Origin of the sequence: Acutalibacter caecimuris, assembly GCF_034335085.1 — a bacterium.
GTDB classification, from domain to species: Bacteria; Bacillota; Clostridia; order Oscillospirales; family Acutalibacteraceae; genus Acutalibacter; species Acutalibacter caecimuris.
On record NZ_JAWXXJ010000024.1, the window covers coordinates 1 to 49,257 of the forward strand.

The window sequence follows — 49,257 nt, forward strand, 5'->3', positions numbered from 1 at the left end:
GACCACACTTGATCGCTTATGTCGTGTCTGTGATAGGAAGCATCCATCTTTTCCTCTCCTGTCTTTTTTGATGCTTCCATTCTATCACAATTCCTCTACCTTGTGTAGACACTATCTAACAAATTAAAATTTTATATAATGAAGTGGCCGTCCAAAAACGGATGGCCACGTTATCCTATCAATCGTTTTGCTCGTCCATATTTGTTCTTAACTTCCCTGGACAGGGAACGCACCTCCCGATTATGCCTTTAATCTCATTGGAATTTCACCACCTGCGGGATCTCCGCAAGGCGCCCTCCTTTGCTGCGACGGGTCACGCTCGGCTTTAGGACTGGACGCAAGTATCATTGTCCCTTCTGCTCGTCATCGCCGTTGATGGATGTGCGTTCCATCGTCTGAGCCTGGAGGCCAAACTAGTGGCGTCCGCTCATGTAGCTTGCCGCTCCTCACGGCGGCAGAAGGAAAGTAAAAGATGCGCTGAATATTCAATTTTCAAAGAGCAACGGAGGGCAGAAAAAAGCCCTCTCGCTTTCTATGCCGAAAAACGAAAGGGCTGACAACCAATTATTTCAAATTTTTGGCTTTCCGTAGCTTTGCCAGAATCTGAACCTTGCACCTGTGAATGGCGTTCTGAGACACATGAAAGCGCTCCGCGACAGCCCGTTCACTAAGCCGTTGACTGTAGATGAGATACAAAATTTTCTGCTCATCTTCAGACAACCTCTTGAACTCAAGCCGGAGATTGTCCAACATGATTTTCTTTTCTACGTCACCAGCCGTATCGGATGCCATGTCAACCAGAATATCCTCACCATTGAACTCATCCGTGGTGAGCATATCGTAGGAAAAATCGCCGTTCTTTGCAGAGCGCTCGTCCAGATATTTCTGTCGGCGTTTGTCCTTGTAGAACGCCTTATAGTCGTTCTCAGATACTTCCATCAACATACCGTGCAGGGGTATGAACCGTCTGCCTGCATAGCACTCTTTTTTCTGATTGAACTGCGCATAAGTGAGTTCCACATACACTCCATTTTCAAAAATGAACACTTTTCTTGGTGGGTATTTCACCGTTGATTCCTCCAATCAATCTTTTTGGGGTTTGCAAAACGATTGATTGGGGTGGGCTGCGGCAGCCTCTAGAAGAACAAAGGGGTATATCAAAAACGGCGTTCTTGCGGGAGATCAAGCCCGTAAGAACGCCGTTGGTGTACTGTGGTGCATATTCAGATGCGTGAAACCTTACAGCAAGGAGACGAAATGTACTTCAATAGCACAAATATGCAAGGGTGATTTTCCTTCCTTTGTAGTGAATTAAAATACACTATTAAGCGTATTTGCGAACATTCCATCTGAGCACAGTGTATTGTAAAATGCATATGAGGTGAATTTCAATGCCAGAGTATGCAAAATCATTGGGCGATGCAATCAGAGAGGCCCGCATCCGCAATGGCTTTACCCAGCGCGGGTTGGCTGAACAGCTTACCATGGATTCCCGCACAATTCTGAACATAGAAAACTATAACAGAAATCCAAAGATGACAATTCTCTATCCCTTAGTTCGAGAGTTGGGGATAGACCCATGGGACATCTTTTACCCCGAACTAAAGCAGGAAGAGTCAGCTTTCCGGCAGATGCAGATTTTACTGAAAGAGTGCAGCGATGACGAGATCGCCGCACTGATTCCAGTTGTTGAGGCTGCGCTCAACATTGTAAAGACCAAGCGGGGCAAAAAGGTCTAATCCACGTTATTGCCCGGTTCATCATTTACAACCATTTTAAGGTTGATTACGCCAATTCGGATACTTCTCTTGCATTTGGGGCAGTAGAGCGGGAAGTTCAGCAGAACTGTATCCGGGTCAACTTTGGTATGCGTTTTGGCCCTACAGATAGGGCAGTGAATCCAATGTTCTTCATTCTTCTTGTCCACATTAGTACCTCCTGCGGCGCTGGCTCTGTATCTGGTAACTGGCTCGGGCCGCATTGGAATAATTTGTCTGTGGCAGATGCACGACTTTTCATTTATCCGAGTAAGTTTAGGACGATGTCAGATTTTCCAGCCACAGGCATATTTCGTCAAAGGTTTCAGTGCATAAGCTGTAATGCCTATGCGGGCTTGCTAAAGAGGATAATTGCCACGCCGCTCCCCATCAACACCAGAGCCTGCTGGACGCCTATCCCATTTGAAACACAGTGAAAAGCCGCCCCCACGCTTTCAATTTGCAGCGCGCAGTACCAGCAAAAAGACACCAAAAAGCCGACCGCCGTGTTCCGCGATACAGCGCTTGCCAGAAGCCCGACAAATCCCAGCGTCATTGCCGCTACCAGCGTTCGGAGCGCATATGTGCAGACCGGGAACCTGCATCCGCTCATGCACATATATCCCTCGAAGGCGAAAATCAACGCAACCGCACCTATTAGCGAAAGCACCACCCGCAGTACGACAATCATTCGATACGGAAAGGGCCGCATGGCAATCATCGCATTCATACCGCTGTCTTGCTCCGGCCTTAGCAGCGGCACAAACACGGGAAGTCCCACCAGCGCCACTATTCGCTCCAAACATTCCGCAGACTTTGCACTGTCGAGGTTGGACGTTCCGTAGATCCATGGGATCATCAGCAGGAGCAGAACCGCCGGGAAAATGGTCTGTTTAATGTTCAGCCGTAAATTTGAACCTGTGATTATGAGTAGATTTCTTGCCTCCAAGCGTCAGCCCTCCTTTCCGTTTTCTGCTATAAACCAGGACAGCCAAGCCCACAAGTGCGAGGGCAATGACGGAAATTGTAATTCTATTCAGCGCCAGCATTTGGATATTCTCCATCACCCGCCCGTAGCCTCTCAGGGTATTGTGCCGGATAATGAGGTCACAGAGACCGTAATTCCCGCCTTCCAGCTTATCGATGGTTGGATTTCCGACCAGCCAGATTGTGCCGGATACCAAGATTCCCACATAGTTTTCAAGCAGCACTGTCACCAGTAGGCTCACTGCCATGACTAACATAACTGTGGGCAAAATCCATGCAAGAGTATATTTCACGAAGGCCAGCACATCGCCCTGAACACCGATACTGCCACAGTACCGCATGAGCACCACCAGGGATTTGACCGGCAGAATGAGGATAGGAAGCATAGTTATACAGACCGCGGCGGCGTAACGGGTGCATATCAGCTTTGCGCTGGAGATCGTCCTCGGGTAAATCAAGCCCCGCATATTCCGGCGCTTGTCCCGCAGCATCAGGTCGACGATGACAAAGGCGGGGAGGAATAGCACACTGATGGAAATGCTGTCGCAATAGTACCGGGCAAAGGCGCCGGTCACTTTGTCGCCCTCATAGAACTCTTTGTGCTGACGTTCGGAAATGGGCGCTTCCTCCATGTCGTTGCCAAAATAGTACAGCTTCAGCATGGGCCAGCTAAAATAGGAGCCAGGCCCAATCATTTTATTGACCTTCTCCATGATTTCCTTGAAGCGTTCAAAGGACACTTGTATCTCAAAGCCGTTTCCTGATTGTGTAGGCACTGCTTCATCACCGGGAACATATTGCCCTTCGTCCGCTCCTATTACAAACTGCCCATTCTCGTTCATGCTCCCCTCGCCCGGTTTGAAAACGAAAGCCCCGCCGCCAGAGATGGGGATATCGCCGGTATCGCTGGTGCTATCTGTTTCATCTGCTGTTTCGTCTGCCGTCCCATTTATGGCTTGTTCGCTGAGCCCGGTCAGCTCCATCAGGTACTGCAAAATTGCCGCCTGTTCCTCTGTGGACATGGTTTTCTCTTTCACATAGCCGAAGGGATAGTACAGATAGCTGTTATCCCGGTAATTGTACATCAGCAGCTTTGTGGCCTCTGTCATCATGTTCTGTTCCATCGCTTCATCGGGAGCGCCGCGCTCCGGGGCATAGCTGTCAGCGGTATAGAAAACTGAGCTGGGGTCGTTTACGCGCCGAAGCTCGCTCTCCACGGAAGGCTCATATTGAAAAATGCTGACTGCCATCAGCGCCAGGACAAGCACCCAATACAAAATGCTCCCCGCTATCTTTTTACACTCCATTCCAAACAGACGCATCATTTTTCCACCTCCTGCTCCAGCTGCCGGAGCATTTCCATGTAGCCTTCCTCCACCGTGGCTGTACGGTGGGTGGAGCCGCCTGCCGCCTTTTGCGCCAGAGCCTCTGCTTTCCCGGTAAACAGCAGCTTCCCGGCGTCCAGAACAGCCACCCGTTCACAGACCGTTTCGATGTCGCTGACGATATGGGTGGACACGATCACAACGCGGCTGCGGGAGAACTCCCGGAGCAGCTCGTAGAAGCGGAGCCGCTCCGGGGGGTCAAGGCCCACCGTGGGTTCGTCGGCGATCAGCACCTGGGGGTCATGGAGCAAAGCCCCCGCAATACCCAGCCGCCGCTTCATGCCCCCGGACAGCTTGCGCACCTTTTTGCCCTTGTCCTCCCAAAGATTTACCCGTTGTAGCAAATCAGGGATGCGCTGACGCTGTACCTCTGCCGGAAGATTGGACAGCGCGGCCAGATAGCGCATGATCTCCTGCACCGACATATCCGGGTACAGGGAAAACTCCTGGGGCAGGAAGCCAATGAGAGGACGGACTTTCCGGGTATCTTCCAGCAGGATATTGTCGAATGTGACTGTGCCGGAGGAGGGTTCCCCCAGGGTGGACAGAATGTGCAGCAGGGTGGTTTTCCCAGCGCCATTTCGCCCCAGCAGGCCGAACATACCGTTCCCAATGGTGAGGGAAATGTTGTCCAGAACTATCTTTTGCCCGTAGTTCTTTTTCAGGTCTTGGATTTTTATCTCCATAACAAAAACTCTCCTTTCAACGCTTTCAAGCGTTTTGATAAGGAGAGTTTAACAGGGAAAGGTCTACATTCCGTCACAATGGGAAGATTTCTTCCATTTTAAGTTTTACAGTTACTTTCGCTCCGCCTCCGGGCGCGTTGTCGAGAGAAATACTGCCGCCGTGCTTCTCCGCTAAAATCTTGCAGATTGTCAGGCCGATGCCGAAATGCTCCTTTTCTTTCTTTCCCTTGTAGAAGCAACCGAGTGCCTCGGCCCGGTCTTGCGCCGAAAAGCCTTTCCCATCATCCGTTACTGTGATTGTAAGAAAAGGCTGTGAATAAGAAAAGTCCAGGCTAATTTTTGACTTACAGTATCGCAGGGCATTAGACACAATATTTTCTACAATCCGAAACACAGCGGCGGGGGCGAGAGAAACCGTCTGCTCTGGCAAATCTGCGGAAAGATGTATGCTTGTCTGGTGCTGTTCGGACAGGATAGAAAGCTGGGTCTGCATTTCTTTCATCAAATCAGGCAGCGCAATTTCCTTGTAGTCCAGGCTCATATCCTCCAGGGCTTGTACCTCATGGACGGAATTTGCGTAATCCTCTAACCGGCTGGCGGCTTCATGGATATACCCGGCAATCTCCCGTGTTCCATCCTCGGTCAGCACATCTTTACCGATATTCTTGTCCAGATATTCACTATACCCTTTTATCACGGTGATGGGAGTGCGCAGGTCGTGGGAAATGCTGGCGTTGATTTTCTTGCGCTCCTCTACCATGGCCCACATCCGCCGGTTATTGTCCAGCAACTCCCGGCGCATTGTTTCAAAGGCGCCGCAGAGCTGGCCCAACTCGTCCTGCTTTTGATAACCTATTGAATAAGTCAAGTCGTTATCCGCAATGTGAACGATGCCCTGCTTGAGCGCGTCCAGCGGCTCTTTCAGCTTGATACGGTAGAACAGCGAGCTTGCGCAGGCAATCCCAGCAAATGAGAAAAGGACAGGCAGGAGAACCATCATGGCTTGCGCGGTATTGAATATCATCACTTCCTGTTCGGTAAACTCAGACACCTCACCGTTTTCCGGGCCGCCGCTGGCTTCCAAAGTGAATTTGCCGTTTCCCTCCGGCTGAACAACGGACGGCTGAAAAATGTAAGCGTGGGGGAGCAGGATCTGGTCGCGGACTTTGGAGCAGATTCGTACAGAGACGGTGGACAAAAGCATTACGACTACGCCCGTAATGACGACAATCAGACAGAAGGTTTTCTTGATGGAAAGGTCTTTCAGCTTACCCATTTATACCCGCACCCCCAAACCGTTTCAATATAGCTTTTGTCCGATACTTTTTCCAGTTTCACGCGTATCCTGCGGATGTGCTCTTTCAGGATGTCGCTGCTGCCTTCGGCGTCATAGCCCCAAAGCCGCTCGTATATCCTTTCCCGGTCAAAGACCTGTCCGGCGTTGAGGGATAGAAACTCGATAATGTCAAATTCCTTTTTTGAGAATGGGATGATCTGCTCGTTGCAGTAAACGCAGCGACCGGCGTAATCAATAAACAGGTCGCCGAATATCTTTGTATCGCTATGCCGTGTGCGGTTCTCCCTCCGGAGATGGGCCTCTACACGGGCCGTCAATTCGTCCAGGCTGAATGGTTTTGTAATGTAATCATCCCCACCGGCCCGCAGGCCGGTGATCTTGTCCTGCTCCGTGACGCGGGAGGTCAGGAAGATAATGGGGCAGTCGATGTGGCCCCGCACTTTTTTGCAAAATTCCAGGCCGTCAACCTCCGGCATATTGATGTCTAGCAGAATCAAATCGGGTGTGTGGGACAGCATTTGGGCGGCTTCTTCCGCGTCTGAGGCAGTATAGACAAGGTAGCCCTCGGTTTGAAAATGGAGCTTGACCAGATTGCAAATGGCGGGCTCGTCATCGACTAACAAGATTTTTGATGGCATATGTGGCTCCTCTCTGCTGTGTGTCATCGGAATTTCCGTTTATGCTACCATAGAAAAGTCTATATTTGGTCAATACTTATTTCATTATAGAGCGCGATGATAAGAATATCAAGGCTAGGGCTTGTTTGAAAATAGAGGAAATGACGGAATTTTGACCAGAAGCGGTCAGCTTCAAGAAGAAAACCGCAAGGAATACTTGCGTATTACGAGGATTTTCGACGCAGAAGATGGCTGCTTCTGGGTAAAAAGACGGCGTTTTCGATTTTTCAAACAAGCCCTAAGGATGTTAAAAATTTAATAGCGATAGCAGGACTTCTTTTCTATCTGTAGTAATCCCTTTTCTTATGGGTAGTTCACTAGACCTATCACAGTGACAGGTACCACCTTCCACCGAGAGGGCGCAATGGTTCCTTGGCGGCAAGTGTATTCTTCTGGCATTTTTCCAACTGAAAAAGCAAGCTGATTTCAGGTGTTAGGATTTGGCAACTAACTCTACCGCCTGTGTGTCAAGCCCAAGACAAAAAATTGCCAAATATCCGAAGCCCCCAAAAAAAGTAAGCCCCTCGCAGGCGTTGGGAGGGGTTTTGGATATTTGCTTTGAACAAACCTGCGGAGATAGAGGCAGGAGCTATGGAGAAAATAAAGACCTCATTTCCAGATACAGAAGTAGACAAAATGAAAAAAAGCCGTTATAATGTTGGAGAGGAAAGCAGGAAAAGATAAAAAAGCGCAAAGTTTCCCCCTCCCCAAAAGTGGCGGATTTTGAAAAGGTTAGTTTTTCACGAGACAGGGAGGTTCCCTGGCCAGACGGCCGATACCACAACAGGGGCAAAGGTCGAAATCGGGTCCGAATATCTCGCGCAAACGGTCAGCGGCCACGAACTTTTTGGGGACCTTTGAATGGGTCAAGCGCCTGCATAAGGATATCCTGCGTTTCTTGTCTCGAGCGGAGGTAAGGCCGTAATGGCGGATTTTGCGAAAGCCGCTGGGCAGGATGTGCATAAGGAAACGGCGGATGAACTCCATGGCGTCCAAGGTCATAGGTTTCGTTTGATTCTCATGGGCGTAATCCCGCCAGAGAAAAGTGACCTTGCCGTCCTTCAGGGACAAAATGCGGTTGTTGGAGATGGCAACGCGATGGGTATAACGTCCCAGATAAGCAACTACTTTTTCTGCGGAGCCAAAAGGCGGCTTGCAGTATACGACCCACTTTTTGCTGCGGCAAACGTCCAGGAGTTCCTGGTTTGTATCCGGAAATTTCTGTTTGAAAAGGGCCAGGAATTTGCCCCGGAATTTAGCGGAAAGCACCCGAACGGGCAGGAAGAATTTCTTTTTTGAATCTCTCCACTTGCCATTCGGGGTGAGTCCGCCGCCGGTAACGAGTATGTGGATATGTGGGTGAAACTGGAGGTTTTGTCCCCAGGTGTGCAGCACGGCGGTGACGCTGGGTTTTGCGCCCAGATACTTTTTGTCCGCGCACAGTTCCAGGACTGTCTCCGATGAGGCCCGGAACAGCAAGTCATACATGGAGCGCTGGTCGTGGAGGAAAGCCGGGTTCAACTGGAGAGGGACGGTGAAAACCACATGGAAATAGTGGATATCCAGCAGGTCTTCCCGCTGTCTTGCGAGCCACCGTTCTTTGGAGAAGGACTGGCACTTGGGGCAATGGCGGTTGCGGCAGGAATTGTAAGAGATTCTTTGGTAGCCGCAATGGCCGCAGATATCAACGTGAGCTCCCAGAGCCGCCGTGCGGCACAGGATGATGCTTCTGGCGGCTTTCCATTGCTCGGAAGAAAGCTTGCGCCGCGTAATCCTCAAAATGGGCGGCGAAGAGGTCTTGGATTTCAGCCATCTTTTCCCTCCATTTTGTCGGCAGGGCTTACGCTTCCTTTCGTGGTGTTGGAGAGATGCAGGTAAATCATGGTAGAGCTGATACAGTAATGGCCAAGAAGTTCTTTGATTTTGATCAGTTCTACGCCATCCTCCAGCAAATGAGTGGCAAACGCGTGACGAAGGGAATGGGGCGACACCTCCTTTGCAATCCCGGCCTTTTCCTTGCAGGTATCAAAAGCCAGAGCGATAGCGGCCCGGGTAAGATGGCCAATATTTCGGAACCCGGGGAACAGCCAGCCCTCCGGGCTGTTAGGGCGATACTCCTTCCAATAAGTACGAAGGGCGTCCAGCGTAGTCTGAGGCAGCAAAGCATGGCGGTCCCGGTTGTTTTTTCCGCCTTTTATGAAAATCCGCATCTCTTTTGAATCCATGTCCTTGACCCGCAACTTTTCGATTTCGCCGCAGCGGAGCCCGGAACCATAGGCAAGAAGGAGCAGGGCCCGGTGCTTGCTGTTGGTGCATACACGCAGCAGGGCGGAAGTCTCTTCCCGCGTCAAAACCCCCGGCAGCTTTTTGGGCACTTTCATGCGTGGCATTTGCAGGTAGTTCATCGTTCTGTTCAGCGAGATGGCAAAGAGGAAACGGATAGAGGCGCTGTACGAGTTTACGCTTGAGGGTTCCAGTTTCTTTTCCTCAATCAGGTAATGCAGAAACCTCCGCACATCGTTTTCGTCCAGTTCCTCCAAGGGCTTTTGGCAGAACGCAAAGAACTTCCTCACGTTCCGCGTATAGTTCCGGTAAGTGCTTTCCGATAGATTCCTGAACCTGATGTCCTCTCCCATTCGCTGAATAGCTTGCTCTTCTGTCATGTTAAAACATCCCCTTATTTTGGTTTCGCAGTTTTCCTGCTCTTCCATTTTAAGGGGATGTCTTATTTTTTTCTATACTTCTCTGTGTTTGTTTCTGCTCTTCCTCCTTGCCCCCGCGGTAGCGGGTTAGTTCAAAAATTTTTCTGCCTTTCAGAAATTCAATTCTATTCAGACAGACTATTAATTTTAAAACCCGCTTGGACAAGCAATTGTAACTCTGTTTCACTCAAGGGAGAAGACAGTGGATTTGGAATACCTAAGACAATCAGGTGACGGGCACGAGAGAACGAGATATATGCTAAGCGATTTCCTTCACTGATAGAATTATTATCAATGGCAAACCAGTCGCACCAGTGTGATCCGCTATCCTGATCACGGCTACGTCTATATGCGGACATAAATAAAACTGCATCTAAACTCATCCCTTTGCAGCTATGGATGGTTTCTATATCAAATGGAATTGATATATTGGGGGTACTCTCAAATGTTTCTAAGAGAATTGCCTTAGCAGCTCCAGATCGAATTTTACCCAAGTCTACTGCTTGCCCATGTAAAATTGAAATGCCTGTTGTTTCTGCAGCCAAATTATCTAGCACAGGTTTTAAGTTTGCTTTCCATTGTGACCATGTACAGCAGAAATCAAGGAGAATTTCTTTTGAGAGTAGTTGCTTTCGGACACCGCTAATTGTCGTTCTCCATTCTTGGCTATCCAGCTCATCCGGTTTACTCAATTGATCGAAACTGGAATGTACACTCGCGCTAAAATATGTCCTTTGTATTGCTCTAGCTAAGATTTTTATTGATGATTGGAAGCCGTTAACTGAATTGTCTGTGCAACAAAGATACAAAGAGCGGGCATATTCTTCTATTGTATTTATCGTCTGGCTAGAGGAAAACTTTCTTCCGAATAGTTTTTCACGCAAGGTATTATTTCTCACAATAACTCTACTATTTTCAAAGGACAATTGATTTGCATTTATAAGTGTCTCAAATTCTTTTATGACCTGCCCTTCCTGGTCTTGTTGATAAAGTAGAGCAATCAAAGGTGCGTCCAACTTTTTCTCTAACTTTCCAATAACAGAATTTTGCGGCTTCTTCAAAACGGCTAAGCTAGCATCAACTATGGGCTGACAGCTACGATAATTCTCAGATAGTCGCAGTTCTTTCATTCCTAACTGTTCAATAAATGATTTTGTTTCGCTGGGGTTAATATTTCTAAATTTATAAATTGACTGATCCAAATCCCCTATAAAATGTAGTTTTGTCCCATGGTTATGGAGTTCGTGTAGAATCTGGAGTTGAGAAAACGCTAAGTCCTGACATTCATCAACTATTATTAAAGGAAAACGTTGCGCAAGGCAAGTAGTAATATCCGAATGTTTTTGTAGTAGCTTGTAAGTTAAGTATTCAATATCCTCATAAGTTGCAAAACCGGACTTCCAAAATCTTTCCTTTAGCCCTATCAGTTCAGAAAGCCTCCAGGCATCAGTTCGCAGACACTCGTCCAAAATAGTCTGTCTGTCTCGATATGGCCCTACGTAAATAACAGATACCTCTGACTTTTCTGTAATATAGAATTCGTTGGCTTTAATGCACCCTAATTCTTTATACTGATATTTTGTTTGAAATGCGTGCAGGAAGTTGCTGGTGCAGTCTGTATCAATTACTCGAATACTGTTGTCTGAATCTGATTCATCATGATGACCAGATATCAATTCCAGAAACGGATTGGCAATATACCCATGCAGCCAGCTTGAAAATGTACCCAGAAAATGTGGGTATTCAACCTGATGCCCTAGATATGAACTCACCCGCGATCGCAACTCATTTTCCGCCGAGTTTGTAAAGGTTAGTATGGCAATGCCTGTATGACGGTTATTCCATCTGTTTATCTCATACGCAGCCTTTACCCCAACCACCTCAGTTTTTCCACTTCCAGGGCACGCATTAAGATATAAATCAGATATGGCATCCTCTAAAATATAAGCGATTTGTTGCTCACTCAAATGCTCAATACTGCAAAAACCGCACTTCAAACATTTGGAGGATAGCTTTCCTTTACACACTCCTATTTCAGCCGGCATTGAGTGACACCTGCATAACACTTCTAAGAGAGAGGTATGCTCCATTTGTTAATCCTCCAGGCCCAGTATAAACTGAATTGATTGAGCAATATAAAGCGGCACAATGAAAGTACTATCTATTTTCTCACATAATAGTTGGGCAAAAAGCCCTTTTCCTAGTTTATCTGCCTGATGCAAAATATCTAATGCCATTTGTGCATCATCAATTTCAGCCGGTTCACCATCTCGTTCCTTCTCCAATTCATCTAAGTAATGAACAAGAGTAGCTTTGATGGCACCATCTGTTGAAATCCACTCGACAAGTATTTCCAACATTATCCTTGCGTTATGATGGCTTTCAATAGCTAAATCATACTCAAATGTTTTTAAATTAGAGAAAACTCGGCAATTATCTGTCATATTCGCTAGTTGGGCAAGAAGATATAACTGAGGATTACTCCCCACGATTGGTTCCCGCTTCGTAGGCTTTTGCTCCCATCTAAACACAGTTCTTTTCCCTGTTTCTGCATCGGTATATGTTTCAACAAAACACGGTGGGTCATTATCTGTAAGTACTGCACAACGAACGGGAAGCGCTAAAGTTTTTGCACATTCATTATCTTCAAACCGCGATTTTTGCCTGAACACTTTTATACGATTCTCATAATCCTTTTTAAGTTCCCCTTCTTGTTGCTCGGGAATGCATATTGAGTATCCATTGTAAAGCTGGATAAAATACTGAAAATAAATTCCATTCATATTTATGACAGATACGCCTGCATCTTCAAGGGTCGAAATTTTTATGCTATGAGTAGTAGCGTATTGTTTCAAATAGGCTTCAGCCAACTTTGGAATTAATATCGTTTCAGCAATCCCCTCCACAAAAATATTCCCCTTGGAGAAAAACAGAGCAGATTTTGTAGCATCTAGCCATCTGTCCAAAAACGCCTTTGCAGTAGTATCAATTCCACAATCCTTAATTGGAATAATCAAAGCACCGTCTTTGGCTCAATGGACAGAGATAATTTGATCAATCGGAACAACTGATGCTAGTGTAGTTGAATGTGTTGTGATGATGACTTGAATATCATAATCCAAGGCTTGCTGGCTCAGGTATTTTAGAAGTTTGATTTGTAACTGGGGATGTAGATGGGCTTCTAATTCTTCAACAAGAAGAATCCTTGGTGTTGTATAGCGATCTTTCAGGCCCTCAAACTCTGCCAAGATGGTTGCAATATAAATGAGATTGTTGTAGCCCAAACTGTTCTCGGACAAACTTCTAAAGCTTTCGAGTTCTGTGCATCCAATGCTCTTAGAAAATAGGATCTGGAGAGATTCGACAATTCGTTCATAAGAAAGTTCATTAAATTGAATTCGTGTGCTTTGTCCAAATATCGTGCCGACAGCATTCTTTAAGCTCCTGTTTATCAATTCGTTCGCTCTTTTTATGTCTTCTTTATCGGCAGCAGTCTGATTAAATTGAAATACATCGTTTTCTAATGGCATTTTTTCGTGATTCTTTCTCCGCTGGGCTAATTCATCCGCAGACAGATTGGTGATGAATCTTGATAGTCTGGAACCTCGACCGGATCTTAAACTGCGTTCAGCATCCCGAAGGGCTGGGAGATATACACACTGAATATCATCCAATGGCTCCCAATCAAAAATGCTATTGCAAGAATTGCCTCCCCACCTTTTAGGCTTAAACATCCTCCTTGAATCCACATTATACTGATACTCCACATTTAATTTGGCATTAAATCGGGGTGTTAGCCATGTTAGGTATTCAATTTTCTGTGCGTCGTTTAAGTCAGCAAAAATTCCCGAAATAGAGAGTGGCAATGTCGGTAAAGTGCTTACTCCATATTCTTGATAGAAATCTTCTTCGCGGAGCCCTCTGTGAAAAAACTCAGATTCATTTAGCAAAATCCGAATAGCGTCAATTACACTACTTTTTCCGCATCCATTTTCTCCAACAAACAAGTTTAAACCACGATGCAATTTGATTGTCGTTGCATCTTTAAACAAGCGAAATCCTTCTACCTGCAACCCGGATAAAAACATGAGCCCTCTCCTTATTTTGAAAAACTACTCACAGTCTAATTGATCTTCTATTTTACCACAATTTTCCCGTTTTCGTCTACTACCAATTTTTCTACACAACCCACAATTCCACTGGGTGGAATATTTTTACAATGCTTTTCATGTTGGACAAATAGGATGTATCATCTGTCGTAACATGACTAACGTAATAGCAAATCGCCTGGTCGATGAACTCCTACTGGCTCTTGCGCTTATCTTTCCGGTAATTGTTCTTGACAAGCTCCAACGTGCTTGGATATGCCCACAGCAGGCATGACTTCACCCCCCTTTTGAATTTCGCGACCCTATTCAAAATGGCGTATCCTCGGCCTTTTTCAGCACTGCAACCCACTCATCTTGCCAACAGCATTGCCAGCAACCCACCCTAAAATTTGCATGACCGAAAGCCTGGAAACGCCTGAACGGATGGCATTGCCGTCCGATGTGAACCGTGAGAGGGTTGCAACGCAACCCACCTCACTTTCTCCCGCTTGCTTTTCGACCTTGCCCAAAGCCGCTCAAATCCCCTCAAGGCCAGCACCTTTCCAAACTGGCCCCACGCTGGCCCAATACGGCCCGCATGGGGCATGGGCCGAGTGGTTTTCCCGACCCAGCCCCGCAAGCCCCGACACAGGGCCACAGGTTGGGCAACACGGGCCTACCCTGCTGTCAGGCCTTATCCGATTTTCTTATCCGGCGGCATAATGCCCTCCAACCGCTCAAAGCAGCACTCGGTATAAGAGAGGCCGTTCTCCGTGACGATCCTGTCCAGCACCGCCAGCATATCCTGCTCTTTCAAGCTAGCGCAGTTGCCGGGACAGTCAAAGCAAATCCACTCGGAGGAGCCGGGGGAGTCCTTGACGTATACGTCATATCCCAGCCGCAGGGAGCCTTCTGACTGGAACAACACAGCGTTTATCTTCATGCAGCCCACGGTCAGGCTGGCGGCAACCGTATCGTCCAGGTGCTGGGGACCCTGCCTGCGCAGGCGGGATACCTCCCGGTCAGACATGAATTTCTGGTACGCATAGTCAGCGCCGAAAGCACGATGCAGTTCTTTTGCGCGACTCATACTGCCGCCCCCTCACATATGAAAGTGGAAGTCATAGCCCTCGCTCTCGTCCTCATCGTCATCCATCTCCTCCCATTCATCTTCCTCGTTCTCCAAATCCTCATCTTCCTCCAACTCATCCTCGTCATAATCGAACAGGGACTGCTGCTGGTACATCGAGGCCACGTTATAATATCGCTGGGTGCTGACCTGCAACGCCTGTTCCAAAGCGGCAGTATTCAGGCCGAAGTCATGGTAGCCCTGACGCACCGTGGCGTAGTAGCTGGGGGACGGCAGGTTGAAGTTCATGCGCGGATTCATGATATACACCATAGCATTAACTTCCCGATTGCCCATCTGCACCTGCACATCCCGCTTGAAATAATGGCTGGGAAAGCCCTCGTACATATCCAGAGCCCGCTCGTCCCTGGCCTGGATTTCCCACAATCCAACCGGCACCGAAGCCCCATCTTTGCGGCCAATGGTGGCGAATGCCGAGCGCTCCCGGCCCTTGAACTGCAACTCATAGCCCGGCAGCTCGCCAGAGCCAACATATTTCGCCGTGGGGCAGCGGTACTTCATCTGCTCCTTATTGAGGTTGCTGCCGTAGGCAACGTATAATTTTTTAGCCAATTTTCTCACCCTTTCACATAATCATTCGTGGCCCTTCTGATTCTTCCTGTTCCATTTCTTCGCCGGATTCTGGCGGCGCAGGAGCCTGCTCCATGGCCTGGGCAACAGACTCTGCCAGCCTCTTTTCAGCCAGCCGCTGTTTCTGAGCCTCGGCCTGGGCAGGATCTTTCCAGGCAATATTGCCGTCCAGATTCTTTAGCAGGTGGTGCCGGGCTGTCTTAAACTCATCGCCGATCAGCCCCAGCCGCAAGAGCCACACGCGAAACGTGTACTTCTCATTACTGCTCTGGGTCTTGATGCGCGAGGCCGACTTCTGCACCAGCGCCTGGTGGCTGATTGCCATGCACAGCTGGATATACGATTTGATTTCCCCGGCATGGAGCGTGGAGTTAAATAATCTAAACTCAATTGTCCCTTTGGAAAACACTGAGTGCAGGTTGAGTCCGTGATACCGACTTTCATCATAATGGTAATTTCTGCCAGACCGCCCATTGTACCAGATGGACTCCAAGGTATCCATAGACGTAGGGCGCTTTGCGTTTAGCTCATCCAGGAACCGGGTGTCGGCCTTGGCACAGTAATGCTCCCGGCTGACGTTCACCTTGAGAGTTTTATAGAGCAAATCCTCCTTCGCCGCCATGATATTGACAATGTTGCGGAGCGTTTTCACATCATGGGGCGAGGCATCAATGTGAACATGAATTCCACAAGAATCGTTAACCTTGGCCCCAGCGGAGTGCAGCTTGCGAATCAATTCTTGAATGGTTTCGATGTCCTCGTACTTGCAGATAGGAGACACAAACTCTACGGCGTAGGCGCTATTTCGGGATTCACCGCGCCTGGATTCTCTGCGAATAGAAGCATCACTGACCACTTTCCATTGCCGGTTGTCACCGTCCCGGACAGCGAAGGCATCGTATATCCCGCCCACATGGGTGGCGCTGGTATTAAAATGACCGGCAATCACCTGGGCCGCAGCCGCGCGGGTGATGCCGGTCATTTCGATTTCTATACCAAACTTCTGCGTCCTCAAAAGCTATCACGGCTTTCCGGGAGAGGATCGGAGGAAGTTGCATGAACGTCAACAGCCGGTTCGGATTCTGACGCAGGCCGGGGACGTTTACGCCGCTCCGCAGGTTTCGGCTCCATGCCGGAGCGCAGATCCAGGAACTCCCGGACGTTGCCTGGGACAGCTTTGGCGTAGAGAGTGTCCACAGCAGAGACCATTTCCTGCTCCACAGACTGGCCCTTCTGCTCCAAATAGAGACGGAGCGCCGCCAGCTTTTCCTCGTCGTAGGGGATGGTAATAGAATCTTTTTTCACAGGAAACACTCCTTTCACATAGACATCCCCGGAGCCTGTTCCTGCACAAACTCCGGGGCGATAGTCAGATAGATTTCGTTCTGGGTGGTTTCCACCTCATCGAACTCCGGGCGTTCGGAGAGCATATCCAGGAACAACTGCCGGTCGAAATTGACCATATCCTCGTCATATACCCTCTTTTCCACCTCCGCGTCCAAATCTGAATAGGATAGGGTAAAGCCCCCGCCCTCCTGCTCAACCACAGCCTGCTGGACGTATTTGTCCACCAGCGTGTCCATCTGCACACAAAAATCCCGCAGGGAGGGGTACCGGTTCATGAGGGCCAGAGTCCGTGCGCCGGACAGGTAGGCGGAGTACCGAGCGTAGGCAAAGCCCTCAGAATTCACAATCTGCTCTGGAATTGAGATTGCAAAACCCCAGCTCCCGGACGGTCGCCATTGTCCGCTCCTTCATGCAATGAAACAGGTTGACAAGATTCCTATCAAAGTCATTATAGACCTCGAAGGGGTCAGGCGGCTTGCCCAGCAGCACGCTGCCGGAGCCGCCGAACACCTCCACGAACCTGCCGTATTCCAGTGGGAACAAGCTGTAGATAATGGGGAGGATGGGCGCTTTGTCGCCCACCCAAGATACCGGCGATTTGATACATCATCATCTCCTTTGTGCGCCGAAAAACCGTCCAGAAAACGAAAAAAGCCGGTATCATCGCTCTCTGAACGATTGATACCGGCCTAATAATTTGTTATACTTATTTCGTGGACATTCCGCTGTCGATGTCCTCATCTGCCGCAATTTCTGTAGATTCTTCAAACCCATCCAAACGATTCGGCACATAGTCCGACAACCACGTACCGCCGAAAGTGTCGCGGGTTTTTAGCCGCCAGATAGCGAGACGGCCCATATCCACGTTGACCCCCTCGAAGGGGAACAGCAGGCAGGTCAGGCCGTCGTGCTCAAACGAGGAGCAGCCGCTGAACTTACTGCCGCCTCGCAAAATACCTTCCTCGGTAAGCATTTCGTTGATGCCATCCACCCATTCCCGCAGATCCCCGCCGCAGCCTTGGATGATGAGCCCTTCTGTATTACTCATGCGGCGCAGGTTGTCGGCGGTAATATGCTTGCCTGCCATTTTATAAAGCTGTGCGTCGGAGAGCCTTGTGGCGGCCGCCTTGTGGAACTGCTCGTCGCTGAATCCCTGCAAGCGCCAGCATTCGATAGGCATAAGTTTGCGAACTTTACCGTAGTGCAGATTGCCGTCCGCGTCTTGCACAGGAATGGAAAATGGGGCCTGTCCTTCCACAAAAACTCCTGATTTCCCACCCTTAAACTTCCCGATGCCCGCATCCTGATTTGCCAGCAGACACCTGGCATTTTCCGTCAGTTCCGGGCTTTCGTTCAGGTCGATAAAGAAATACCCCTGGTTATTTCCAGGGGTGACGGTATGCGCGATTTTATCTCCGACCCGCCCGCGCCGGGTATTCATGGTGGCATAAGCCAAGTCGATGCTGTCGCCGGGGTGGGCGAGCTGATACCCGGCTTTTGTCATCACCTTGATGGGGAGGCTCACATCGTAAAGCCCACTCCTGCCGCCAAAACCGCCAGCCGAACTTGTCAGGGTGATGACTACTCCGCTGGGGGAGTAGACCCGGCACCCTTCCGGGCCGGGTAAGACTTGCTCAAGAGACGCTCCATTTGTGTCTGTGAAAGAAAGTACCTCCCCGGTACATCGTCCTCTAAGATATCCGACAATATACACCCTTTTGCGGGACTGGGGGACTCCAAAATCCTTGCTGTTAAGCATTTGCCACGCGACATCGTACCCCAATTCATCCAGCGTACCGAGGATCGTCGCAAATGTCCGGCCCCGGTCATGCGATAACAATCCGGGAACATTTTCAAGCAGCAGAAATGCAGGTCTTTTAGCGGCGGCAAGGCAGGCAATTTCAAAAAAGAGAGTTCCTCTGGCGTCATCTGCAAATCCTCGCCGTTTTCCAGCGATTGAAAAAGATTGACAAGGGAAGCCGCCGCAAATAAGGCCGATATCCGGCAGCACTGCCGGGTCGATGGTTCTGGCATCTGCAAAAAACACTTCTCCCTTCGTATTGTATATGGCGTTATATGCTTGGTTTGCATACTTATCTATCTCGCAGTGACCGATGCACTCAAAACCGCCCACAGCCTCCAGGCCGGAGCGGAACCCGCCGATCCCCGCGAACATATCAAAAAAACGGATAGCCATACGCCATCCGACCACTTCACTGTATTAAATTTCACCTCGCATTTTCATGCCGAAATCTTCATCCTCGTCCATGTCCGGCTCCTGTTCCGCTGCCAGTTCTTCCTCAGTCAGCTTGCGGAAGGAGTCCTCGCCGGGGATAAGCCCCAGCGACCGGCCATTGTCGAATTTACAGTGCAGGGTGCCGATATCGTCCACAGTGAGAACTGTACCGCGGGTGTTGTCATCGACCCGGTGCATATCCTCGCCCATGCTCAGCAGCATAATGCAAGTGCCACTGGGGTACTCGGCCTTATAACGCTCAGCCATTCGGTGTAATCTATCCCAGTCGTTCATCTTGAAAACCTCCATTTCCCACATACCGCCCATCCCTTGATGGGACTCTAAATGCTCGTCCAACTCATCTTCGGTGCAGAGAAAATAATCATCACTGTCTGTTCAAGAGTTTCGCTTCGCGAACTCTGTACGAAACGTACAAGTCGCCCTCATCCGTTTCAATAGGCCGTTGCTCGAAACCTTCTCCAAGCCCATCTGAGCACTGCCCGAGGATTTCCTCCCGCAAATCCGCCATTTCCTCTGCTGTGAGCGGTTCCTTGAGGTGGCAGTCGATCCGGCCCAAGAGCCTGCCGTCCATTTCCTCGACCGTCCAGACTGCGGACATGAGTTTGTCGGCTACGCCAGCATTTCTGTCCAGGTACTGAGCCATGTCGCCCATTTCCGGGGCCTGTTCGTCGGCAATGCCCTGCTCGATTTGGTCTTGGTAAGCAGTCAGAAAGCCGCTGCCCACGTCGATATACTCGTCGCACTCGCCGTCGTCAAGCTGGCCCACAGGGGGCAGTAGAACGTCAGCTTGACCGGCCCGGCGGCCTGGGTCATGGCCTTGATGTCATCGAACAGCATTTCCTTGGTCGGGTACTGGTCGTGGAGGATGTTTTGCTCTAACTCCGGCAGGATTTCCTCTCTGACGGTAGATACCACAAAGGCTACGGTGTTGGCATCAGCCAGAGTATCGTTCCTGCCGAACACCCGCAGCAGGCGGTTGCCGATCTCGCTGTCGGCTGTGAGCTCCACGTCAGCGGCATTGTCATCCATGAGCAAGAGGCTCCGAGGTGTTTTTCGGATACCCATTTCCACCAGGGCATAGTGAAGTTTGTGGATGTTGGCGGGCAGCTCCCATTCAAGAGAGGTTCCGGCTTTACTGGTGATTTTTGCTTTAATCATTTGATGTACCTTCTTTCATGAAATAGAAAAAGCCGGTCGCTTGTTTTGGAGAAGGTTCTCCAGCGACCGGCTATGTATGCAACGGGCTATCGCCCTTATGCACGCAAAAGACTAACGTCTTTTTGCGAAAAAGGGCCAGCAGACCATCTCCGCTGGCCCTCTCATTTCGTTCTATTCTGTTGTTGTAAGGGTTCACTTCCTGCCGGAAAGCCAAAACGCAGTTTTGCCATCCACGTTTTTGCACTTTCGAAATCCAGGCTTTCAGGCATCAAAAAACCGCGCCACAGCGCGGTTTTTTGAGCGAATATCTTTTTTATATCCACAGGATGGTGGAGATGGCGGGAATCGAACCCGCGTCCGAAAGTAGTTCACCGGGGCTTTCTACGGGCGTAGCTTTTGGTTTCAGTTTCCCTCCTCCCGGCGCGCAAAAGCACGCTCCGGGGCTTGGTAGCCTTCTAAGTCATGGCAAGAGTCAAAGGCGGCCCTCTCGCGCACGTTCACCGCTCATCGACGCTCCCCACCCGGCCGCGGTACTCCGGGGGAGAACGGCTGCCTAATTAGGCAGCAACAGCAACAAAGTCGTTGTCGTTTAATTTTAAGTTTGCGGCTTTTTAAGCGGTTCCGCACCGCTGCCCGCTTACCAGGGGTCGCCGCCCCCGTCGAAACCTTTACATCCCCGTATCTATGCGGGAACTTTTAGGGTAACTAATATTATATCCCCCTTGCGGTAAAATTGCAAGGGTTTTTTCGGGTTTCCTCCAAAAAAATTTTCTCCACATCCTCCCGCCCTCCCTTGCCAGGTAGCCGTGGGCCCTGTTTTTGCGGCCATCCCAGGCAGCGTCCCCGATTTCTGGCAAAAAAGGCTTTATTTGCCGGGGTTTTTGTGTTATACTAAGCAAAAAGCCTGTTTCCCTAAATAAAACCGTATCAAAATAAAGATCTGAGGTCAAAACCATGGCATATACCAATGTGAACGCGGTGAACGCGCAGAAAAAACGCTCCTGGCGGGAAAACTACTTCCTAAAAGCCTTCGCCCTGGGGCTGGGGCTCTCCTTTTTGGTGTTCCTGCCCTTTATTCTGGTGGATGGGGGCCGGTTCCTGTTTTATGGCGACTTCAACGTGCAGCAGGTACCCTTTTACCGCCTGGCCCACGACGCCGTACGGGCCGGCAATCTGGGCTGGAACCACCAGACGGACCTGGGCGCCAACTTCATCGGCTCCTATTCCTTCTACCTGTTAGGCAGCCCCTTTTTCTGGCTGACCATCCCTTTTCCTTCCGCCTGGCTGCAATTCCTGATGGGCCCCCTGCTTATCCTGAAATTCGCCTGCGCCACCCTGACGGGCTATGTGTATATCCACCGCTACACCAAGTCGCCGGATACCGCCCTGATCGGCGCGGTGCTGTACGCCTTTTCCGGGTTTTCGGTGTACAATATCTTTTTCAACCATTTCCATGAGGCCATCATCTTTTTCCCCCTGATGCTGGCCGCCCTGGACGAGTACATGGAGAACCGCCGCCGGGGCCTGTTCGCGCTCACGGTGTTTGCCTGCTGCCTGGTGAACTACTACTTCTTTGTAGGGCAGGTCACCTTTACGCTGATCTACTTCTTCCTGCGGCTGATTTGCGGCAGTTGGAAGATCAGTTGGAAAGACTTCCTCCTGCTGGCCCTGGAGGCGGTCATCGGGGTGGGCCTCAGTTGTGTGCTGCTGGTGCCTTCGGTGCTGGCGGTGATGCAGAACAACCGGGTGGGCAACCCCGTCAACGGCTGGAACGCCGTGCTGTATAACCGCAACCAGCGCTACCTGCATATTATCGAGTGTTTCTTCTTCCCGCCCGACCTGCCCGCCCGACCGAATTTCACCCCTGAGTCAGAGTCCAAGTGGTCGTCCCTAGGGGCCTGGCTGCCCCTGTTCGGCATGACCGGCGTGGTGGGCTGGCTACAGTTGCGGCGCAAACACTGGCTCAAGAAGATGCTGTGGATCCTGTTCGCCATGGCCCTGGTACCCTTCTTAAACGCCGCTTTCCAGATGATGAACGCCTCTTACTACGCCCGCTGGTACTATATGCTCACCCTGATGATGGCCCTGGCCACCGTCATGGCCCTGGAAAACGAGCGGGTGGACTGGCGGCGGGCCACCCTGTGGTGTTTCTCCATCACCCTGGCCATTGCGGGGGTCGTCGGCTTTATGCCTGTAAAGGAAACGGTAGATGGGGAAGAGGTCTGGCAGATGGGCCTGGAGGAATACCCCACCCGGTTCTGGACGTACACGGCCATTTCCCTGCTGTGCCTGGGTTTGGTGGTATACCTGTTCACCTTCTGCCGTAAAAGCCGCCAGGCCTTTAAGCGGGCGGCCATGCGCTGCCTTTCGGCCGTGGCGGTGCTGTACGCTATCTTCTTTATCGCCCTGGGCAAAACCCAAAGCGACTACACCTGGGACCATATCATCCCCTACGAGTTAAACGGCGGCGCCAATATCCCCCTGACCGACCTGCAAAACTGCCGCTCAGACTTCTTCGAGTCCATGGACAACGCGGCCATGTTCTGGCAGGTACCCTCCATCCAGGCCTTCCACAGCATTGTCCCCGGCTCGGTAATGGAATTCTACAGCTCCATCGGCGTGCAGCGGGACGTAGGCTCCCGGCCCAAGGTGAGCCATTACCCCATCCGGGGCCTGCTCTCGGTACAGTGGCTGTTTGACGACGACCACGACGGCGAATTTTTTGCCGGCGAGGCCCTGGACCAACCCGCCATGCCCGGCTGGGCCTATTACGGCAACTCCAACGGCTACGATATTTGGGAGAACGAATACTATATCCCCATGGGTTTCTCCTATGACTTTTACCAGAGCCGCACCGAGTACGAGGGCCGCACCGAGGGCAGCGACACCACCGCGGGCCAGCGGGAACTCTCCATGCTACGGGCCGTGGTGCTGGAGGACAACGACCTGGCCAAGGTGCAGGGTGCACTGGAGCCCCTGCCCGAGGGCGCGGCCTGGTCAGAGGCAGTCTACCTGGATGACTGCCAGGACCGGGCAGCGGCCGCCTGTACGGGCTTTACCTATACCGGCACGGGCTTTACCGCCAGTTTCAGCGCCAACCGGGACAGGCTGGTGTTTTTCAGCGTCCCCTATGAGCCCGGCTGGGAGGCAGAGGTAAACGGGCAAAAGGCGGACATCCTCCGGGCCAACGTGGGCTTTATGGCTGTGCTGGTGCCGGAAGGGGATAACAACAGCATCGTGTTTACCTACACGACCCCCGGCCTGGGGATGGGCACGGTAATCAGCCTGCTGTCGCTGATGGGGCTCATCGGCTACCTGACCATGGCCCGCCGGCTGAAATTGTCTGAATCCCCGCCGCCCCGGCCTCCCCGCCTCATGCGCGCGGGGCGGTTCTCGGCGTATATGAAAAAGCACGGGGCGGGCTACCGTGCGGGAACGGCCCTGCGGGTCCGGTTCCAGGGCGCGGCCGCCATGCCGCCCCCGGAGGCCCGGCCCCTGGGGCGCAGGCAGGCAGCGTCCCCGCCGCCCCGGCCGGCGCCGGCAGACCCCCCGGCGCCCCCCGCGGGAACCCCCCTGCCCCCGGTAGAGCCACCGGGGGACGGCGCCCTGCAACCGGTAGAGCCGGACGCCCCGGCCCAGGACCCCCCGCCGGAAGAGCCCGCCCAGCCCAAGGCTTGGGTCCGGGATTGGGGCGGTATGCAGCCCCGGCCCTGGCCCCAGCGCTCCACCGGGCCGGACGAGGCGGACGAAACCCAACCGAAGGAGGATAAAGAATGAACCGATCGGATAACCCCACCGTTTACCTGGTGATACCCTGCTATAATGAGGAAGAGGTGCTGCCCGAAACCGTGCGCCGCCTAACGGACAAGCTGGAGGCTATGGGCCGGGCGGGCCTGGCCAATGGGCACAGCCGGATGCTGCTGGTGGATGACGGCAGCCGGGACAAGACCTGGGAGATCATCACCCGGCTGAACGGGGAGAACCCCTATGTGGAGGGGATCAAGCTGGCCCACAACCGGGGGCACCAGAACGCCCTGCTCTGCGGCCTGATGACCGCCATGCCCCGCTGCGACTGCGCCATCAGCCTGGACGCGGACCTACAGGATGACGTAGATGCCCTGGACCAGTTTGTGGCCAAGTTCAAAGAGGGCTGCGACGTGGTCTACGGCGTGCGCAACAAGCGGGAAACCGACACCTGGTTCAAGCGCACCACCGCCGAGGGCTTTTATAAGGTGATGAAGGCGCTGGGGGTGGATGTGGTGTTCAACCACGCCGACTACCGGCTCATGAGCCGCCGGGCCCTGGAGGGGCTCTCCGAGTACCGGGAGGTCAACCTGTTCCTGCGGGGCATGGTGCCCCTCATCGGCTACCGCAGCGACTATGTGTACTATGACCGCCACGAGCGCTTTGCCGGCGAGTCCAAGTACCCCCTAAAAAAGATGATCTCCTTTGCCCTGGACGGCATCAGCAGCTTTAGCGTCAAGCCCCTCAAGCTGATCTCCAACTTCGGCATCCTGGTGTCCGTGCTCAGCGTGTTGGGATTGCTGTACGCCCTTATCTCCTATTTTATGGGCCTGGCCGTTTCCGGCTGGACGGCCATTGTCTGCTCCATCTGGCTGCTGGGGGGCCTGCAAATGCTCTGCCTGGGCGTTGTGGGCGGCTATATCGGTAAAATTTACAGCGAAGTCAAAGCCCGCCCCCGCTACCGGGTCGAGCAGTTCCTCGAAAACCCGCCTAAAGGCTAAGCCCGCGTTGCCCAGGTTTTCGTGATGGGCAAAGCAACCCATAACAAAAAGAGCAGGGCGCCATGCCGCTGCTCTTTTTTGCTATTTAACTCTTAAGCCTCGGCCTTGGGCTTGCGGCCGCGGCGCTTGGGGGTGGGCTTTTCTTCCGCTGCGGCGGTTGCGGCTACAGCTTTGGGTTTGCGCCCGGCGGTTTTCTTGGGGGCGGGCGCAGCCTCTTCCCCGGCAACTGCCTTGGGCTTGCGGCCACCCCGCTTTTGGGGGGCCTCTTCGGCGGGGGCGGGCTCCTCTTTCGCGGTAGGCGCCACCAGTTTCCACAGTTGGCCCACGCCGTCCACGTCGTCCCAAATCTGAGCGGGCGCGCCGTCATCCTCGCGCATATCTACAATGTCCAGCACCTTGCCGGACTGCACGTTCATCAGCTTTTTGTAGGTGGCGGTCACTTTTACCAACTGCCACAGTTGGCTTTCACCCTCCACATTGTCCCAGGTCTGGGCCCAAGTGCCTGCCTCGGTACCGCCATGCATCACGTCCAGCACCTTGCCGCTTAGCTTATTCACCAGTTTCACATACTCGCCGGCCTTTACCGGGGTCCACAACTGGGCGTCCTCGCCGGTAATGGCGGCCTGGGCCACGACCATGCCGTTTTCCGTGCCGGTGGCGGCCAGTGCCTTGCCGGTACGGCGGTTGACAATGAGCATATCCTCTTTTTTCTCCCTGGGTGCCATAAAAATCTTCCTTTCAGACGCGCAGCGCGCGTTAATTGTTCCTTTGCTAATTTATTTTATTGTTCCCATTATAGCGTCTTTTATAGCGGTTGTCAAACCCGAAACCGCGCTAAAACCGGCATTTTTCCCATAAAACCGGGCGGTTTCGGGTGCGGCCGGAAGGTTCCGCCGGGAATTTTAGCGATAATGAGCAGTTCTTTCAAAAAAGGCCGTCAGAAATTCGTAAAAAAGTTTTTGGTAAATTTTACCCCCCCTCCACTTGGAAATGCCGCTGTTTGGGTGTATACTTAGGTAGAACGCGGTTTTTGCCTGCTTTGCCGCGCCAAAATACCTACAGCGAGGTCAGCCGCCCATGAAACATAAGCAAAACCAGCCCGCCACCACAGCCACACGGGAGGCCGCCCCTAGGGCCACCCGGTTTTACCCGGACCCCAACGAGGGCCTGAGCCCCCAGCAGGTGGAACAGCGTATGCGCGAGGGCCTGCATAACGGGGACTCAGGGATCAAATCCAAAACCGAAGGCCAGATCATCTGGGAGAACGTGTTCACGTTCTTCAACCTGTTGAACTTTGCCCTGGCCCTGGCGGTAATCTTGGTAGGCTCCCCCCGCAGCGCCTTGTTTATGGGGGTCATCCTTTCCAATATTGTCATCGGCTCCTTCCAGGGCATCCGGGCCAAGCACACCATTGACAAGCTCTCCCTGATCTCCTCCCCCAAAGCCAATGTGGTGCGGGGGGGCAAGCGCCTGGCCCTGCCGGTAGAGGAAGTGGTGCTGGACGATATCTTGGTGTACGCCGCGGGCAACCAGGTTTGCGCCGACGCCACCGTGGTGGCCGGGGAGTGCGAGGTCAATGAATCGCTGCTCACCGGCGAGTCGGACCCGGTGGTCAAGCAGCCGGGGGATTCCCTGCTGTCCGGCAGCTTTGTGGTCAGCGGCAGTTGTTCGGCCCAGGTAGACCATGTGGGCGCCGAGAACTATGCCAATAAAATCGCCGGCGAGGCCAGCGGCGTGAAAAAGCGCAACTCCGAAATCATGAACTCCATCGATTTTATCGTCAAGATCATCGGCTTTGCCATCCTGCCGGTAGGCGGCCTCTTGTTCTGGAAACAGTATTTTGTGCTGGGCGATACCTTCCAAAACGCGGTGGTCAGCACCGCGGCCGCCATGGTGGGTATGATCCCCGAGGGGCTGGTGCTGCTCATCAGCCTGGCCTTTGCCGTCAGCGTCATCAAGCTTTCCGCCCGCAAAACCCTGGTGCAGGATATGTACTGCGTAGAAACCCTGGCCCGGGTAGACACCCTCTGCCTGGACAAGACCGGCACCATCACCGAGGGCTGTATGCAGGTGGACGAGGCAGTGCCCCTGCCGGGCTTTACCGAGGGCGCCATGAAAGAGGCCCTGACGGCCCTGGTGAACAACCTGGCGGACAGCAACCCCACCTTTATGGCCCTGAAAGACTGGCTGCCGGACCACACGGAGTGGCAGGCTGTGGAAACCGTGGCCTTTTCCTCGGCCCGCAAGTGGAGCGGCGCCTATTTCCCCCGCCGGGGCTGCTATGTTATGGGCGCGGGCGAGTTCATCCTGGGCGATGCCTTCGCCCCCTACAAGGCCCAGGCAGAGGCGTACGCCCAGCAGGGCCAGCGGGTGCTGCTGCTGGCCCGGGCAGACCTGGCCTTTGCGGACAAAGGGCTGCCCCAGGGCATGGTGCCCATGGGCTTTGTGCTTATCAGCGATAAGATACGCAAAGAGGCCCCCAGCACCCTGCGGTACTTTGCCGACCAGGGGGTAGACTTGAAGGTGATCTCCGGCGACAACGCGGTAACGGTGGCCAACATAGCCCGCCGGGCCGGGCTGGAGCACGCCGGCCGGTACGTGGACGCCACCACCCTGCACACCGAGCAGGACATCCGCCGGGCGGTAGGGGAGTACAGCGTGTTCGGCCGGGTGACGCCCCAGCAAAAGCTGGCCTTTGTCAAGGCACTGAAAGAGGGCGGCCACACCGTGGCCATGACCGGCGACGGGGTCAACGATGTGCTGGCCCTCAAAGAGGCCGACTGCTCCATCGCCATGGCCTCCGGCAGCGACGCCGCCCGCACCGTTTCCAACCTGGTGCTGCTGGACAGCAACTTCGCCTCCATGCCCATTGTGGTGCAAGAGGGGCGGCGGTCCATCAACAACCTGCAACGTTCCAGTTCCCTGTTTCTGGTCAAAACCATTTTCTCGGCGCTGATCGGCGTGCTGTTCATCTTCATCAACTATACCTATCCCTTCGAGCCCATCCAGCAGACCCTGATCAGCTCCCTGACCATCGGCGTGCCCTCCTTTATCCTGGCGCTGGAGCCCAACAACGACCGGCTGCGGGGCAAGTTTATCGGCAATGTAATCCGTATGTGCATCCCCGCCGCCCTTACGCAAACAGCCAATATCGTAGTCCTCTGCGCCCTGGCCGGCCCGCTGGGCCTAACCAGCGCCGAAACCTCCACCATGGCCGTCATCATCACCGCCATGACCGGGTTCATCATGCTGTTTAAGGTCAGCGCCCCCTTTAACACCCTGCGGGGCCTGCTGTTCTGGGCCCTGCTGACCGCCTTCCTGCTGGCCTTTATCTTCTTTGGCTGGTTCTTCGCGCTGGTCAGCATGACCCTCCCCATGCTCATTGCCCTCATGCCCCTGCTCCTGTTCGCCATTGTCTTTATGCTGGCTATGCTCCATCTGGTAGACCACGTCATCGCCAACTCCCAAAGCCCGGTCTACCCCTTTAAAAAACGCGCAAAACCCGGCAAGCGCCACTAAAGCCCCTTATCGCCCCAAGCGCCCGCCACGCCTGTCCCCCCATTCCCCTACCCCCAAAGGAGTACCGAACAATGGAAATCATGGAAACCTTATGCAGGACCGGCCTGTGCATAATAGCCGGGGCATTCGGGCTGCTGTCCGCGGTGGCCGCCCTGTCCAGGGTGCGTGGGGCGTACCCTGCGCCTCATGTGCTGATGGCCATAGGCGGCATCGGCCTGCTCAACGCGGTAATCGACAACCTCGTCGGCGGAAGTTCCGACTGGCTGCTGGCGCTGATCGCCTGCGGCATGATCTGTGCGGCGGCCATCTGGAACGGCCGGCGGGCCGGGGCGCTGCACGGCAGCCACCATCTGGTGCGCATCAGCCTTTCCACGCTACTGGTGGCAGGCTTTATCCTGCTGTGAGAGGAGCGCCCCATGCTAAGCCGTTACAAGGACAGCTATGTAAGCTATGTGATTTTCTACATGGGCTATTACGCCCTGTTCTCTCTGTTTGGCTCGGTAATGTCCGTGTACCTCACCGGCATCGGTATGGCAGATTGGGAAATGTCGCTGATCCTGTCAGCGGCCGGTATGTTCTCCTTTTTTGTCACGCCGGTCACGGGCTATATCAATGACCGGGCCAAAAGCCAGCGGGCCGTGCTGGCGGTGCTCCTGCTGGCCATTGGCGGGCTGGCCCTGGTCTATGCCCGCTGCCGGGGCCTGGCGGCGCTGTTTGTGCTCAACGGCCTGACCATGGCCCTGATCAACAGCGTCACCCCTGTGTGCGAGCGCATTGCCGGCGAAAGCCGCTACCGCTACGGCCTGCTGCGGGTGTGGGGGACCATCGGCTATGCCGCCGGGGCCCAGGCCGCGGGCCTGGCTGTGGAAAAACTGCCGGGCTGGGGGCTGTTCGCCCTTACGGCCGGGGCCTGCGGGGTGTGCCTGCTGGGCCTGTACGGGGTGGGGGTAGGCAGCGCCGCCCGGCCCCAAAGCGGCGGGCAAGCCACCGGGGAAAAGCCCCGGCTGTCCGCCCTGCTGGAAAGCCCCCGGTTCTTCCTGTTTTTGGGGGCTGCTTTCCTGTTTGCCGGCTGTTCGGGGGTCAATATCAACTATGCCCCTGTGCTGCTCAACCGGCTGGGCATCCCCACCGGGGCGGTGGGTACGGTACTGTTCCTCAGCACCCTTACGGAGATCCCCCTCATCCTCTTCTCCCACAAGTTTATGGACCGTTTCTCCGGCCGGGCGCTGATGGGCGTGGCCTTCTGCCTGGCCGTCGGGCAGTACCTGGCCTACGGCATGGCGGGGGAGGCCTGGGTGGTCGTAGCCGTCATGGTGCTGGTAAAGGCGGTGGCCTCCACCCTGTACATGATGCTCTCCCTGAAGATGGTGCGCTGCCTGGTCCCGCCGGGGCTCACCACCACAGGGCTGGGGGTAGTGGCCTCGGTCAACAACCTTGCCGCCATTGCCATGCAAAACGCCGGGGGCTGGGCCACCGGCCGGTGGGGGATGGGCGCCATGTACCTGGGTATGGCCGCCCTGTGCGGGGCCGGGCTGGCGCTCACCTGCTTTTTAAAGGCAGAGCGGGAAGAAACCGTATTCGGCTGAAACCCCCTGCCCCCATTCTGTGTAAACCCAAAAAGGAGGCCAACCATGACACAGATCCAGCAACTCCGGCAATGGCTGGGGGAGAGCCGCCGCACCGTCTTTTTAGGCGGGGCCGGGGTGTCCACCGCCAGCGGCATACCGGATTTCCGCAGCGCCCACGGCCTGTATATGGAGAAAAAGCAGGGCATTTCCTATGAGGAAATGCTCTCCCACGACTACTTTGTGGCGCACACCGGGGCATTCTATGATTTTCTGCGCCAGGTGATGCTCTACCCCGATGCCCGGCCCAACGCCGCCCATTACGCCCTGGCCCGGCTGGAACAGGCGGGCCTGCTGGAGGTGGTCATCACCCAGAATATAGACGGCCTGCACCAGCAGGCTGGCAGCCGCCATGTTATCGAGCTCCACGGCAATGAGGACCGCTATATCTGCCAGGCCTGCGGTAGGCAGTACGATATGCGCTATGTGCTGGCCCACCCCGGCGTGCCCCTGTGCGCCTGTGGCGGCGTCCTCAAGCCCGACGTGGTGCTTTACGGCGAAACGCTCAACCAGGCGGACCTGTACCGGGCCATCAGCCATGTCCGCCAGGCCGAACTGCTGGTGGTGGCGGGCACCTCGCTGGTGGTGCACCCGGTGGCCGGCCTGGTAAGTTACCTGGGCAGCCATGCCCGGCTGGCCATCCTGAACCGGGACCCCACCCCCTATGACGGCCGGGCCGGCCTGGTGATCCGGGGGGACCTGTGCCAGGCGCTGGACCAGGCCGCAGCCCCGGAAGAGGGCTAACCCCTGCCCAACGGTTTGACGGGCGCGCCCCCGTCGTATATAATAAGAGGGAAGTACCGGGAAGAGAGGATGGAAAAGAGAATGGATCAGATGGGAACGGGCCATATAAAAGGCCAAAAAGGCAAAAAAGGGCTGGTGCGCCGCTTTCTGCCCTATTTCAGGAAGTACGTGTGGGTGTTGGCGTTTGACCTGTTCTGCGCGGCGCTGACCACCCTTTGCGAGCTGGTGCTGCCGCTGCTGGTGCGGTACGTAACGGATATGGGCATCAATGACCTGGCCGCGCTCACCCTACAGGTGGTGCTGCGCATCGGTACACTATACCTGTTTTTGTGCCTGATAGACGCCGGGGCTACCTTTTTCCGGGCCTCCATCGGCCACATCATGGGCGCCAAGATGGAAACGGATATGCGCACGGACCTGTTTGCCCATTTGCAAAAGCTGAGTTTCAACTATTTTGACAACATGAAGGTGGGCCAGATCATGTCCCGCATCACCTCCGACCTGTTCGACGTAACGGAATTCGCCCACCACTGCCCGGAAGAGCTGTTCATGTCCGGGGTCAAGATCATCGGGGCCTTTATCATACTCTGCGGCATCAATGTGCCCCTTACGCTCATCGTGTTCTCCGTGGTGCCCTTCATGGTGCTGGCAGCGGCCTGGTTCAACCTGAAAATGCGCAACCAGTTCCGGCAGCAGCGGGCCCAGATCGGCGAGATCAACGCCCAGGTGGAGGACAGCCTTCTGGGCGTGCGGGTGGTCAAATCCTTTGCCAACGAGGGCGTGGAAACAGAAAAGTTTGAGGCCGGCAACCGGAAGTTCTTTCATATCAAGCGGGGCCGCTACTACCTTATGGGCGGCTTTGAGGCCAGCAACCGGATGTTTGACGGGCTCATGCACCTGCTGGTGCTGCTGGTGGGGGCCGTGTTCATGATAAACGGCAAGGTGCGCCCCGCCGACCTGGTGGCCTATATGCTGTATGTAGGCACCCTGATCGCCTCCGTGCGTTACCTGGTGCAGTTCGCCGAGCAGTTCCAGCAGGGCATAACGGGCATCGAGCGGTTCTTCCAGATCATGGACGCCCCGGTAGATATCGCCGACGGGCCGGGGGCAAAGCCCCTACAGGTCCGGTCCGGGGGCGTGCATTTCGAGCACGTGGGTTTCAGCTATGCCGACGGGGGCAAGCAGGTGCTGTCCGAAATCAACCTGGACGTAAAGCCGGGCCAGAACGTGGCCCTGGTGGGCCCCTCCGGCAGCGGCAAAACCACCCTTTGCAACCTGATCCCCCGGTTCTACGACGTGACCGAGGGCCGCATCCTGATAGACGGCCAGGACGTAAAGTCCGTCACCCTCCGCTCCCTGCGGGAGCAGATCGGTTTCGTGCAGCAGGACGTATACCTGTTCTCCGGCACGGTGTTTGAGATTATCGAGTACGGCAGGCCCGGCGCCACCCAAGAGGAAGTGGTCGCCGCAGCCAAGCAGGCCGGGGCCCATAACTTTATTACCGGCCTGCGGGATGGGTATGATACCTATGTGGGCGAGCGGGGCGTCAAGCTGTCCGGCGGGCAAAAGCAGCGCATCAGCATTGCACGGGCCTTTTTGAAAAACCCGCCCATCCTGATTCTGGACGAAGCCACCAGCGCCCTGGACAATGAAAGCGAGAAAATCGTGCAGGAGTCCCTGGAGAAACTGGCACAGGGGCGCACCACCTTCACCATTGCCCACCGGCTCAGCACCATCCGCAACGCCACCGTCATTCTGGTGCTCACGGAAAAGGGCATCGAGGAAAAAGGCACCCACGAACAGTTGCTGGCAAAGGGCGGCGTGTACAGCCACCTGTACCGTATGTACAGCGGCGAGGGCGGCGGGTTTTCGCAAACATAAAAGCCTGCAAGAGGCTTAAGGGGCCCCCTTAAGCCCTCGGAAACGGTTTGGATAAAGGAGTGACAGCATGGACAGAGAGATTTTTTTTAAAGGCTTGCAAGGCCGCCATGTGGTGTTCTGCGGCATAGGCCGCAGCCATATGCCGCTTATGGAGATGTTCGCGGCCCAGGGGGCACGGGTAACGGCACGGGACCGCCGCGGCCTGGCAGAGTTGGGGGAAAACGGCCAAAAACTACAGGCGCTGGGCGTCGAACTGGTTTTGGGCGAGGGCTACCTGGAGGGCCTCGCGGGGGATATTATCTTCCGCACGCCGGGTATGCGGTTCCACCTGCCCCAGTTGGAGGAGGCCCGTAGGCGCGGGGGCATAGTCACCAGCGAGATGGAGTTGTTCTTCAAGCTATGCCCCTGTAAAACCTACGCCGTAACCGGCAGCGACGGCAAAACCACTACCACCAGTATTCTGGCAGAGTTTTTGCGGGCCCAGGGCCGCACCGTGCATCTGGGGGGCAATATCGGCAAGCCCCTGCTGCCGGAGATCGCCGGCATCTCCCCGCAAGACGTGGCCGTGGTGGAGCTGTCCAGTTTCCAGTTGATCTCCATGCGCCAAAGCCCGGACGTGGCCGTGGTCACCAACCTTTCCCCCAACCACCTGGACGTGCACAAGGATATGGAAGAGTATGTGCAGGCCAAAAAGAACATCTTCCTGCATCAGGACGGCTTTGGCCGCACGGTGCTCAACGCCGGCAATGCCATCACCGCCGGTTTTGCCTCCGAGGTGCGGGGGGATTGCTGGCTGTTCAGCCGGGCGGAAGCACCCGGCCGGGGGGTCTACTGCAACGGGGAAAGCATCTTCGTAAACGGCCAAAAGCTGCTGGACGTCAGCGAGATCAAGCTGCCCGGCTGGCACAATGTAGAAAACTACATGGCCGCCATCGCCGCTGCCTGGGGGGAGGTGGAGCCGGAGCATATGCGCCGGGTAGCCAGGGAATTTAACGGCGTCGAGCACCGCATGGAGTTTGTACGGGAACTGGACGGGGTAAAATACTATAACGACTCCATCGCCAGTTCCCCCAGCCGCACCATCTCAGGCACCCTCTCCTTTTATAAAGAAAAAATCGTGCTCATCTGCGGGGGCTACGATAAGCATATCCCCTACGAGCCGCTGGGCCCGGCCATCTGCCAAAAGGTAAAAACGCTGATCCTGCTGGGCGACACAGGGCCGAAGATCGAGGCGGCGGTGCGCGCCTCGGCCGCGTACCAGGCGGGCCGGCCGGAGATCCTGCACGCCGGCAATATGGGGGAGGCCGTGGCCCTGGCCCAGGCGGCCGCAGCCTCAGGGGACGTGGTTTCCCTGTCCCCGGCCTCCGCCTCCTTTGACCTGTACCCCGGTTTCGAGGCACGGGGCCGGCACTTCAAAGAACTGGTAAACGGGCTCTAAACAAAAAAGCCCCCCAAAAAAATAAGGGATAGGAAAAAAGAAAAAGAAATCAAAAAATTGCCATTAACAAAAGTAAGCACAAACAGTAATTAATAAATCAAGAAAAAATAAGAAAATAAGCAAATAAGAAAAAACAAAACATCAAACCCCCCGTCCAAGGCAAAAGCCCCACGCGCCCCGCTGGGCAAACGCCCGCACAAAAGTTTTTGAAGATCGCTAAGGGACTTTTTCCAAAAAGTCCCTTAGCCCGCCGGAGGCAAAAAAACCACCCACCCCCGGCGAGGCCAAAAGCCCCACGCGCCCCGCTGGGCAAACGCCCGCACAAAAGTTTTTGAAGATCGCTAAGGGACTTTTTCCAAAAAGTCCCTTAGCCCGCCGGAGGCAAAAAAAAAACCACCCACCCCCGGCGAGGCCAAAAGCCCCACGCGCCCCGCCAGGCAAACGCCCGCACAAAAGTTTTTGAAGATCGCTAAGGGACTTTTTCCAAAAAGTCCCTTAGCCCGCCGGAGGCGACCTAAAAGAGGGACCGAAAAAAGGAGGAACCAAACGTGAGAAATACAAGAGGAGGGGGCCGCAGCTTTGGCGGCCCTGCACCGGCAGCTTACTGGATGCCCAGCGCAGCCAGCACGCCGGAGGAAATCGTAATCGTAGCGGCGCTCAAGCGCTGCGGGGGCGACGGCGTGCCGGAAAAGAGCCTGCAACGGGAAAGCGGCATCCGCAGCAAAGATGCCTTTTATCAGGCCCTGCACAGCCTGGAGGAAAAAGGCGAGGTCAAAACGGGCCGGGACCACTGGGTCCGGCTGATCCCCCCGCAAAAGGAGATCGAAGCCAAACTGGTGTCCTTGTCCGAGCGTTTCGGCTTTGCCCGGCCCCAGCGGGGAGAGGACATCTTCATCCCCGGCCGGGACCTGAACGGCGCGTTTATCGGCGACACCCTGATCCTGACCGACCTGCAAAAAAAGGGGGATAAGGGCCCCAGCGGCCGGGTCAAGCGCATTGTAGAGCGGGGGGACAACAAACTCACCGGCACCATGCGCATAGACGGCCCGGTGGTCCGGGTAAGCCCGGACGGCCCCGTCCGCTACGATATGCAGGTGCCTGCCGGCAAAACCTGCGGCGCAAAAGACGGCGACAAGGTGCTCATCGTGCCCAAGCAGGACGGCCGGGGGGACTGGTCCTTGGCAGAGGTGACCTATGTGTTCGGCACCGGGGACAGGGCGCGGGTCTGCGCTGACGCCATTATCGAGCGCTGCGGCATCCCCACCCAGTTCCCCGATGCGGTGATGGCCCAGGCCGGGGAGATCAGCCGGATGACGGTAACAGAGGCGGACATCGCCGGGCGGCTGGATTTGCGGGACGAGCCCATCTTCACCATTGACAGCGCCGATGCCAAAGACCTGGACGACGCGGTGTCTGCCTATAAAACCCTGGACGGCTACACCCTGGGGGTGCATATCGCCGACGTGTCCCACTATGTAAAAGCCGGCACCCCCATTGACAACGAGGCTTTCCGCCGGGGCACCTCCGTGTACTTTGCGGACCGGGTCATCCCCATGCTGCCCGAGGCCCTCTCCAACGGGGTGTGCAGCCTGAACGCCGGCACCGACAAGCTGACCTTCTCCGCGCTGATGGACTTTGACAGCGAGGGCAACATGACCGGCTACCGGTTCGAGAAAACCGTCATCAACTCCAAAGTGCGGGGGGTCTACAGCGAGGTCAACCAGATCTTCGCCGGCACGGCGGGGGAGGACATCCTCTCCAAGTACGCCCCGGTTATGGACAGTCTGCTGGCCGCCAAAGAACTGGCGGATATCCTGGCTGCCAACGGCAAAAGCCGGGGCCAGATGGACCTGACCAGCGACGAGATCAAGTTCGTGCTGGATGAGGACGGGGTGTGCGTGGACATCCTGCCCCGCACCCAGGGCATTTCCGAGGAGTTGATCGAACAGCTTATGGTGGCGGCCAACACCGCCGCGGCCAAAGCCTCCCTGCAAGCGGAGATCCCCTTCCTCTACCGGGTGCACGAAAAGCCCACCCCGGACCGGGTAATCGAGCTCTGCGACCTGCTGGACCGGCTGGGCGTCCGTTGCGGCGAGTTGAAAAAAGGCACGCCCACCGCCAAAGACTTCGCCCAGGTGCTGGGCCGGGTCAAGGGCACCGGCAAAGAGTCCCTGGTCAACCAGCGCATCCTGCGCACCATGGACAAAGCCCGGTATGACCACCGGGAGTTGGGCCATTTCGGCCTGGCCCTGGCAGAGTACAGCCACTTCACCTCGCCCATCCGCCGCTACCCGGATACCTCCATCCACCGCATCCTCAGCGGCCTGGCCGCGGGGGAGTCCAGCGCCACGCTGAAAAAGCGCTACGCCGCCTTTGCGGAGGAGTCCGCCCTGGAAAGTTCCAAAAACGAGGTGCGGGCCGTTACCGGCGAGCGGGACGCCGAAGACTGCTACACGGCCGAGTATATGCGCCAGCACCTGGGCGAGCACCACAAGGGGGTCATCAACGGGGTCACGCCCAAGGGCATCTTTGTCAAGCTGGGCAATAATGCCGAGGGCTTTGTAAGCCTCAGCGACTTCGCGGGCTGCGATTTTGAGTTCGACGGCGAGATCTCCCACCGGGACCGCCGCAGCGGCCGGGTGCTGATGATGGGCCAGGAGCTGGGCGTCATCATCGCCGGGGCAGACGTAGCCACCGGACGCATCGACTTTATGCCGGAAGAGGAATAACCGGCCCCCAAGGCGGCATACACTAAAACAAAAACGGCAAAACGGTAAAACGGCGCCGCACCGCTTTTGCCGCGGAAAGGATGCCCCATGAAAAGTTTCCTCTTCTCCGCCTGCCTGGGCCTTACTGCCCTGGCTCTGGTCAACTATACCGGCACGTACACCGGCGTGTCCATTGCGGTCAACCGGCTCAGCCTGGCCGCCAGCGGCGTGCTGGGGGTGCCGGGGGTCACGCTGCTGGTCCTGCTCAACACCATACTGCTGTAGCCTGCAAAGGCCGCGGCCTCCGGGCGCCCGGCACCGCCAAAAATAAAGCAAGGGGATGTATCAATATGTTTCTCATCAACGGCAAATACCTGGACGCCGGTTTCCGGCTAGTCCAGGGGGATATCGAGATTGACGGCGGGAAAATCCTGCGCACCGGGGAAAACCTGCCCCGCAAAGAGGACGACATGGCCGTAGACTGCGGCGGCTACACCATTGTGCCCGGTTTTGTAGATGTGCACATCCACGGCTGTGCCGGCGCGGATATCGGGGACGGCACCGTAGAGGCCGTGGCGGATATGGCCCGGTTCCTGCTGGCCCACGGGGTCACCTCTTTCTGCCCCACCACCGCCACCATCAGTTGCAAGGATATCGAAGCCGCCCTGCTGGCCGCCAAGGCCGCCCATGACGCCCCCATCGAGGGTGGCGCCAAGGTGGTGGGCGTCAATATGGAGGGCCCCTTCTTCTCCCACGCCCGCAAAGGCGCGCAAAACGAGGCCTACATCCTGCCCCCGGATTTTGACCTGTTCCAAAAGTGGTACAACCTCTCCCAGGGCCTGGTCCGGCTGGTGGATGTGGCCACCGAGCAGCCCGGCGGCGAGGACTTCGTCAAGCAGGCCAAAGCGCTGTGCACCGTGTCCATTGCCCACACCACCGCCCAGTATGAGGATGCCAAAGCCGCCTTTGACTGGGGCGTCACCCACGCCACCCACCTGTTCAACGCCATGAACGGCCTGCACCACCGCAAGCCCGGCGTAGTGGGGGCCGTGCTGGAGGACCAGCGCGTCCGGGCCGAGCTGATCTGTGACGGCGAGCACATCCACCCGGCCGTGCTGCGGCTGGCCTTCCGGCTGCTGGGGGACAGGGCCCTGATCGTCAGCGATTCCCTGCGGGCCAACGGTATGCCCGAGGGCAAAGAATATGACCTGGGCGGCCAGATCGTCAGCATCAGCGGCGGCAAGTGTGTGCTGGCCGACGGCACCATCGCCGGGTCGGTCACCAACTTGCACCAAGAGGTCAAAAACCTGGTGGGCTGGGGCGTGCCCTTCGCCCAGGCGGCCAAGGCCGCCAGCCTTATCCCGGCCCAGGCCATCGGCCTGGACAAGGAGATCGGCAGCATCGAGCCCGGCAAGGCCGCCGACTTTGTGGTGCTGGACGAAAACCTGGACATTGTTTCCGTCTGGGTCAGCAAAGGGGATAGCACCCAAATCGTAGCCCAGGCATAAGGCCCGGTTTTCGGGCCTATGGCAGCCCCATCATAAAAAGCAGGCCAGGTGCCCAAAGCCCGGCCTGTTTTTTATTAAAAAATCACAAAACAGCGGGAAAACTATGGATTTTCCCAACCAAAAGTGCTATAATCAGACTACAGGAAGTGCCTACGCCCCGAAAAGGCCCCAAAAAAGCGCGGCAGACAAACAGCGTCCGCCGCGCCCTATCGTTCATGCCCTTCCAAAGGGGTATCCTACCTCGTTAGGGGCTTTGCCCTTCTGGCGCGGGCCCTTAGGCAGGCGCGGCGCCCTTCCCAAAGAGCAGAAAACACAGAGGTGAGAGAGATGTTGAAAAATTGGATCCGCCCGGACAAGCCGGAGCGGGAGGAACTACGGGCCCGGCTAAAGGCCGCGGGCCAGCGGCTGGAAACCCAGCAAATGCTGCTAAAAGACAAAAAGCTGCCGGTACTGGTGCTGATTGAGGGCTGGGGTGCCGCAGGCAAGGGCAGCGCCATCGGGCAGATCATCAAGCATATCGACCCCCGTTTCTTCAAGGTGTTCTCCATGGCCACCCCCACCGAGGAAGAGCGCCGCAAGCCCTTTCTGACCCGCTATTTTGAGAAGATCCCCGAGGCGGGCAAGTTCACCTTCCTGGATGCCGGCTGGATGGACGAAGTCACCCGGCAGCGGCTCAACGGCGTGCTGGGGGATAGGGGCTATGCCCAGCGGGTAGACAGCGTCCGGCGCTTTGAGCGCCAGTTGACGGATAACGGCTACCTGGTGCTGAAGTTCTTCTTCCACATCAGCAAAAAAGAGCAGGCCAGGCGCATCAACAGCCTGATGGACGATAAGGACACCGCCTGGCGGGTCGGCCGGGTGGATGTCTGGCAAAACAGCCACTACGAGCGCTGCGTAGAGGTGTTCGACCGCTACCTGGAGGACACCAACACCCCCAGCGCCCCCTGGTATATTGTAGACGCCAAAAACAAAAAGTTTGCCGAGTTGCAGGTGATGGAAACCCTCTGCACCGGTATCGATACGGCCCTGCACAACGGCAGCCTGGCCGTGCCCCTGCTGCAAAACGTGTTCCCCCTCATCAAAATGCCCAAGCTGGGCGAGGTGCCCCTACAGGACAAAACCGTCACCGACGAGGCCTACCGCCAGCAGTTGCGGGAATTGCAGGGCAAGCTGCGTATGCTCCACAACCGGCTGTACCGCAAGCGGGTGCCCGCGGTCATTGTCTACGAGGGCTGGGACGCCGCCGGCAAGGGGGGCAACATCAAGCGCCTCACCGGCGCCCTGGACCCACGGGGCTTTGAGGTGCACCCCATCGCCAGCCCCGAGCCCCACGAGAAGGCCCGCCACTACCTGTGGCGTTTCTGGACCCGCCTGCCCAAAGACGGGCACATCGCCATCTTTGACCGCAGTTGGTACGGCCGGGTGATGGTAGAGCGTCTGGAGGGCTTTTGCAGCGAGAACGACTGGCAGCGGGCCTTTTACGAGATGAACGAGTTTGAGCAGGAGTTGCACAACTGGGGGGGCGTGGTGCTGAAGTTTTGGGTGCAGATCGACAAAGACACCCAACTGCAACGCTTTACCGACCGGCAGAACACCCCCGCCAAGCAGTGGAAACTGACGGACGAGGACTGGCGCAACCGGGAGAAGTGGGACGTCTACGAGGCCGCCATTGACGAGATGCTCCAAAAGACCAGCACCACCTACGCCCCCTGGCATATCCTGGAGTCCGTAGACAAAAAATACGCCCGCCTCAAAGCCCTGCGCATCGTCACCGCAGCCCTGGAAGAAGCTCTCCGGTAACAGCCCTTACGCCCCTCCTTGGCCGGGTGCAGGGGCGGCCTAAAGCCCCTGCCGGGGTTTGGGGCAGCGCCCCAAGTCCCTACGCCCCTATGCCAAGCCTCAGCCCAGCAGCCCTTTCACATAGCCATAGCTGCTCTCCAGGCAGTCAAAGGGGCTGCGCTGGCACACGTCCTGCTCCACCAGCAGGTGTTCCACCCCGCACCGTTCCGCCAGTTCCAGAATAGCGCCGAAATCCAGGTTCCCTTCGCCCACCGGGGCCATAACCGGCTCCCAGCCCTTTACGGCCATATCCTTCAAATGGATGCAGGGGATCCGCCCGGCCAGCCGCTCCATCCACCGGCACACGTCCCCGCCGCCCATCTGCACCCAGTAGGTGTCCAGGGTAAAGCCCAGTTCGTCCGGGGCAAAGCTTTCCAGCAGGCTCTCCATCACCAGCTTGCCCCCAAAGCGCTGGAACTCCACATTGTGGTTGTGGTACATCAGTAGCTTGCCTGCGGCGGCAATCTTCTTGGCCGCCTCCCGGTAATCGTCGGCAAAATGCCACAGCCACTCGGCCGAGCAATACTTCTGGGGCATCATGCCAATGCCGATGTACCGGCAGCCCATCACGTCGTGCTCCTTTATCACCGCCTCCGTATCGTAGAGGATCCGGTCAGGCGGGGTGTGGGTCAGCACGATGCCCAGCCCGTGTTTGTCGCAAAGGGCCCGCACCTTTTCCGGGGCAATGGGCCCAATGGCGGAGATCTGTACGGTTTCGTACCCCATCTTCGCCACCCGCCCCAGCGAGTAGTCCAGGTCCTTTTCCGTCTGCGTGTACTCCCGCAGGGTAAATAACTGTGCGCCTACTGTCATGGTAGATCCCTCCTGGTTAAGTATTGCCCCCATTATAGCGCATTGTCCCGCCGATTACAAGCCGCTTTCCCCCCTTTGCGGAGAAATCCCCCCCCACGCCTCCCCCAAAAGCCCCCCCAACCTGGCGATTGACACCGCCCCCAAAGTGTGCTAAAATTTCCTATATCAGCACAATAAAAAGGGAGTTTTGGCAATGAAAAATTATAACATCACCGTCCTCAAAGGCGACGGCATTGGCCCCGAGATCGTCAGCCAGGCCATTCGGGTGCTGGACAAGGCCGCGGAGAAGTTCGGTTTCACCGTCACCTATGATGACGCCCTGCTGGGGGGCGCGGCCATTGACGCCACCGGCGTACCCCTGCCAGAGGAAACCGTCGCCTCCTGCAAGGCGTCCGATTCCGTCCTGCTGGGCGCGGTAGGCGGCCCCAAGTGGGATAGCCAGCCCGGCCATAACCGGCCGGAAAAGGGGCTTTTGGGCATCCGCAAGGCGCTGGGCCTGTACGCCAACCTGCGCCCGGCGGTCATCTTCCCGCCCCTGCGGGCGGCCTCCCCGCTCAAGCCGGAGGCCATCGGCGGCAGCCTGGACATTATGGTGGTGCGTGAGCTCACTGGCGGCATCTATTTCGGCGACCGGGGCGTCGAAGAGGTCAACGGGGTCAAGTCCGCCTATGACACCGAGCGCTACAGCGAGCCGGAAATAGAGCGCATCGCCCGGGTGGCCTTTGAAATGGCCCAAAAGCGGGGCAAGCGCCTTTGCAGCGTGGATAAGGCCAATGTGCTGGAGAGCTCCCGGCTCTGGCGGGCCGTGGTGGACCGCCTGGCCGCCGGGTACCCGGATGTGGCCGTCAGCCACCTGTACGTGGATAACGCCGCTATGCAGTTGGTGCGGGACCCCGGCCAGTTCGACGTGATCGTTACCTCCAATATGTTCGGCGATATCCTCTCCGACGAAGCCTCCATGATCAGCGGCTCCATCGGTATGCTGGCCTCCGCCAGCCTGGGGGAGGGGGGCCTGGGCCTGTACGAGCCTATCCACGGCTCCGCCCCGGACATTGCCGGCCAGGATGTGGCCAACCCCCTGGCCACCATCCTCTCCGTGGCCATGCTGCTGCGGTATTCCCTCAACCAGCCCGCCGCGGCCGGCGCCATTGAAAACGCCGTGTCCCAGGCCCTGGAAACCGCCCGCACCAAGGATATCTACACCCCGGATTGCGGCGCCCGGCTGGTGGGCTGCGCCGAAATGGGCAGCCTGGTAGCCAGCCTCCTGTAAGTTCCCCCATAGGGAAAAGGCCGGGGTCCTCCCGGCCTTTTGTGGGTTATATGGGTCCCGCAGGGCATAGGGGGAGGCCTTAGAGTCTGTTTTAAAACGCCGGAACGCCGTCTATTTTGTCCCAAAACGGTGCTTTCTGTGTCGAAAATCCTCGAAAGGCTGCAAGCCTTTCTGGCTGCAAGCCTTTCTTGCGTTTTTTCCTTGAAAGCCCTCGTTTTTTGGACAAAAATCCGGCACTTCTTCGGTTTTAAAGCAGGCTCTAGGCCTCCCCGTGCTTGCGCAGGGTGCGCATACAGCGGGTGCACACCGTCAGACGTTTTACGCCCGCCGGGGTGTTCACGTGCATATGGTGCAGGTTGGGCTTGACCTTTTTCGGCGTGCGGCCGTTCACATACATCCGGTCGTGGGCAACTTTCTTGCCAAAAACCGTGGTCTTGCCGCAAAGTTCGCAGTGCATGGGCATCTCCTCTCCGCCTGGCCGTCGGGCATAACCGCAAGGCTCCCTTCCAGTATAGCCCCGGCCCGCCCGGCCCACAACCCCACAGTCGGCCCAGAGGCAAAGTTGCGCCGCCTCCCGGCCCGCCCTTGGTACAGAACCGTGTCCGCGCTTGCAAATCCCCCCGGCGCCCGCTATAATGGAAAGCGGCATAACCGTACCAAACCCAACCCCAACAGCCTGGCCCAACCAGCCAACAGGAAACCACACAAGGAGGGAACCCGTTTGACCCGATCCGTGACCTGCGCATAGCAAAGGCTATGGCGCATACCCAACCATAACCGGCCGGCGCAGTAGCCTTTGCTCATCCTGAAAATGATTTTTTTTAGGAGGGGCACTATGCGCTATGTACGTGCACAAGACGTCCTGCCGCCCGAACTGCTGGGGCAGTTGCAACAATATGTAGACGGGGCCTATCTCTACATCCCCCGCAAGCAGGAAAACCGCCTGGCCTGGGGCGAACGCACCCACAGCAAGCAGGAAACCGCCGCCCGCAACCAGGAGATCTACCGGCGGGCCCAGGCAGGGGAGGCCATCCCCCAGTTGGCCCAAGCCTATTACCTAACCGAAAAGTCCGTGCGCCGCATTATTTCGGCGGAACGCAAGGCCCGGCACACTTGACACAGCCCGTAAAAAAGCCCACAAGCGCCAAAGGGACCACCGGCGCCGCGGGCTTTTCTTTTTTGCCGGGCTTAGGGCTTGTTTGAAAATAGAGGAAATGACGGAATTTTGACCAGAAGCGGTCAGCTTCAAGGAGAAAACCGCAAGGAATACTTGCGTATTACGAGGATTTTCGACGCAGAAGATGGCTGCTTCTGGGTAAAAAGACGGCGTTTTCGATTTTTCAAACAAGCCCTAGGGTCTGTTTTAAAACGCCGTCTATTTTACCCCAAACCGGTGCTTTCTGTGTCAAAAATCCTCGAAAGGCTGCAAGCCTTTCTGGCTGCAAGCCTTTCTGGCTGCAAGCCTTTCTGGCTGCAAGCCTTTCTGGCTGCAAGCCTTTCTGGCGGTTTTTTCCTTGAAAGCCCTCGTTTTTGGACAAAAATCCGGCATTTCTCCGGTTTTGAAACAGACTCTAGCGCCCCGGCGGTCAGTGCCCCCAGCCCAAAGCCAAAGCAAACCCCGCCATCAGTACCGGCTGATGCAATAGGTAAACCGGCAGGCTGTGCCGGCCGATAAACGCCAGGGGGGCAAAGCCCGGTTTCAGCCGGTCCATCAGCCGGGGCCGGTGGCCCATCAGCCGCCACAGGTAGTACCCCGCCAGGTACAGGAACAGCCAGGGCACCAGCGGGAAATAGTCCGAGGAGGCAAAGCCCGGCCCCGGCAGGCCCACCACCGCCAGCCAGTCCTGGTACAGCCAGCCCGGCAGGGGCAGCAGCCGCAGCCCTTCAAAACCCAACCAGCCTTTGGGTACGTCCCTGGTCAAAAAAAACGCCCCCAAAGCCAGCCCCAGCCCCCACCCCGCCGGAAAAGGCGGGCGGCCCAGCCGCCCCCACAGGGCCCAGGCCCCGCACTGGATCAGCCCCGCCAGCCCCAGCAGGTACAGCACCCCAAACAGGATGAATTCCCCCGGCATGGCCACCCAGGTAACGGCCGATACCAGCACCCCGGCCCCCAGCACCGTCAGCCCGTGCCGCACCGGGTGATGGGACAGCCGGAAACAGAACCCGGAAAGCAGGATAAACCCCCAGCAAATGCCCTGCTGCCAGATATACCCCCCCAGCCCCGTATACCAGGGCAGGGGGATGCCCAGTATGTACACCACATCATACAGCGCGTGATAGGCCACCATGTTCACCAGCAAAAAGCCCCGCAGGCTGTCCAGGGCCTGGTAGCGGCCGGCCGCCGGCCGCCTCAATACCCCAGCACCCCGCGCAGGGACTCATCATCCGCCACCCAACTGCTCACCTCTATCACCCGGTAGTGCTCCCGGTCGTCCCGCACCACCACCTGGCTGATGCCCGCGTTGATCACCAGCCGCTTGCACATGGAGCAGCACACCGCGTTTTTGATGTAGCTGCCGTCCGCCACCTCCGTGCCCACCAGGTATAGGGTGGCGCCAATCATATCCCGCCGGGGGGCGCAAATAATGGCGTTGGCCTCCGCGTGCACCGACCGGCACAGCTCAAAGCGCTCCCCCCTGGGTATGGCCAGTTGATCCCGCAGGCAGTACCCCAAATCCGAGCAGTTGGCCCGCCCCCTGGGCGCCCCCGCATACCCGGTAGAAATCACCTCGTCGTCCTTCACGATCACCGCCCCGTAGTGCCGCCGTAAACAGGTGCACCGCTGGGCCACTACCTCCGCCAGGTCCAGGTAGTAGTTTACCTTCCCCCTGCGCTCATAGGCTCCCGCCATGTAAAAACCTCCTCCCAAAAACCTTTCTCCCATTTTACCACACTTGCCCCCTAAAGGCAACTTTACTTTTCCCCTAAAAAATGGTATCATACCCTTGAAGGTCGTGGGGACTCCAAGGTCGTGGGGACTCCAAGGTCGTGGGGACGCAGTCCCCACACCCCTGCCACCTTTTGAAAAAGGTGGACGAAAACTAAAGTGGCCCCGCCACAACCTTTTCCCATCCCCGCCGCCCCACCTCCCCTTAGCCCCTCCCCAATTTATTTTATTTTTATTCCTGATCAAAACACAAATCCAAAAATAAAAAAGAAAAATAAATATAAATAATAATATAAAAAATAATTAAAGAAGATAAGTTAGGGCTTGTTTGAAAAATCGAAAACGCCGTCTTTTTACCCAGAAACAACCATCTTCTGCGTCGAAAATCCTCGTAATACGCAAGTATTACTTGCGGTTTTCTCCTTGAATCTGACCGTTTCTGGTCAAAAATCCGTCATTTCCTCTATTTTCAAACAAGCCCTAGAAAAAGAAAAAATAAAAAAAGCAAGTAAAAAATTAAAGCAAAAAAAGAAAATCCCATTCCCCCAAAGCAAAAGCGAACGGGTAAGCGCGCATAAAAGTTTTGTCCACTTTTTCAAAAGTGGCGGGGGATGAAAGGGGGCAGGGCCCCCTTCCCGCCGGAGGCAAAGCAAAAGTGGCGGGGGGTGAAGGGGGGCGGAGCTCCCTTTCCCGCCGGAGGCAAAGCAAAAGTGGCGGGGGATGAAAGGGGGCGGAGCCCCCTTTCCCGCCGGAGGCAAGGGATATTCAACAAAGAAAGCAGAGGAGAAAGAGCAGATGTATGGAACGTTTTTAGGAGGATGCGGGGCGGTAGCGATGCTGGCCCTGTTTCAGGCCTGTGGGGTAAGCATAGCGTGGGCCCTGTTGGGTGGTGAGAGCCGGGGGGCCCGGCTGCTGCTGGGCAGTGTGCTGGGAAGCATAGGTATGCAGTGGCTGCCGGCGCTGGCGGCATTCCCGCTGGGGTTCACCCTGGGGGCCCACTGGGTGGCCATGGGGCTTATGGCCGGGGCGGCCGGTGGGGTGCTGGCCGTTGCCCGCCGCCGGGGCCGCCTGCTGTGGCCCGGCTGCGGCCAGGCCGGGGCCCTGCTGCGTTCCGGGGCCTTCCTGCGCCATGGCTCCCTGTGGGGGGTGCTGGCCGTGTGGGGTTTCTTCTGTTTCCTAGTGCTCCACTCCTTCCGGTGGGAGGAAGGCCGGGTGTTCAGCAGCCAGGCCACTTTCGGGGATATGCCCATGCACCTGAGTTTCATTACCAGCCTGGCCCGGCAGGGCACGTTCCCGCCCCACTACTCCCTGCTGCCCGGGGCGCGGCTGTCCTACCCCTTCCTGTCCGACAGCATCTCCGCCAGCCTGTACCTAACGGGCTGTAGCCTGCGGCTGGCCTATTGCCTGCCCATGTTTCTGGCAGGGGCCCAGGTGCTGTTCGGGGGCTGGCTGCTGCTGCGGCAGTTGATGGCCCGCCGCCGGGCTGGCCTTGCCTGGGTGCTGTTCTTCTTTAACGGGGGATTGGGCCTGTTCTGGTTCCTGGGCGGCACGCCGGAGAACTTCACCCGCATTTTCACCGCCTTTTACCAAACCCCCACCAACCTAACGGACGAAAACATCCGCTGGGTCAACGTGATCGTAGACATGATGCTCCCCCAGCGGGCTACACTGTTCGGCTGGGCGGTGCTGTTCCCGGCCCTGTACCTGCTGGCGCGGGCTGTGTTCGACGGCCAGGCCGGGCATTTCCCGGTAGTAGGGCTGCTGGCCGGCGCCCTGCCCATGATCCACACCCACTCCTTTCTGGCCCTGGCCCTGGTGTGCGGGGCCTGGCTCACCGCCCAGTTGTGGCAGGGGACCGGCCTGGCCTCCTTTGCCACCCGCCTGGGCAAGTGCCTCCTTCCCGCCGGCTTAGGGGTCATGGCCCTGCTCAAGGCGTACCTCTCCGCCCGGGGCAAAGAGGACGGCCCCGGCCTGCTGGTTTTTGCCGGGGCTGGGCTGGCCCTGTGGCTGGGGCAGGTCCTCATGTTGCTAACCGGCGCCCTTGGCAAAGACCGGCCCGCCGCCTGCCGCCTGCTCAAGGGCTGGGGCCTGCTGCTGGCCGTCACCTGCCTGCTGGCCCTGCCCCAGCTATTCGCCTGGACCTTCCGGCAGGTAAGCGCCGGGGGCATGGTCCGGGGCCATTTCGGCTGGGTCACCGGCCCGGACAACTACCTGTGGTTCTACCTAAAGAACCTGGGCCTCACCGCGCCCCTGGCCCTGTGGGGCCTGCTGGCCGCCAAACAGGAGGCATTTGCCCGTTACTGCCCGGCCCTGGCCATCTGGTTTGTGGCCGAGTTCGTGGAGTTCCAGCCCAATGATTACGACAACAACAAGCTGCTGTACGTAGGGTTCCTCTTCCTCTGCTGTGCCGCCGCCGACGCCCTCTGCCAACTGGTGTCCTTTATCCGCCACCGGAAGGCCCAGGCCTGTGCGGCGGTGTGCAGCGTGGCCCTGCTCTCCGCCCCGGCCCTCCTGACCATGGGCCGGGAAACCGTGGCCAGCTACGAGCTCTTCGGCCAGGGCGCGCTGGAAATGTGCCGCTACATAGAGGAAAACCTTCCCCCCGACGCTGTTATCCTCACCGACCAGCGGCATAATAATGAAGTCGTTTCCCTAACCGGCCGCAACATCGTCTGCGGCTCCCCGGCCTACCTGTACTACCACGGGCTGGTGTACCTGCCCAGCCAGCAGGCGGCCCAGGCCCTATACGAGGACCCCGCCGGCCACCTGTCCCTGCTACAGGGCTACGGCGTCGATTATGTGCTGCTCAGCGACTTCGAACAGGCCAGCTACGCCACCGGCCCCCGGGCATTCGACGCCCTGGGTTTCCCACGGGCCTACGATGACGGCAGCCGGATCCTCTACCAGGTAAAACTCCCCCCAAGAAAGGCGGGCAACCCATGAGCAACCTGTCCAATCCCGGCGCGGTCAAAGCCCTGTTGGCCCGGCACGGGCTGCGCCTCTCCAAAGAGCTGGGCCAGAACTTCCTAACCGACCCCACCGTTTGCCCCCGTATGGCCGGTGCCGCGGGGCTGGAGGGCTGTGCCGGGGCCATCGAGATCGGCCCGGGCGTAGGCGTCCTCACCTGGGAGCTGGCCCAGCGGGCCCAAAAGGTGGTGGCCATTGAGTTGGACCGCCGGCTGTTCCCGGTGCTGGCCGAAACCCTGGCCCCCTGTTCCAACGTAAAGCTTATCCAGGGCGATGTCCTGCAAACCGACCTCCACCGGCTCATCCAAGAGGAGTTCGGCGGCGGGCCGGTGTGCGTGTGTGCCAACCTGCCCTACTACATCACCTCGCCGGTGGTCATGGCCCTGCTGGAAAGCGCCCTGCCCCTCACCTCTGTCACGGTGATGGTGCAAAAAGAGGCGGCCCAGCGGTTCTGCGCGCCCCCCGGCGTCCGGGACTGCGGGGCGGTCAGCGCCAGCGTCCACTACCGCAGCCGGCCGCAAATCCTCTTTGAGGTTGGCCGGGGCAGTTTCCTGCCGCCCCCCCAGGTAGATTCCGCCGTGGTGCGCTTTGCCATACGCCCGTCCCCGCCCGTGGCCGTCGAAAACGAGGCCTGGATGTTCCGGCTGGTGCGGGCGGCCTTTGGCCAGCGGCGCAAAACTGCGGCCAATGCCATCTCCGCGGGGCTTGGCCTGCCCAAGCCCCAGGTGGAGCAGGCGCTCATCCAGGCCGGGGCCCCCGCCGCTGTCCGGGCCGAGCGCCTCACCCTGCCCCAGTTGGCGGCCCTGGCCAATGCCCTGCCCACCCCAACCCCCACCCGGAAAGGAGCAAACCCATGACAGAAACCGAGCGCAAGCTATGCAAATTCCTGTTGTTCGTCGACGCGGCAGCCATCATCGTCAGCATGGTGGCCGGCCCCCTGCGGCACACGGCCCTGGCCATCGGAGCGGCCGCCTCCGCAGCCCTCATCTCCCTGTGCCTGGTGGTCTACGGCCTCTACTTCTGGGAGCGCCGCTAGCCCCCGCTCCCCGCCAAGTGGTACGCAGCCCCCCACCAAGAGGTACGCCCCTTGGGCTCCGCCCAAACCCGCCGCCCCCCTCCCTTTTTCCCCGCCAGGCGGTACGCAAGCCCCCCACCAAGAGGTACGCTCCTTGGGCTCTGCCCAAACCCGCCGCCCTTTAAAAAGGGCGGCCCCAAACTTTAAGCCGCCTCCCGGCTGCCCCACCCCACCCTT

Annotated in this window: 46 protein-coding genes, 1 other RNA gene and 2 pseudogenes; 19 read left to right on the forward strand and 30 right to left on the reverse strand. The window is 56.5% G+C overall.

The window, feature by feature from the left end:
* Nucleotides 1-564: 564 nt before the first annotated feature.
* Nucleotides 565-945, reverse strand: coding sequence for a sigma factor-like helix-turn-helix DNA-binding protein (locus U8U01_RS13090; RefSeq protein WP_322174955.1), 381 nt, complete (start codon nt 943-945; stop codon nt 565-567).
* Between the two features lie 446 nt (nt 946-1,391).
* Here U8U01_RS13090 and U8U01_RS13095 point away from each other — a divergent pair, with 446 nt between their 5' ends.
* On the forward strand, nt 1,392-1,739 hold the full coding sequence (locus U8U01_RS13095; RefSeq protein ID WP_322174957.1) for a helix-turn-helix transcriptional regulator: 348 nt from the start codon (nt 1,392-1,394) through the stop codon (nt 1,737-1,739).
* On the opposite strand, the gene U8U01_RS13100 is transcribed toward U8U01_RS13095, so the two are convergent.
* The 23 genes and pseudogenes from U8U01_RS13100 to ssrA all read right to left on the reverse strand — a co-directional run bounded on the left by U8U01_RS13100 (nt 1,736) and on the right by ssrA (nt 20,739).
* A complete protein-coding gene (locus tag U8U01_RS13100; protein WP_322174960.1) occupies nt 1,736-1,927 on the reverse strand; it encodes a cysteine-rich KTR domain-containing protein in 192 nt (63 codons plus the stop codon). The two genes, U8U01_RS13095 and U8U01_RS13100, sit on opposite strands and share 4 nt — an antisense overlap.
* A gap of 176 nt (nt 1,928-2,103) precedes the next feature.
* Nucleotides 2,104-2,706 carry a hypothetical protein gene (locus U8U01_RS13105; protein ID WP_322174963.1) on the reverse strand — a complete coding sequence of 201 codons (603 nt, stop codon included), beginning with the start codon at nt 2,704-2,706 and terminating at the stop codon, nt 2,104-2,106.
* The gene (locus U8U01_RS13110; protein ID WP_322174966.1) at nt 2,651-4,069 is read right to left on the reverse strand and encodes a hypothetical protein; all 1,419 of its coding nucleotides are present in this window, start codon (nt 4,067-4,069) and stop codon (nt 2,651-2,653) included. Before U8U01_RS13110 ends, U8U01_RS13105 begins: the two co-directional genes overlap by 56 nt.
* A complete protein-coding gene (locus tag U8U01_RS13115) occupies nt 4,066-4,815 on the reverse strand; it encodes an ATP-binding cassette domain-containing protein (protein ID WP_322174968.1) in 750 nt (249 codons plus the stop codon). The genes U8U01_RS13110 and U8U01_RS13115 overlap by 4 nt, the downstream gene beginning before the upstream one ends.
* Before the next feature lie 73 nt (nt 4,816-4,888).
* Nucleotides 4,889-6,091, reverse strand: coding sequence for a HAMP domain-containing sensor histidine kinase (locus tag U8U01_RS13120; protein WP_322174971.1), 1,203 nt, complete (start codon nt 6,089-6,091; stop codon nt 4,889-4,891).
* Nucleotides 6,079-6,750, reverse strand: coding sequence for a response regulator transcription factor (locus tag U8U01_RS13125; RefSeq protein ID WP_322174973.1), 672 nt, complete (start codon nt 6,748-6,750; stop codon nt 6,079-6,081). The genes U8U01_RS13120 and U8U01_RS13125 overlap by 13 nt, the downstream gene beginning before the upstream one ends.
* Nucleotides 6,751-7,521: 771 nt before the next feature.
* Nucleotides 7,522-8,602, reverse strand: a pseudogene (locus tag U8U01_RS13130) (IS91 family transposase).
* Complete coding sequence (locus tag U8U01_RS13135; protein WP_322174977.1) at nt 8,595-9,452, reverse strand: tyrosine-type recombinase/integrase; 858 nt, start codon at nt 9,450-9,452, stop codon at nt 8,595-8,597. The pseudogene U8U01_RS13130 and the gene U8U01_RS13135 overlap by 8 nt, the downstream one beginning before the upstream one ends.
* A gap of 164 nt (nt 9,453-9,616) precedes the next feature.
* Nucleotides 9,617-11,581: a UvrD-helicase domain-containing protein gene (locus U8U01_RS13140; RefSeq protein ID WP_322174980.1), complete on the reverse strand. Its 1,965-nt coding sequence runs from the start codon at nt 11,579-11,581 to the stop codon at nt 9,617-9,619.
* Between the two features lie 3 nt (nt 11,582-11,584).
* Complete coding sequence (locus U8U01_RS13145; protein WP_322174983.1) at nt 11,585-12,508, reverse strand: TOPRIM nucleotidyl transferase/hydrolase domain-containing protein; 924 nt, start codon at nt 12,506-12,508, stop codon at nt 11,585-11,587.
* A gap of 15 nt (nt 12,509-12,523) precedes the next feature.
* A complete protein-coding gene (locus tag U8U01_RS13150; protein WP_322174986.1) occupies nt 12,524-13,579 on the reverse strand; it encodes an ATP-dependent nuclease in 1,056 nt (351 codons plus the stop codon).
* 694 nt (nt 13,580-14,273) lie between these two features.
* Nucleotides 14,274-14,669 (reverse strand): hypothetical protein, encoded by a 396-nt coding sequence (locus U8U01_RS13155; protein WP_322174988.1) that lies wholly within the window; start codon nt 14,667-14,669, stop codon nt 14,274-14,276.
* Between the two features lie 12 nt (nt 14,670-14,681).
* Nucleotides 14,682-15,281, reverse strand: coding sequence for a gamma-glutamylcyclotransferase family protein (locus tag U8U01_RS13160; protein WP_322174991.1), 600 nt, complete (start codon nt 15,279-15,281; stop codon nt 14,682-14,684).
* Between the two features lie 13 nt (nt 15,282-15,294).
* Nucleotides 15,295-16,314: an amidoligase family protein gene (locus U8U01_RS13165; protein WP_322174994.1), complete on the reverse strand. Its 1,020-nt coding sequence runs from the start codon at nt 16,312-16,314 to the stop codon at nt 15,295-15,297.
* The gene (locus tag U8U01_RS13170; RefSeq protein ID WP_322174997.1) at nt 16,311-16,604 is read right to left on the reverse strand and encodes a DUF6103 family protein; all 294 of its coding nucleotides are present in this window, start codon (nt 16,602-16,604) and stop codon (nt 16,311-16,313) included. The genes U8U01_RS13165 and U8U01_RS13170 overlap by 4 nt, the downstream gene beginning before the upstream one ends.
* A gap of 14 nt (nt 16,605-16,618) precedes the next feature.
* Nucleotides 16,619-16,990: a hypothetical protein gene (locus U8U01_RS13175; protein WP_322175001.1), complete on the reverse strand. Its 372-nt coding sequence runs from the start codon at nt 16,988-16,990 to the stop codon at nt 16,619-16,621.
* On the reverse strand, nt 16,980-17,228 hold the full coding sequence (locus U8U01_RS13180) for a DNA adenine methylase (protein WP_322175004.1): 249 nt from the start codon (nt 17,226-17,228) through the stop codon (nt 16,980-16,982). Before U8U01_RS13180 ends, U8U01_RS13175 begins: the two co-directional genes overlap by 11 nt.
* A 184-nt stretch (nt 17,229-17,412) precedes the next feature.
* Nucleotides 17,413-18,843 (reverse strand): annotated as a pseudogene (dcm, locus tag U8U01_RS13185) (DNA (cytosine-5-)-methyltransferase); the annotation flags it as partial.
* A gap of 24 nt (nt 18,844-18,867) precedes the next feature.
* Nucleotides 18,868-19,176 (reverse strand): DUF4314 domain-containing protein, encoded by a 309-nt coding sequence (locus U8U01_RS13190; protein ID WP_322175010.1) that lies wholly within the window; start codon nt 19,174-19,176, stop codon nt 18,868-18,870.
* A 91-nt stretch (nt 19,177-19,267) separates the two neighbouring features.
* Nucleotides 19,268-19,669 carry a hypothetical protein gene (locus U8U01_RS13195; protein ID WP_322175013.1) on the reverse strand — a complete coding sequence of 134 codons (402 nt, stop codon included), beginning with the start codon at nt 19,667-19,669 and terminating at the stop codon, nt 19,268-19,270.
* Nucleotides 19,609-20,061 (reverse strand): hypothetical protein, encoded by a 453-nt coding sequence (locus U8U01_RS13200; RefSeq protein ID WP_322175015.1) that lies wholly within the window; start codon nt 20,059-20,061, stop codon nt 19,609-19,611. The genes U8U01_RS13195 and U8U01_RS13200 overlap by 61 nt, the downstream gene beginning before the upstream one ends.
* Nucleotides 20,062-20,222: 161 nt before the next feature.
* A complete protein-coding gene (locus U8U01_RS13205) occupies nt 20,223-20,384 on the reverse strand; it encodes a hypothetical protein (RefSeq protein ID WP_322175019.1) in 162 nt (53 codons plus the stop codon).
* 4 nt (nt 20,385-20,388) lie between these two features.
* Nucleotides 20,389-20,739: a transfer-messenger RNA gene (gene ssrA / locus U8U01_RS13210) on the reverse strand.
* Between the two features lie 276 nt (nt 20,740-21,015).
* Here ssrA and U8U01_RS13215 point away from each other — a divergent pair.
* Nucleotides 21,016-23,838, forward strand: a complete 2,823-nt coding sequence (locus U8U01_RS13215; RefSeq protein WP_322175021.1) for a YfhO family protein — start codon at nt 21,016-21,018, stop codon at nt 23,836-23,838.
* Nucleotides 23,835-24,806: a glycosyltransferase family 2 protein gene (locus U8U01_RS13220; RefSeq protein WP_322175025.1), complete on the forward strand. Its 972-nt coding sequence runs from the start codon at nt 23,835-23,837 to the stop codon at nt 24,804-24,806. Before U8U01_RS13215 ends, U8U01_RS13220 begins: the two co-directional genes overlap by 4 nt.
* 92 nt (nt 24,807-24,898) lie before the next feature.
* Here U8U01_RS13220 and U8U01_RS13225 read toward each other — a convergent pair whose 3' ends face one another.
* Nucleotides 24,899-25,531 (reverse strand): RICIN domain-containing protein, encoded by a 633-nt coding sequence (locus tag U8U01_RS13225; RefSeq protein ID WP_322175028.1) that lies wholly within the window; start codon nt 25,529-25,531, stop codon nt 24,899-24,901.
* Between the two features lie 352 nt (nt 25,532-25,883).
* Between U8U01_RS13225 and U8U01_RS13230 the strand changes: the two genes are divergently transcribed.
* From U8U01_RS13230 to pap, 10 genes are all read left to right on the forward strand, one after another.
* Entirely contained in the window at nt 25,884-28,325 is a 2,442-nt protein-coding gene (locus U8U01_RS13230) for an HAD-IC family P-type ATPase (RefSeq protein WP_322175030.1), read from the forward strand.
* A gap of 71 nt (nt 28,326-28,396) precedes the next feature.
* Nucleotides 28,397-28,729 (forward strand): hypothetical protein, encoded by a 333-nt coding sequence (locus U8U01_RS13235; protein ID WP_322175033.1) that lies wholly within the window; start codon nt 28,397-28,399, stop codon nt 28,727-28,729.
* A 12-nt stretch (nt 28,730-28,741) separates the two neighbouring features.
* Nucleotides 28,742-29,911 (forward strand): MFS transporter, encoded by a 1,170-nt coding sequence (locus U8U01_RS13240; protein WP_322175037.1) that lies wholly within the window; start codon nt 28,742-28,744, stop codon nt 29,909-29,911.
* Nucleotides 29,912-29,956: 45 nt separating this feature from the next.
* A complete protein-coding gene (locus tag U8U01_RS13245) occupies nt 29,957-30,694 on the forward strand; it encodes an NAD-dependent protein deacylase (RefSeq protein WP_322175039.1) in 738 nt (245 codons plus the stop codon).
* Between the two features lie 81 nt (nt 30,695-30,775).
* Nucleotides 30,776-32,575: an ABC transporter ATP-binding protein gene (locus U8U01_RS13250; RefSeq protein ID WP_322175042.1), complete on the forward strand. Its 1,800-nt coding sequence runs from the start codon at nt 30,776-30,778 to the stop codon at nt 32,573-32,575.
* Nucleotides 32,576-32,642: 67 nt separating this feature from the next.
* Nucleotides 32,643-34,013: a UDP-N-acetylmuramoyl-L-alanine--D-glutamate ligase gene (gene murD / locus U8U01_RS13255; RefSeq protein ID WP_322175046.1), complete on the forward strand. Its 1,371-nt coding sequence runs from the start codon at nt 32,643-32,645 to the stop codon at nt 34,011-34,013.
* Nucleotides 34,014-34,561: 548 nt separating this feature from the next.
* Nucleotides 34,562-36,742: a ribonuclease R gene (gene rnr, locus U8U01_RS13260; RefSeq protein WP_322175049.1), complete on the forward strand. Its 2,181-nt coding sequence runs from the start codon at nt 34,562-34,564 to the stop codon at nt 36,740-36,742.
* An 87-nt stretch (nt 36,743-36,829) separates the two neighbouring features.
* Complete coding sequence (locus U8U01_RS13265) at nt 36,830-37,006, forward strand: pro-sigmaK processing inhibitor BofA family protein (RefSeq protein ID WP_322175052.1); 177 nt, start codon at nt 36,830-36,832, stop codon at nt 37,004-37,006.
* 65 nt (nt 37,007-37,071) lie between these two features.
* A complete protein-coding gene (nagA, locus tag U8U01_RS13270; RefSeq protein ID WP_322175055.1) occupies nt 37,072-38,229 on the forward strand; it encodes an N-acetylglucosamine-6-phosphate deacetylase in 1,158 nt (385 codons plus the stop codon).
* 327 nt (nt 38,230-38,556) lie between these two features.
* Nucleotides 38,557-40,029 (forward strand): polyphosphate:AMP phosphotransferase, encoded by a 1,473-nt coding sequence (gene pap, locus U8U01_RS13275; RefSeq protein WP_322175058.1) that lies wholly within the window; start codon nt 38,557-38,559, stop codon nt 40,027-40,029.
* A gap of 99 nt (nt 40,030-40,128) precedes the next feature.
* Here pap and U8U01_RS13280 read toward each other — a convergent pair whose 3' ends face one another.
* Nucleotides 40,129-40,881 (reverse strand): sugar phosphate isomerase/epimerase family protein, encoded by a 753-nt coding sequence (locus tag U8U01_RS13280; protein ID WP_322175061.1) that lies wholly within the window; start codon nt 40,879-40,881, stop codon nt 40,129-40,131.
* Between the two features lie 193 nt (nt 40,882-41,074).
* Here U8U01_RS13280 and leuB point away from each other — a divergent pair, with 193 nt between their 5' ends.
* Nucleotides 41,075-42,151 (forward strand): 3-isopropylmalate dehydrogenase, encoded by a 1,077-nt coding sequence (gene leuB, locus U8U01_RS13285; protein ID WP_322175064.1) that lies wholly within the window; start codon nt 41,075-41,077, stop codon nt 42,149-42,151.
* Between the two features lie 259 nt (nt 42,152-42,410).
* Here the strand turns inward: leuB and U8U01_RS13290 are convergent, their stop codons facing one another.
* Nucleotides 42,411-42,608 carry a large ribosomal subunit protein bL28 gene (locus tag U8U01_RS13290; RefSeq protein ID WP_322175066.1) on the reverse strand — a complete coding sequence of 66 codons (198 nt, stop codon included), beginning with the start codon at nt 42,606-42,608 and terminating at the stop codon, nt 42,411-42,413.
* Nucleotides 42,609-42,986: 378 nt separating this feature from the next.
* Here U8U01_RS13290 and U8U01_RS13295 point away from each other — a divergent pair, with 378 nt between their 5' ends.
* Nucleotides 42,987-43,268 (forward strand): CD3324 family protein, encoded by a 282-nt coding sequence (locus tag U8U01_RS13295; protein WP_322175069.1) that lies wholly within the window; start codon nt 42,987-42,989, stop codon nt 43,266-43,268.
* A 223-nt stretch (nt 43,269-43,491) separates the two neighbouring features.
* Here U8U01_RS13295 and U8U01_RS13300 read toward each other — a convergent pair whose 3' ends face one another.
* Genes U8U01_RS13300 through U8U01_RS13310 form a run of 3 tightly spaced genes read right to left on the reverse strand, consistent with a single transcriptional unit; the run spans nt 43,492 to nt 45,002 of the window.
* The gene (locus U8U01_RS13300) at nt 43,492-43,689 is read right to left on the reverse strand and encodes a hypothetical protein (protein WP_322175072.1); all 198 of its coding nucleotides are present in this window, start codon (nt 43,687-43,689) and stop codon (nt 43,492-43,494) included.
* Between the two features lie 48 nt (nt 43,690-43,737).
* The gene (locus tag U8U01_RS13305; RefSeq protein WP_322175076.1) at nt 43,738-44,505 is read right to left on the reverse strand and encodes a heparan-alpha-glucosaminide N-acetyltransferase; all 768 of its coding nucleotides are present in this window, start codon (nt 44,503-44,505) and stop codon (nt 43,738-43,740) included.
* The gene (locus U8U01_RS13310; protein WP_322175079.1) at nt 44,502-45,002 is read right to left on the reverse strand and encodes a deoxycytidylate deaminase; all 501 of its coding nucleotides are present in this window, start codon (nt 45,000-45,002) and stop codon (nt 44,502-44,504) included. Before U8U01_RS13310 ends, U8U01_RS13305 begins: the two co-directional genes overlap by 4 nt.
* A 360-nt stretch (nt 45,003-45,362) precedes the next feature.
* Here U8U01_RS13310 and U8U01_RS13315 point away from each other — a divergent pair, with 360 nt between their 5' ends.
* From U8U01_RS13315 to U8U01_RS13330, 4 genes are all read left to right on the forward strand, one after another.
* Complete coding sequence (locus U8U01_RS13315; protein ID WP_322175082.1) at nt 45,363-45,653, forward strand: hypothetical protein; 291 nt, start codon at nt 45,363-45,365, stop codon at nt 45,651-45,653.
* Between the two features lie 180 nt (nt 45,654-45,833).
* A complete protein-coding gene (locus U8U01_RS13320; protein WP_322175085.1) occupies nt 45,834-47,981 on the forward strand; it encodes a hypothetical protein in 2,148 nt (715 codons plus the stop codon).
* Complete coding sequence (gene rsmA / locus U8U01_RS13325; RefSeq protein ID WP_322175088.1) at nt 47,978-48,862, forward strand: 16S rRNA (adenine(1518)-N(6)/adenine(1519)-N(6))-dimethyltransferase RsmA; 885 nt, start codon at nt 47,978-47,980, stop codon at nt 48,860-48,862. The genes U8U01_RS13320 and rsmA overlap by 4 nt, the downstream gene beginning before the upstream one ends.
* Nucleotides 48,859-49,041 carry a hypothetical protein gene (locus U8U01_RS13330; protein ID WP_322175090.1) on the forward strand — a complete coding sequence of 61 codons (183 nt, stop codon included), beginning with the start codon at nt 48,859-48,861 and terminating at the stop codon, nt 49,039-49,041. The genes rsmA and U8U01_RS13330 overlap by 4 nt, the downstream gene beginning before the upstream one ends.
* Nucleotides 49,042-49,257 lie beyond the last annotated feature (216 nt).

What these genes read in the sequence shown, in the direction of transcription:
- U8U01_RS13090 (WP_322174955.1), bottom strand. Translation starts at nt 945, where the DNA reads ATGTTGATGGAAGTATCTGAGAACGACTATAAGGCGTTCTACAAGGAC.
- U8U01_RS13095 (WP_322174957.1), top strand. Translation starts at nt 1,392, where the DNA reads ATGCCAGAGTATGCAAAATCATTGGGCGATGCAATCAGAGAGGCCCGC.
- U8U01_RS13110 (WP_322174966.1), bottom strand. Translation starts at nt 4,069, where the DNA reads ATGATGCGTCTGTTTGGAATGGAGTGTAAAAAGATAGCGGGGAGCATT.
- U8U01_RS13115 (WP_322174968.1), bottom strand. Translation starts at nt 4,815, where the DNA reads ATGGAGATAAAAATCCAAGACCTGAAAAAGAACTACGGGCAAAAGATA.
- U8U01_RS13120 (WP_322174971.1), bottom strand. Translation starts at nt 6,091, where the DNA reads ATGGGTAAGCTGAAAGACCTTTCCATCAAGAAAACCTTCTGTCTGATT.
- U8U01_RS13125 (WP_322174973.1), bottom strand. Translation starts at nt 6,750, where the DNA reads ATGCCATCAAAAATCTTGTTAGTCGATGACGAGCCCGCCATTTGCAAT.
- U8U01_RS13135 (WP_322174977.1), bottom strand. Translation starts at nt 9,452, where the DNA reads ATGACAGAAGAGCAAGCTATTCAGCGAATGGGAGAGGACATCAGGTTC.
- U8U01_RS13140 (WP_322174980.1), bottom strand. Translation starts at nt 11,581, where the DNA reads ATGGAGCATACCTCTCTCTTAGAAGTGTTATGCAGGTGTCACTCAATG.
- U8U01_RS13150 (WP_322174986.1), bottom strand. Translation starts at nt 13,579, where the DNA reads ATGTTTTTATCCGGGTTGCAGGTAGAAGGATTTCGCTTGTTTAAAGAT.
- U8U01_RS13155 (WP_322174988.1), bottom strand. Translation starts at nt 14,669, where the DNA reads ATGAGTCGCGCAAAAGAACTGCATCGTGCTTTCGGCGCTGACTATGCG.
- U8U01_RS13190 (WP_322175010.1), bottom strand. Translation starts at nt 19,176, where the DNA reads ATGAACGACTGGGATAGATTACACCGAATGGCTGAGCGTTATAAGGCC.
- U8U01_RS13200 (WP_322175015.1), bottom strand. Translation starts at nt 20,061, where the DNA reads ATGATTAAAGCAAAAATCACCAGTAAAGCCGGAACCTCTCTTGAATGG.
- U8U01_RS13215 (WP_322175021.1), top strand. Translation starts at nt 21,016, where the DNA reads ATGGCATATACCAATGTGAACGCGGTGAACGCGCAGAAAAAACGCTCC.
- U8U01_RS13220 (WP_322175025.1), top strand. Translation starts at nt 23,835, where the DNA reads ATGAACCGATCGGATAACCCCACCGTTTACCTGGTGATACCCTGCTAT.
- U8U01_RS13225 (WP_322175028.1), bottom strand. Translation starts at nt 25,531, where the DNA reads ATGGCACCCAGGGAGAAAAAAGAGGATATGCTCATTGTCAACCGCCGT.
- U8U01_RS13230 (WP_322175030.1), top strand. Translation starts at nt 25,884, where the DNA reads ATGAAACATAAGCAAAACCAGCCCGCCACCACAGCCACACGGGAGGCC.
- U8U01_RS13235 (WP_322175033.1), top strand. Translation starts at nt 28,397, where the DNA reads ATGGAAATCATGGAAACCTTATGCAGGACCGGCCTGTGCATAATAGCC.
- U8U01_RS13240 (WP_322175037.1), top strand. Translation starts at nt 28,742, where the DNA reads ATGCTAAGCCGTTACAAGGACAGCTATGTAAGCTATGTGATTTTCTAC.
- U8U01_RS13245 (WP_322175039.1), top strand. Translation starts at nt 29,957, where the DNA reads ATGACACAGATCCAGCAACTCCGGCAATGGCTGGGGGAGAGCCGCCGC.
- U8U01_RS13250 (WP_322175042.1), top strand. Translation starts at nt 30,776, where the DNA reads ATGGATCAGATGGGAACGGGCCATATAAAAGGCCAAAAAGGCAAAAAA.
- murD (WP_322175046.1), top strand. Translation starts at nt 32,643, where the DNA reads ATGGACAGAGAGATTTTTTTTAAAGGCTTGCAAGGCCGCCATGTGGTG.
- U8U01_RS13265 (WP_322175052.1), top strand. Translation starts at nt 36,830, where the DNA reads ATGAAAAGTTTCCTCTTCTCCGCCTGCCTGGGCCTTACTGCCCTGGCT.
- nagA (WP_322175055.1), top strand. Translation starts at nt 37,072, where the DNA reads ATGTTTCTCATCAACGGCAAATACCTGGACGCCGGTTTCCGGCTAGTC.
- pap (WP_322175058.1), top strand. Translation starts at nt 38,557, where the DNA reads ATGTTGAAAAATTGGATCCGCCCGGACAAGCCGGAGCGGGAGGAACTA.
- U8U01_RS13280 (WP_322175061.1), bottom strand. Translation starts at nt 40,881, where the DNA reads ATGACAGTAGGCGCACAGTTATTTACCCTGCGGGAGTACACGCAGACG.
- leuB (WP_322175064.1), top strand. Translation starts at nt 41,075, where the DNA reads ATGAAAAATTATAACATCACCGTCCTCAAAGGCGACGGCATTGGCCCC.
- U8U01_RS13290 (WP_322175066.1), bottom strand. Translation starts at nt 42,608, where the DNA reads ATGCACTGCGAACTTTGCGGCAAGACCACGGTTTTTGGCAAGAAAGTT.
- U8U01_RS13295 (WP_322175069.1), top strand. Translation starts at nt 42,987, where the DNA reads ATGCGCTATGTACGTGCACAAGACGTCCTGCCGCCCGAACTGCTGGGG.
- U8U01_RS13310 (WP_322175079.1), bottom strand. Translation starts at nt 45,002, where the DNA reads ATGGCGGGAGCCTATGAGCGCAGGGGGAAGGTAAACTACTACCTGGAC.
- U8U01_RS13320 (WP_322175085.1), top strand. Translation starts at nt 45,834, where the DNA reads ATGTATGGAACGTTTTTAGGAGGATGCGGGGCGGTAGCGATGCTGGCC.
- rsmA (WP_322175088.1), top strand. Translation starts at nt 47,978, where the DNA reads ATGAGCAACCTGTCCAATCCCGGCGCGGTCAAAGCCCTGTTGGCCCGG.
- U8U01_RS13330 (WP_322175090.1), top strand. Translation starts at nt 48,859, where the DNA reads ATGACAGAAACCGAGCGCAAGCTATGCAAATTCCTGTTGTTCGTCGAC.